This is a genomic window from Cytobacillus sp. FSL R5-0569, assembly GCF_038007265.1.
GTDB lineage: Bacteria > Bacillota > Bacilli > Bacillales > Cytobacillaceae > Cytobacillus > Cytobacillus kochii.
This window is the reverse complement of sequence record NZ_JBBOWW010000001.1, coordinates 576,714-634,384: the sequence shown is the minus strand read 5'-3', so window position 1 is coordinate 634,384 and position 57,671 is coordinate 576,714. Positions and strand designations below refer to the sequence as shown.

Genomic DNA, 57,671 nt, shown 5'->3' with positions numbered 1-57,671 from the left:
CTTAAAAATCTCATCAGTCGCTTGAATCCTCACTTCCTTGTTCCGCTTCTTTAATACACTGTAAGCACAATGGATCAAGATTCTCGTTAACCATGTGAGGAAATACTTCTCCTGTTTTAATTGTTCAATAGCAATGAAGGCCTTATAGGAAGCTTCTTGCACGACATCAAGGGCATCCTCTCTATTTTGCACATATAAGTAAGCAGTCCGGTACAGTTGGTCACTATGTATAAGCAACAACTCTTCTAAAGATTCCATATCTCCTTTTATTGCTCTTTTAATTAAGCTACGTTCATTCAACCTTTTTCCTCCTCTCTTTGCCTATTAGAGGAATACCTAGGTCAAAAAGTTTCAATAAAATGAGTACTTTTATAAAAAACAGGAAATAAAAACGGACAAAGCAAAAACATTGTCCGCATATCTCTATCAATTTAAACCATAACCGCATGAATAAACAAAGCAAAGACAACAAATAAATTAACAACCGCCAATATCCCAATGTATAAACCATTTACCGGAAAGAGTAATAAGTGAATCAAAATAAGTAAAAAACACTCCACTGCAAACAAGATAATAGTCAGCCCGACTCGATTGGCTAGCTTCTTTTCATTCCTTACTCTTCCCTCTTTATAACCAGCGATAAAACTGACACTACCCTTACGTTGAATTAATACACCAATGACCACTAAAATACTACAAAGGAATACAGCAAGAATGATCTCCACCAACCTATGTGACCTCCTACCTTCTATCTATTTTTTTAAAAAATGTATAGGAAAAAGTTTAATTCATGATAAATGAGCCTAAATAGAAACTATATATTTTTGCTAGGGAGTGTGCATATATCGTGTTTGACCTTTTTGATTGGCTTAGACTTTTATTATCTGCCATTATCATTTTGCCATTAACAACAATCGTTCGAGAGTTTGGGTATTACCTAGCAGCGACCATTTTAGGGAGTAAAGAAAAGAAACTAGTGATTGGAAGTGGGCCGGTATTATTTAAAATACCTACTATCGAAGTGAGAAGATACTTCTTTATGAATAGCTGGATGGAGTATGAAGAATTAAATCCGAGCGGGCGCTTTTGGCACGGGTTCATATATGCTTCTCCTATTTTAACGACAGGTGGTTGCGCGATTATTGCTAATTCGCTTGTATTAGAAGGGATCTTACCAAATAATATTTTCTGGCAAACATTTATCTTTTATTGCTTTTATTATGTATTTTTTGATATTGTCCCTGTTTATTTGCCAGATGGGCAACCTACTAACGGTCGGGCGATTTTTGACCTCATTTATTACGGTGAGCGCTCCGATTATTTAAGACAGAAAAATAGCCAAAGTAATGAGCAACGAGCTTACACCGATGAACAAGAAGAAACAATGGAGAATAGGGATCGAGATGAAAAAGAACATAGTGACCATACCCAGCCTAAATAATTTCTTTAAGCTAAGGCTGAATCTATCTCACTGTTTTCTTCACGTTTACTTAGTTGATGATAAAAAATATTAGTCGCCGGAAAATAAATCACAGCACCCATTACCAAAAATATAATGAGTTGGATAACCTTTTCTTCTTTCAATAAATGTTCTGTATGATAAACAAATTGTAATTGCTCGTTCAATGAAATGGGAGAGATAAATATCGATAAAATAAAACCTAAAATAACGAAAATACCATAAATATTTAAACCAAACCTTATTGTGATTTCTTTTTTACCATATACGATTACCTGCTGTTCCTGTGGTCTTGCGCCCATTTAACCTCCCCTTTCATTCATCATGATCAACACTAGAAAGAATATAAAAAAGCATATCGGTAAAAGAAAACTTAAAAGCGCTGTCTTCGTTTGATAGTTTTCCTGCTTCCTTTTTAACAAACGATCGATAACAAAAAACAACCATGCGGCAATTAAACTAATATGTAGGAGAACGAGTCCAAATATAGTATGGAAGAGAAAGGTAAGGAAGATAACTATCTTATTTTTCTTTTTAGCAAGTAAACTGGCAAGCCAATCACTAACGAGGGAAGTCGCTATTCCATAGATATAAATGACTGGAAGACTATACATCATAACAAGTCCAAGGAATTCTAATTCTATGAAATGAGGATTTAAGGTCAGTGGATAAAGCACGCTTGTAATGGAAGCCGCAATCAATTTTCGTCGAAACATATTGCCACCTCTCATTCGATTGGTCCCATTAATTATAACATAATTTTGAAAACTATATGAATTTTACCATTATGAACTTGCGATTCGATCAAGCTTTTTCAATCCTGATTGTTCAAACTCATTGGCTTCCGTCTTTAATCGGTTGATGTCATCCTGTTGATCTAATCCCGTTTCTAAAACTTCTTTCTCTAATTGATGTACCTCCGCCTTTAATGAGAAAGCTGTAGAGAGGTCGGCACTCGCCCCTTCAAATACGGATAACATACTTTCAGTTAGATTTTCAGGTGGCGGATACTGGCTGTATAAACTTGATAGCTTCGTTGCCTCTGTATATAAAATTTCTAGTTCCTTTAACATCTCTTCTGCTTGATTATCTTCCTTTGCTTCTTCATATGCCACTACATGAGTTTGATAGGAAGATTGTTTAGCTAACATTTCTTCCTTAAATTCTTCAAAAGCGTCTTCCTTTGTGCATCCGAAAAGTAAAACTATCATGAAAATGAACCGACTATATTTAAGCTTCAATTGTATCCCCCTTTGGCAAAATATAAGTACTACAGCTCCAATGCGTGTGATGAATCATTCCGTGCCACTGTCGTTTTTCTAACTCTTTAGCCATGAGGCGATTGAATATGCCATGTCCGACTAAACAAACCGATCCTTTTTCTCGCGCTTCATTAATGAGAAAATCAGCCGCGGCAATAGCTCTCTCTTTAGCTTCACGATAAGACTCGCACCTATGTTTGGCACCTAAAAACCATGCGATTCTTAAAAAGAGTGTCCAATGTTTTGGCTTTAACCTTATAAACTTACTTAAGTAAATATGAGGAAGCTCTGCCTCCCGAAAAAGAGCATGAGCTGCATAACTTTGATTAACAGCTAAATAATGAAGAGTCGCCGTCGCACGTAACAAATCACTCGTCAGCAATGTATGTGCTTTTTGAATCTTTTCGATTGTCAGTGCTGGATATTGTTCCATTGGTTCGACTCCGGATTCATCATAAGCTTCTACCCACGAACGATACTGCTGCCCATTTATTCGTTTATTCTCTTTATGAATGGAGGCACCATGTCTGATTAAGTTAATTTCCATCCTTATCACTTCTCTTCCTTTGCCTAACTTTACCTATGTCCACCTTCTCATAGGGGTCATTCGCATAGTTAAAGCCTCTCATTAAAAGTTAAATGATACATTCTCTTCTTAAAAATATTCTATTTAGTAAACACAAATTCCTTTTCTTTTTATTCGAAATATATTGAATAAATAATTCTAAAAATATAGAATATAGACAATCTACTTATCCATTATAAGGAAAGGAATCAATTCATGTTACATACGCGGTCATTTAAAATATTATGGTTAGGAAATTTAATCTCTGAATTTGGTGGGGCCATCGGGGGAATTATTAATGGCTTATTACTCTATGAGCTGACAGGTTCAAAGGAATGGATGGCAACCATGTGGCTCTGCTATTTCCTACCTTCACTCTTTATTCAAAGCTTGAGTGTCCCGTTTTTAAACAATATCAATAAAGAAAAAATGTTATTTGTCATCCAACTCTTCCGCTCAGCTGTCTATCTTTTACCTCTATTAGGAAGCATAGTAGGCATAAATAATATAACCATAGTATTGCTTGTCATTCTGCAATGTACAATCGGTATATTGCAACCAATCTATGCTAGTATCTCATTCGCGTTAATACCCATATATTGTGAAGATAACAAGCTTGTTTCAGCCAACAGTTCGCTCGATGCAACGATAAGGTTAATGAGCTTTATCGCACCAGGAATCGCTTCTTTTTTCTTACTCGTCTTCCCTCTACACTTTCTTTATCTACTCACAACATTGCTCTTTCTTCTCAGCGCTTTTGCAATACACCAATTGCCATACACAACAACAAGGTCATCAGTTAACAAAAATAAAAAAAGTTGGCTAACAGCCTTCGTAGCAGGCTATCAAACCTTCTTTTCTTATCCTCCTTTATGGAAGTTAACCCTTCTCTCTTCAGCGGTGCAGTTTGCTGTAGGAGCAACAATGGTGATAAAGATTCCATTTTTTCGTGAAGAATTAGGCGGCACTTCCTGGGAGTATGCCCTATTTGCCGCTGCTTTTCCACTTGGTTATGTACTAGGGACATTCTTGTTAGCGAAGTTACCTAAGAACAATGTAACGCTTTATCTCGGGTTGTTTGGGGGAGGGCTCTCTTTTATGCTATTGTCTCTCACACCATCCATAACCTTTGCATTGATTTCCGAGCTACTCGGCGGCTTACTATTCCCATTATTCAACGCACAGAGTGTAGCCATTTTCCAAAGAGCGGCTCCTAGGGATCAATTAGTAGAATTAAGTGCCATCCGCCTCCTCTTTTTAAGAATAACGATGCCTTTAGGGATTTTATTTGCCTCTTTGCCGATACCAACTAGGGACATCTACCTTTATATCGCTGGGCTCATCATCTTTTTAGCGATTGTTTCCTTCTTTAAGGGGGCTCGTGTTTCTAGCAAACACCTTACAGTTTAAGCTTTTTTTCTAATTTATAAATCACTTGCCTTGCTCCAAAACGATCAATATAACAATCAATAGTGAAACCAAGTTTTTCTAAAAGTTGACACGACCGCTTGTTAGCTACTTGTGTTTCAGCGACAACCTTTTGCTCCTTAAGAGTAAAAAAGGCATACATCAACACTTCATAAACGGTTTCACTTGCATACCCTTTCCCCCAGCAATGGGGGAAAAATTGATAAGAGACTTCTATATCCGCCTTACAATGGTGGGGGGTAAGAGCGATGAATCCTAAGTGATGATGTGTATACTTATCTGATACGATCCAATAAGACGATGATAAGTTCATCAACATATTCTCCATTTGCTCCTTTACTTGTTCAATTGTCCTTATCCCACCAAGATACTCCCGGACCTCGGCATTCCGATACAATTTCACCATTGTGGGAAGATGCTTCATAGAGAGCGGAGTTATTACACATCTTTCAGTCATCAACGGCATCATTTTCTAATCTCTTCAATCATTTCTACACGATTGCCGAACGGATCTCTAAATTCAAAGCGGTCAAAACCTGGAATAGGGACGCCCTCTATTAAACTAATGTTTTGCTGCGATAATACTTCCTTCCAAAAGGATAGATTATCTACTTCATAAGCGATATGTGCCTTTGTAGTCGTTCTGTCAAATCCATTCTCAGTGCCAACATGGACAGCACGGTCACCTACCTGTAACCAAAAACCACCTCTCCCTTTCAATGAAGCTGGTTTTTCAATCTCCTTTAATTGCAGAACTTCGCAATAAAACTGCTTGCCTTTTTCTTCTGCTCCTTTTGGAATCGTTAATTGTACATGATGAATCCCTATAATCATAGTTTACCTCCTTTATCATTCTTCTCCGAAAGAATAGCACCATTTAGGAAAGTCCAGTTTTTCTTCATAAAAACGATGAGCTGCTTTTCGTGACTAGGCTGATTCAAGACAAATATAGCCCGCTCCATGTTTCGCCAATTGCATTAGCTTTCCACCATTTCCTTTTGAACGAACAGTTGCATCCGTGACGTATTCTGACATATACACCTGCTTGCCTCAACCTGACCATTCACCAGTCGTATCCCTTCTTTTATTTAACTTTATATTTCTACTTTTAGAAGAATATTCCTTTCAGCTAACGACATAATAAAAAGAATCTTATTACAAAAGGAGCTGTTCAATATGCGTAAAAAAAGAAGAATGGTCATATTACTTTTCATTTTCATCTATATTGGCCTTGTATCAAATGTTAGTGCCCTTACCTTCGACACCTTACCCGTCGAGCAATCATCTCAACGTTGGTCCGTGGAAATAAGTGAGGGTGTGGACGATAATCCAAAACAGCAATCCAAGTTCGGTCATTATGATACACGGTCTTTGAAAGTTGAAAACATGGGAGAGAACAACCTCGTAACTGCTGAAATTTCAATGTACCGAAATGAACCAAAATCCACAACAAAGTATGCCCTACAAGGTTGTCCGGGAGCATTAGATTGCAAGCAAATTTCAGAAGATCAAAAGCATACGCTTGCGGCACAATTAAATAATAGCTCCCCATACAATTTCGCAAACTTTATCCTAGCTGAAAAAGCAACAGAACTTGAAGTTGAAATCACCTGGACAGAAAAAGGCAATGAAGGACGTCCACTGAAAGAAAGATTTGTTTTTTCTGAGGAATAAATGAGAAAGAAGGTTATTCTTTGCTGATAAAGAGTAACCTTCTTCAGTAGTAAATAGGTAGCTATATATATGGAAGCACCATTTGATACACCGCTATACTGAAACCTAGTATACTGGCTTTTAATTTCGAGGGATGATACTTCCTTGATGTTTTTAAATGAAGAAGAATAAAGATAAAACCGATTGGTATGAAAAGTTGAAAATATCCCTCTTCACTAGAACTTGTATAAATCGGTAGCACATAAGTACTGATTATAAAATAAAATAAAATTCTAATTTTTTCCGTTTCAAGTTTTTTTGCCCAACATACTAATAAAAAAATAATTACAATTATTGCAATGGTATATGGTATTGGAGGTAAAACAATCGACATCCCGTCTCCGAAAGGAAATTCCATTCTGCACCTTCTTGATTTTCAATTTTCTAACACCACTTGAGAAGATCCTTCAAGCGGTTTCTCCGTTGTCCAATAATAATCTTCCGCACGCCAATAACGCCGCTGATACTTAAGTAACAAATCCTTACTGCCATTATCTCTCTCCATAAGTCTGATTTGCCTGACATCTTTAGGAACATGCAAGAATATACTATAGTCAATAAATGGTCGCCACTCTTCTCTCTGAATAAACACACCTTCGATAAGAATAATGTCAAAAGAGTCAATGGAATACGATTGCATCATGGTCCGGTCTTTCCCCTCATCATAAAAAGGAAAAAAGGCTTTGCGCTCACATTCTTTCACTCTAGTAAAAAACTGATTACTTATCTCCTTTATGTCCCACTGTAAATAATAGTATTCAAACCATTCTTCATAGCCGGTACCATACCTCCTAGCTGCAGGTTCGATAGCATTGTCTAAATGAAAAAGCTTCACATTGTAATTGGGTGTTAAGTATTGCTGTAGCTTTTTCGCAAATGTGGTTTTTCCTGCTCCTCCAAAGCCGTCGATGGCTATGATGAAAGGGGCTGTCTTGTTCCTCTTCTCTAACTCTATTAAAATTTGTTTAAATATTGGTGTCATACATCTTCTCCTAACCACCCAAAAACCAAACAGCAATCGTCATAAATAACGAAAGCAGTGCCATTATCTTCATTTGTCTCGCTTCTCGTAATTCCTTCTTGATGACATACTCGAAATAAGTGAGCGTGCTATAAAAACAGAGAATTAAAAAAATAATCGCTAGTAGATGTGACAAAATGAATCACCTTACCCATATCCGCTCTACACTAAATCCACGGGGTTTTTCTCTTAATCTATAAACATCAGGATTCGATAATTCTTTCCATTCGTCAAACCCGAATGAAGCATGATACTGTTTTAGTAGTAAAGCAATAATATTTCCGTGGGCTACGATTATTGTACGCTCGGCCTCACTGCTTCGTATTTCCTCTACGACTTGAGAGATTCGGTCCATCGCTTGCCTGCTTGATTCACCACCAGCAAAATATAAATCTAGATCATCGAAAGTGGCCTTTAACTTATCTTGCCAATCATCTAAGCTTGTTGTACTCAGCACACGTTCGGATAAACGTTTATCCACTTCTACTGTAACGCCGATTTTTTCAGCTAACGGTTCGATCGTTTGTGTCGCACGTAAAAATGGACTAGAGAGGATACGATCAATTGGCATGTCTTGAAGGAATGCCTTTAACTCTTCTGCTTGTTGCTGACCCGTTGTGGTTAGTTCAGCATCAGGTGCTTGTCCTGTTGCTTGGCAATGTCTGACGATATAGATTTCTTTCACTTTATTAACCCCCGATTACTTTTGTCATCTTCACAATTTCTTGCGAATACCCAATATGTTCGTAAAATTGGACGGCACGTTGATTCTCGGAAAACACATCTAGAACGAGGACTTTGATTCCTCTTTCATGTGCCCAAGTTTCTGCAAAACGCATCAACTGCTTACCAACTCCTTTTCCCTCACCTTCAGCAGTGACCGCGATAGCAGATATATACGCTAGCTTTTCTTTTGAAAAATAATCCTCTTCTTCCTTACATTCAATATATCCTAAAAACACACCTTCTTCTTCTGCGACAAATATATTATCACTATTCTCATCAATGGAGGCCTGTGCCATTTCCAATTGTTTTTGCTGCATCTGCTCGGAATCACGGTGTTCTAGAAAGGAAATCTCACTCAAACGAGATGATAATTGCAAGATTCTTTGTTTATCTTGTTGATTGTACGACCTTATATTCATACTGTTCTCCTGTTCATATATTCCTCCTGTAATAGACCCATATGGATCATATCAAACCATTTGCCTTCTCTAAATAAACATTGCCTCACACGACCTTCTTCAATAAATCCTAATTTTTCGTAAACATGGTGTGCTCTCTTATTTAATGAAAAAACCCTCAATGAAAGGCGGTGAAGATTTAACTCCATAAAAGTATATTCTAAGAGGATTTGAACGGCGCTCGTACCAACACCTTTACCCCATTCATTTTTTTCACCAATATCGATAATGAGTTCAGCATTACGATTTTTCATGTCTATATTCACTAATGAGATGATGCCGATTGGACGTTGATGACTCTTCTCCTCAATGATATAGCATTTAGAATCCGTCGCCCCGAGAATGACTGTCTCAATGAACTCCTTTGTTTCTTCATATGTATATCTATCTAAATCTAAACTCGTAAAAGTCATCACATCTAAATCATTTCGCCATTTATGATAAATGGGTATATCATCCACAGTCATCTTTCTTAAATATAAATGTTCATTTGCAAGCATTCCTTATCACACCTTTCTTCCTTGACTTTGTTCAAGTATACCGTAACATTAAATATTTTTACTATAAATTACTTTTCTGGAAATCAAAAAAGACAAAGACGTTTGAGAACGCCCTTGCCCCACTATTTAATATACATAATCCGGATAATCAGTAATAATGCCATCCACTTTCATTTCTTTTAAGAATTGTGCTGCTTCAGGTGTACGAACAGTCCAAGACTGGATTTTCATTTTGTTTTTTCTCACCTTTTTGACGAGTTCTTCATTCACAAGACCGATACTCGGGTTAAAATAATCAGCATATTTCCGAAATGCTTTGAGCGCTTCATCACTAACATCGTTAGGAGAGGAAGTTAATACGCCAATAGGCATTCTTGGTAATAATTTATTTGCCAGTTTCATAGATTCGAAGTTAAAGGATTGGACAATCACTTCTTCTCTTTTCGGTTTATCCATCTTCCGTTTCTTTAATGCTTTCGTCATTTGCTTCTCGATACCAGGATATAACTCGGGTGCTTTCAGTTCAATGAGAATACCGATTTTTCCTTTATAACGATCGAGGACTTCATCGAAACTAGGAATTTTCTCTCCTGCAAATTCCTCACCTTTCCAGCTACCAGCATCTAGTTGTCTTAACTCCTTAAAATCGAGGTCACCTACTTTGCCAGTTCCATCAGTTGTGCGGTCGACTGTCGTATCATGTAAAATGACTAACTTGCCATCCTTACTTCTTTGCACATCAATCTCAATATAATCTGCACCCATCGCAACAGCTAAATCAAATGCTGCGATTGTATTTTCTGGTGCATAGCCCGAAGCTCCCCGATGCGCTACGTTCGCAATTTCTTTTTCTTTCCTACTTGCCTCAGCCTCACCAAAAGGCAAAGTCACAAAAATCACTGTCGCTAGTAAACAGAAAAGTAATACTTTCTTCAAATTCCCCAACTCCTTTATTTTATCTTTCGAATCAAATGATAAAGGAGGAACTTGAAGAGAATATAAAAAGGGTGTATAGAAGATATAATATTAAAGTAAAAATATTCAGTCTTATTTACTTATAATTTTTTACAAAGAGAGTAAGTAAAAATACATAGAACGGAGAAAATGAGAAGTCTTTCACCCCAAAAGGCATCTTCCCACCATTCTCCGTATCATCTAATCAATCCAATAACCTTCTTCTTAATTTCTCTATAACCTCGCTCTCAACTGAGCACTCCTTCATAAGATAGTCCTCGATTGTATCATATTTAGAAAATATGGCTTTATAGGCTTGTTCAAGATAAGCTTCTCGTACTTCAAGCACTGGTTGAATATCTGCTTCCTTCAAACGGAAAAGGCTAGCTATCTTTAGTGCTTTTGCGGTTTTCTTCATTCTGGGCGCAATCAATTCATTGGATTGGAGGTATTCTTTCATGACCATATCGTATGGAACATCCGCTGTTAATTGAATTAACGATGACATAAAACCTGTCCGGTCTTTACCTCCTGTACAATGAATAAGCAGTGGAGCGTGCTCCTTTTCAACTGTCAGATCAAAGATTTGTTTAATTTCCCTTTGACAACCGAACGCCATATGCTGATACATTTTAAGCATCAACTCTTCAAAGTTCATATGTCTCGCACCAGTTAGTAAAAATTTAAGCATCCCTTTTCGCGTCAATTCCCAACTAGGGTCTTGAATAGGAATTTTTACTACTGAGAGATTTTGTTCTTCATGAATTTTCGCTCGCTTTGATTCTCCTTCTGACACCGTTCTTAAGTCACAGATTGTTTTTATATTCAACTTTCGAAAAAGATTCATATCCGCTTCAGTCAAACGAGACAGTTCATCTGATCGGTAAAGCAGACCTGATTTCATTCTTAGTCCGTTGCTCGTAACAAGTCCTCCGATATCTCTGAAGTTATATACCCCTTCTAGTCGTTCCCATTCCATCGTCGTCATCAATTGTTCTCCTAACTACGCTTTTAATAATTCATTTTAACATCTTGAAGTTTAAGAAAACAAAAAAAACCGACTGTAAGCCGGCTTCTCCTCAAATCACTCTTTATCTTTTATTTGCAAGTAATCACTATTATTGATTGAAATAGTGTATTTACCATCGCCATACTTAAGCATGGCTTTCTCTACTCTCTGTTGTTCATCATATTCATCCTGTTTTTCTGTAAAAACGATATTATTTGGTTCTTTTTCAGAGTTAAGGTCACCAACATCTGATATAACAAGCTCGGCATTACTGTTTTTACTCATGTACACATTCACTGCAGAACTGTTATTCACGTCCCAATCTGCTGTTAGTTGACGAGGCTTCATCGTAATTTCGTTATAATTCCCGTCAATTTCTAGTGTCACATCTTGTGGAATCACGAGTGTCGGATCCAAAGTACTATAATTTTGAAACATTGCGATTGACTCACGTGGTAGTTCCTTAAAAGCAATGTATAAGGTATCTCCCTTTACAGTAGTTGTCATATAATCTTCAACATCCGTAATTAATGGTTTTTTCTCTAATTGGGTAGCAGTGTAGGTACCAAATACAGACAGTCCCTTTCCTGTCGATCCTTCCACACTTATGCCAGTTGAGCCTGAATCAACAACGACTCTTTTCACATCATTATTCATAGCAAAATCGAATGTTGGTAAATCACCTGTCCTATGTTCAAGGTCCATATTGGCACTCACTTTATCAACAATACCTGTCATACTAAGAAGTGCAATGGTAATACCAACTGTTCCTAACACACCCACAAAGAAAATGCTAAAGATATCATACTTTAAGTAAGGCTTTTCTTGTTTTGAGAAGAATAAAAATAGCAAGATTTCGCCGCCTAAAATAACAAAAATAATCGGCCACCATGAAATAAGTATACTCGAGACATCCAGCTTAAATATTTGTGAAAGAAGCAAATATACGCCTAAAAATAAAAGTGATGCCCCCATTGAAAAGGTTCCTACTCTCCATGTCCTCATTTTTTCTTCACCCCTTCTTCATTTTTTTCTTTTCTTTTGTTCCAGATAAGAGCTTTAACCCGCCACCAATTAAAACGATACATACAATAGCTGTTTGGAAATAGCGATTAAACCAGTACCAGACGTCAATATTCAACACTTCAATAATACTTGGTGCAAAAGCCGGCAATAAGACATTTGTTGTCATGTAATACAAACCAACTACAACCAACCCTATACCTAACCATTTTTGATGATTTTCAAAATAAGAAACAATCGGTACATCTTCTAACTCTTCTTCCCCATAGCGTGAGGATTTTTGTAAACCGTCGAAAAAACTATAAAACCATATAATTGGTATGAGAAACAGGAAAATCCCTAAACGCAGAACGTCCAAAATATAGATAGAGAAAAGAAAAGCAGCCATTAATTGAATCCCTCTTCGCTGTAGTCCTAAATACAAATGACCTGCTCCCGGGAAAATAGATAAGAAAGTAGCAAGTCCTTTACTTTTACGGCCCTCTTCTCTTCCTCTTTCTATATCTTCTAATAAAGTTCTGTCTACGAGCTCTTCCCCTTTTTGCTTTTTATTTAATTGTTGAATCGCATCAAAGAAACTGTATACCCAAATTACTGGGAATAGTAAAAGAAAGACCATAAACTCTCCACGATCAGTTAAAAAAGCGACAAACAAAACCATAATACAGAAACCAAGTGAAGCCGTTAGTAAGGTAATCCCTCTATTCATTAATCCTAAATGAAAATGTCCCACCCCTGGAATAAAAGATAAAAGAATAGTGCGGAACCGTTCATAGTCCAGTTCCTCTCCGACTTTAGAGGACGGGTCTTGTTTATTCTTTAGCAACTTTGAAGCCATAATAGCTGTATCGACGAGATTAATAATATAAAGAATGACACCAGCAAAGACAACAAGTATAATTTCGCCTCCTACCCCAACCGAAAGCATGAAAAATGTAAAGGCAATAAGGGCAAATTCGCCTATTAGATAGGCCAACCCGCGGAGGAATACGCCTAAATATAAAAGACCTCCTCCAGGGAAAAAACCTAATAAGAATGCCAATAAAGGGTTTTTCATTTTTTATCCTCCTCCTTCTTTGTATCCATCCAAGCAAATGTTTTATCCATAATTCCTTCTGTTATAGATGCTTTATCCTCTTTAAACTGTTTGCTCTCCACATCACCAGCATATTGTGTGAGCGTTTGGAAAAAGCCCGTTGACATAAGTATTAAAGTCATCGCTGCCGCTATCCCATAATGAAAAATTGTTTTTTTATAGAACGCTGTGGCTTTGCGAGAGAAATTTTCATTCTTTGTATCTTGTTTATTATTTTCATTTGGCAATTGGGCCATAATGTTGTCGGTAAAAGCTGTTCCATCTATAATATCTGGGAGTTCCTCTGCCTCAATTGCCGTCAGATAGACCTCCAAGCATTGATCACAGGTATAGAGGTGGTCCTCATAAAGAATTTTATCTTCACCATCTAATTCATTCTTCACATATTTCGTCCATTGTTCATAACTGTAATGTTTCATGAAAAATCGTCCTCCTTCCAATGCTTTTTCATCCATTGACGTGCTCGGTATAATTTTGTTTCGATGGTCTTCACCTGCACATTTTGCTCATCTGCCATTTGTTGATAGGTTTTTTCGTTTATATAAAAATCATAAATGACATGTCGATAGCCTTCTGGCAATTGATGGATACGTTGTCTTACTAACTCTACAGTTTCTTTCCTAAGGAACTTTGTTTCAATATTACCATGTGAAGATTCCCTTCTATCAAAATCAATCACATCCATTATGTCTTCACGCTGTCGTTCTTTTTTTCTTTTCATATCAATGGCGTGATTGACGGCGATTCGTTTCATCCATGTTTTAAAACCTTGATCCTCATATTGGGGGAGAGAGTGATAGATTTTCAAAAACACTTCTTGTGCGGCATCTTCAGCAGCATTCCGATCACGTAATACCGCAAACGTAACTTTAAAAAGTTCATTGCGATATTTTTCGACAAGTAATCGGAAAGCATGGTCGTTGCCATCTAATATTTTTTGGATAAGAACTTGGTCGCTAATGTCACTCTCCCCCTTTCCTTTTTAGCTTCCATCATAATAGACGTTACACAATCATCTTTCCCCTACACAAAAGATAAAAATATTTTCACTAGCTTTATTCAAGCAAAAATTAGCCTGCTTGACTATACTTATATTTTGCAAAATAATGGGTTCTAGACATTTTCAATCATGAATATCACTTTATCTTCATATTCTTAACTATGGGGTGAGAACAGCATGAGAGTAGCTTATACAAGTTCCGACGTAGATTTAATGGCAAGGATGATGAGAGCCGAAGCTGAGGGTGAAGGAAAGCAAGGAATGTTATACGTAGGCAATGTAATCGTTAATCGTGCAATCGCTGACTGTCTTGACTTTAAAGATGTTCGAACAATCGAGGATGTCATTTATCATGTGCAAGGTGGTAATTATTCATTCGAAGCCGTGCAGAAGGGGAACCTCTTTTACAACAGAGCAAGGAGCACAGAAAAAAGACTCGCCGAGAAAAATTTGAAATATTGGCGTGAACACCCTGCTAAATATGCACTCTGGTATTTCAATCCATATGCTCCCTGCCCGCCTACTTGGTATAATCAACCTTTTGCTGGCCAGTTTAAAAATCACTGCTATTATGAACCAATCGCTAACACATGTGACAGTGTTTATGTGTAAAAGAGAACAACAAAGAACATCCCAAAAAGGGGTGTTTTTTTGTTATTTGTTTAAGTTGGGGTGAATTATTTACAAAAGAATCGGCATTTATAACCCTTAGGAAATAATTTTTTCCCGTAGATTGAAGCAATGTCTTTATCGAGGGTTTAACTTTTGTTCAAGCTACATTTTTTTAAAATAGACGAATAGTATTAGTAATCGAAGAGCAGATATCATCCAAGGAGAGAAAAAACGTTTTACGGAACTACTAAGAAACAAAAAAACATAACGTCCCTTTCAAGAAGAAGCCGATTACTTAATTGTTATTCCTCACCATGAGGATATTGCAGAACTTATTCAATCCCTGATTTATAACAGTCTAGTTGAATGATGTAACTCTTAAGACGATTAGAATTTTTATAATTTTCTGTCATCCACTCTATCACACTGTTATTTTACACTAAATAGTTTCTTTCATTTTGAAAAAGATAGACATTATTTTAATATTTATTTATTATTTTATAGGATATTTTCGCATAGACTAATATGGTAAAATTAGTAATGTTAGAATTTTCTTGATAAGGAGTTTAGCTATGGACTTATTTATTTTATTACTATCTTATCTCATTGGCTCGATACCTACTGCCTTGCTTGTAGGTAAACTTTTCTTTGGCATTGATATTCGTGAATATGGTAGCAACAATCCCGGCGCAACGAATACACTTCGGGTTTTAGGAAAAAGAGCAGGGGTTACTGTTTTAATTATTGATATAGGTAAAGGTGCACTTGCTGCTTCACTCCCCCTGTTACTTCAAACAGGTGGTGATCCACTGATTATTGGTTTGTTTGCAGTTGTTGGGCATTGCTTCCCTATTTTCGCTGGCTTTCGTGGAGGAAAAGCCATTGCTACTACTGCTGGTGTGCTATTGGTCGCGAATATCTGGTTATTTCTAATTGCCTATATCACCTTTGTTGCCGTGGTTTCTATCACAAAATACCTTTACTATGGCTCCATTTCTGTAGGGGTTGCTCTTTTCTTATATGCCACCCTTTCACCACTACAAAAAAATGAATGGATTTTCTTCCTATTTTTATTGTTGCTCATTTATTTACACCGTTCAAATATTCGCAACCATTTACTGCAGAGGGAGCCTAAAATTAATGATAAGAAAATTAAAGATGACCGTCTGCCACCTAAACAAGCTTAAGGAGGTCTGTTATGACTAAACAGTTAGCCAAGTTCATCGCTGATTTAAATCAATTAGAAAAGCATCATATCGGCTATTGTGGAGAAAAGGAAGAGGACATTCTGCATGATATACAAGAAATAAAGCCTTATTTTATCACTTATGAATATGAGGGTGAAATTGAAGCTGCAATAGGATTAGATATTGATGAAGCTGACCGGAGTGCCGAAGTATGGGGTCCCTTTGCCAAGAATCATGAGGTAAAAAAAGATTTGTGGAACCAAGTTGTAAACTCCTATGAAAATAAGCTACAGCAATTATCGTTTTTTGTGAACGAAAAGAATAATAGTACCTTACATTTTTTACAATCAATCAATGCCACTCACCAAGGAAATCACGCCATACTCGCAGCAAAGCGAGGGATTTTCCAAAACATCTGTCACAGCTATCATGAGCAATATCGCAACGATTTTCTGCTACTACACGAAGCAACTTTTCCACAAACTTATTTGTCAGGCGAAGAGATACTAAAACTGTTGGATCAGCATCATAAACTGCTTCTATTGACAGAAAATGGCCAATTACAGGGCTATGTATATCTCGAAGCTGCACCACACTTTGGTGAAGGGCAGATTGAATTCCTTACTGTATGTCCTAAAGCAAGAAAAAAAGGAAGAGGGCGACAGCTCATTGAGGCTGCACTCGAAACACTCTTCCAGTTTGAAAACATAGATAAAATCACATTATGTGTATCGCTTGATAATCATCAGGCGATCAAGTTATATCAATCAGCTGGATTTGAGCTGAGTGCACGGTTAAAATTATTCTCTTATCAATTTTAACTGATTTAAGTCTTTCACTCTTGCAATGCCAGCTAGGGACATGGTAATTCTCGTTTCTTCTATTAAGTTTTCTAATACTTTTTCAACCCCTACTTGGCCGTCTATACCTAAACCATATACAAATGGTCGACCAATACATACAGCTGCTGCGCCTAGTGCCAATGCCTTTACTATATCCGTCCCACGGCGAATACCACTATCAAATACTACTGGCACTTTTTGATTAGCTGCTTTAACAACCGCAGGCAATGCATCTAGCGCAGCAACTGTTCCATCTAATTGCCTGCCACCATGATTAGAAACAATTAGCCCTGATGCGCCTGCCTCTATTGCACATTGTACATCTTCTGGATGAAGGATACCTTTAATATAGATAGGTAAGGACGTTCTTTTTGCTAATGCTGCAATATGCGACCAATTCATTTCAGGATAATGAATATTATCTAAAACAGATTGAATCATAGATTCATGGTCAGTCTTCTCACCAAGCGCATGCATAAAGGCTGGATCTGATTCGTAATTTGCTTTACCGTAGCCCTCTTTTAGCGGAGAAAATTGTGTAGCGATATCCGTTTCTCTCCAGCCTGTCATAATTGTATCAACAGTAACGACAATCGCTTCATAACCTGCTCTTTCAGCTCTCTCTACCATACTGAATGAAACCTCTTCATTCCTCGACCAATAAAGCTGGAACCACTTTGGACTATCTACTGTTGCCGCTTTGACCTCCTCAATCGAGTAGCTAGAGACTGTACTCTGGATAAAAGGAACTCCGATTGTTTTCGCCGCTCTAGCAGTTGCCAATTCACCTTCTTCATGTGTCAATTTTTGCATGCCGACTGGGGCAATAAAAATGGGGTATGGATAAGAATGCTCTCCTAATGTCACACTCATATCTATATCTGCTACATTTCTAAGCATTCGAGGTAGTATTGACCATTTTTCGAAGGCTGTTGTATTCTTTCGTAATGTTTCCTCATTACTTGCTGCCGAGCGGACGTATCCATATGCTCCCTTAGACATAAGTTTTTTTGCTTCTTGTTCTAATGCTTGATATGAAACAGGGAAAACGGCTGGAACCTCAATATTCATCTGTCTATCTCCTTTTGTTAAACTCATTTGCGGCTTTTTTCACATGCGAAGAGTAGGAATAGTGGGATCCTTTGGCGTCTTTTCCACTCTTTTTCTGAAGAGAATGATGATTGAATTGGTGTAGCTTCACTAAGATTCATAATATTAAATTGGCAATCTTGCAATATTTTAAAATACTGTTCGATCGTCCGATGAACCTTCACAACTTTTTCATCAATCCACGGCTCTACCCGCTCACCAATTAGAAAGTAGTCATCCACTACCCAATTTTCTCGCTTACCTCCACCGCTAATGAAAGCACTTGTAAGGACCGGATGCTGTACACTAAAGACAAATTCGCCACCCGTTCGCAAACTGTTATAAATATTCTCGCAAATTTGTTTGAAATCTTCAAGATAGTGAAGCGTTAATTGTGAAAAGATACAATCATAAGTTTCTTTTTTAAAGTCATATGTTTCTAAACTAGCATGAGTTAATTTCACATTAGGAATGCCTGCGAGGTTTTTCAGAGCCAATTCTAACATTTTTTGCGAACCATCAATCCCTGTATAGGACCCGAGTAAGGGTGCCAACTCTTTTGCTAAAGTGGCAGCACCACACCCAAGTTCAAGCACATCTTTATTGCTCATGTCACCTAGTAAATTCAAAAAAGCTGGTTTTTCTATCATTTCATTAGGGCTTTCTTTACGCATTCTTCTTTTCAAATAATTTTGTAAAAATTCATCATTTTCATAAAAGGATGATCCCCGATATTCCACTGTATCGCTCCCTTCATTATTTTGTTGGTGCTCCTCGATATCTCGCTTCACGTAGCTCGAGAGCATAGGCTGCAACATTGGGCATCCCCATTATTTCAGCTTGATGTATTTCTCTTTCAATATCATAAGGAATTCTCACTATTTCAATTGAGAAGGGACCTTCTTGTTTAGATTGATAATTCCCATGAATAATCGCAAAAGTTGCCTGTGGAATATCTAATGAATTACCGACACTGCCACAATTAAATAATGTTCTTTGCGGTTGAATTGGTTCAATGAGCGCAGCATGAATGTCTCCGAATCCAATTACATCAGGCTTCCTCTCTTGTTCAAGCGGCTTTATCCATTCACTTATTTCAAACATCTCATTTTTCTCTTTGGTCGTGGCCTTCATTGGGATGACTCTATGATAAACACTTTTTGCTGAAGCATGATAAAGTCGTATATATTTTCCACTCATATAAAAATCATAATGGAAGGGTAAGCTCTGTAAATAGTCCATAGCTTCTCCCTCAAGCTGCTTCTGATGCCACTCGATTTCTTCACTATCAATTGGCTTTATAATAAAATCATCCCAATTCCCTTGCAGTACCACATCACATGTTTCTCTTACTTTATGTACTACCTCTAAACCACTCGGACCCTTACCAATTAAATCACCTAAGCAAAAAATCTTATCTATTTTTCTTTCTTTTATGTGATGTAGGACCGCTTCTAAAGCTGTCAAATTACCATGAATATCTGAAATAATTGCAATGGCCATGGTCATTTCCTCCTTCGTGCTTGTTGATTATAGTATTTTGCCATAAATAATAGCAGTTTTATTGTTGAATTGGTTACTCTACTTTGTTCAAGAGGGACGGTTCTTCTTTCAGTAACTATCTCAATTGTACTTCTTTCCCTGAAGTCAGTGATTACTTCTTTTGCGACTTGAGATTCCTTTAAGAGATCCGCATCCTTTCATTTGCCACTTCCTCACTTACCACCGAGGAGGGCAATACCTCTCTATTGCCAACAAAGGACAATTCATTACGAAAAGTCTACTCCTCTTTCACTGAGCAGTAAAGGGTTTAGCAAATACTAAAAACTCCCCCTCTCTTCCTTCCATTTCTTTTCTCCGAATTAAACATGAATGTATTGTGTTCTTGCCATGATTACTGCTAAAATTTATGTTAAAATAGCAATGAATAATCTTTTAATCAAGGAGACGAACGATGTCAAAAGTATATATTTTCGGTCATAAAAACCCAGATACTGATACGATTTGCTCTGCAATTGCCTATGCAGACCTCAAAAAAGAATTAGGTATGGATGCAGAACCAGTTCGCCTTGGCGAAATTAACGGAGAAACACAATACGCATTAGACTATTTCAAGCAAGCGGCACCGCGCTATGTAGAAAAAGTAGCTAGCGATGTAAAGGAAGTCATTCTCGTTGACCATAACGAATTTCAACAAAGTGCAGATGATATTCGTGATGTCCAAATTCTTGAAGTCATTGACCATCATCGTATTGCCAACTTTGAAACAAGCGATCCTCTATACTACCGTGCAGAACCAGTCGGGTGTACAGCAACCATTTTAAACAAAATCTATAAAGAGAATGGTATAGAGATTAAAAAAGAAATTGCTGGTTTGATGCTTTCAGCTATCATTTCTGACTCTTTACTTTTCAAATCACCGACATGCACAGAACAAGATGTAAAAGCCGCTCAAGAGTTGGCTGAAATTGCTGGTGTCAACCCACAAGTATATGGTTTGGAAATGCTTAAAGCCGGTGCAGACTTAAGTGAAAAAACTGTGGATCAATTGATCACACTTGATGCGAAAGAATTTCAATTAGGTGAACACAAAGCTTATATCGCTCAAGTAAACGCTGTCGATTTAGACGATGTCCTTAAACGTAAAACGGAAATAGAAGCCGCAATGATGACAGCGATTGTTGATAAAGAATTAGATTTATTCCTATTTGTATTAACAGATATACTTAACAATGATTCAATGGCTATTGCTCTTGGATCTCAAGTAAAAGCTGTGGAACAAGCATTTGAAGTCATTCTAGTAGATAATCAAGCTCTACTAAAAGGTGTTGTTTCTCGTAAGAAACAAATCGTACCACCATTAACAAATGTATTAGCTTAATTTTTTTAAAAAAGTGTCCTCATTGCAAAATGAGGATACTTTTTTTATGGAAAAATATATGTATAAAAAAGGATATATATACAAATTTTAATAAAAAGGAGGTAATATGATGAAAAAAATCCTAACGTTTATGTCCATTGTTTTACTTGCAATTAGTGTCATGACTCCTATAGCGAATGCCGAGGGCCACCATAAACACCGTAGTCATAAAATGCACGGGATGCATGAGGCATTTAACCAATTTCTATTCGACCAATTTGATGAAGAAATAAATAAAGCCGTCAGCAACTATTACAAAAACGATTCCATGAAGGTGCAGTATCATACAAAAGGTCAGCACCCTCATGCACTGGTAAAAATCGTACAATCTAAAGAGGAAAATAAACTGAGTCACCCCTATATATTAACTTTCATCGTCAATACTTACGAAGGTGATCAAACGGAACCCACTGGTATTGATAAAATCAGCTTTGGTGTCACACCACTTGATAACAACAAAGTATTTAGCCAGCAAGCTGTGGCAGGTTCTAAAGTTGAATTAATCGAGTTTAAACATCATGACCCTAAAGAAAAAATAGAAACGAACAAAAACGCCGAATAAGGCGTTTTTTTGCATAATAGCCTCCACATTTGAAAGAATAAACATTAAAACATATAGAGGTGATAACCATGAAAGCTGTCACATACCAGGGACCTAAAAAAGTAGCAGTAACAAAGGTAGCCGATCCAAAGATAGAGAAGAAAGACGATCTTATTGTAAAAATAACTTCAACGGCTATTTGTGGATCAGACCTTCACTTATATCAAGGAAATATGCCACTACCGGAAGGCTATATCATTGGTCACGAACCAATGGGAATCGTAGAAGAAGTAGGTCCAGATGTGACAAGGGTTAAAAAAGGAGATCGGGTTGTTATCCCCTTTAACGTATCATGTGGACATTGTTTCTACTGCGAACACCAAATGGAAAGCCAATGCGATCATTCTAACCCTCATTATGATTCAGGTGGATACTTTGGCTATGCAGAGAAATTCGGTAACTATCCTGGAGGACAAGCAGAATATTTGAGAGTACCATTTGGAAATTTCACCCCTTTTATTGTGCCTAAAGATTGTGAATTAGAAGATGAATCTCTGCTTTTTTTATCTGACGTATTACCTACTGCCTATTGGAGTGTACTTCACTCTGGAGTAAAAAAAGGAGATACAGTAATCGTTCTTGGTTGCGGACCAGTTGGGCTAATGACTCAAAAATTTGCCTGGATGATGGGAGCCAAAAGAGTAATTGCAATCGATTATTTGGACTATCGAATGAATCATGCAAAAAAAATGAACAAAGTAGAAACATTTGAATTTACAAAGTATCCTGATATGGGGGAGCATTTGAAAGAAATCACCAATGGTGGTGCAGATGTTGTCATCGATTGCGTTGGAATGGACGGAAAAAAATCTCCAGTAGAATTTCTTGAACAGAAACTTAAATTACAAGGCGGCACTTTAGGACCCATCCAAATTGCCACAAAAGCCGTAAGGAAATTCGGAACAGTTCAATTGACTGGCGTATATGGAGGCAATTATAACGCATTCCCACTTGGTCCATTTTGGGTCAGAAATATACAGCTAAAAATGGGGCAAGCTCCTGTCATTCATCTGATGCCAGAACTTTATCAAATGATACAAGAAGAAAAGCTTAATCCTAAAGAGATTATCACACATAAAATTTCTTTAACAGATGCCAGTCATGGATACCAGATTTTTAATAACCACGAAGATCAATGTATAAAGGTAGTATTAAAACCGTAAATAATGAAATTGGACGCTCATAATGGAAAGATGGCTTTCATTTATTTGAGAGTTACCTGTTTGACCAAACTTCTTGCAAGCTTCTTCACTATGTAATGTGAGGCAATTAGATAGTGCAAATTTTTAACCTATACATTCGATAAGTTAATGATACAAATTTTACAACCCCCAGAGAAAGTATTGTTATAACAAACAAAATAGAAATGAATTCCTCTCAAATGCACTGTTAATGGACGTTCTGTCTATATTGCGAGTGGATACAAGCTCACTAAAAGTCCCTAAAGATTTTAATAAAGGACAGATAAAGACATAAAGATACTGGTTTTAAATTTATATATAAATACATCAAAATGACAGCCTTTTAGACTTTTCTATCAATATAACAAAGAAAACCCGCCTAAATTTGCAAGTTTTCTTTGTTATACTTTTGTCTCTTCTTAAATTAAAGCCTTATTAGTTATATAGCCCAAACGTGATCATTGATCAAGTTAGTATTATTCTATTTCAAAATCCTTTATATTGGCTATTGGATGAAGTGTTGCTTCGGCATTAAATGTAGAAAGTACTTCACCTTGCTGAACTTTTTTAACCCAATCATGATCAGCTAAGGCTCCTTTACCGAGAGCTACTAGATCGGCACCTCCATCGGTTAACATTTCAATTGCTCGATCTACATTTTCGAGTTGTCCATTGGCGATTATCGGTAATTCGCTGTATTTTTTTGCAAGAGATACAAGAGAAGTCTCACTACCTTCGAAGGCAGGTTGCCAAGCTTCAAATTCTGTTACGTGAATATAATTTAATCCTGACTTACCTAATGCACTAAAAATGATCTCTGCATCTACTTCTTTGCCTGACCACTTATAAAAGTAGTCATTGACTTGTGATTGTGAAATTCTCATCCCAACAATAAACTGCTCATCCGCAACGGCTTCCGTTACAGCGTTGGCAACTTCAACAAGAAACCGTACTCTATTTTCGGTGCTCCCCCCATATTCATCTGTCCGAACGTTCGTGTACTCTGTTAAAAAAGCATCTAATAAATATCCGTTTGCACCATGCAATTCTACACCATCAAAACCAGCAGATTTTGCTTTTTTTGCCGCCTCTACAAAACTGTATTTAACATCTACCATTTCCTCTTTTGTAATGGTTCTTGGCCGTTTAAATGGACCTTCTCCAAGATAGAATTTTAATTGCTCTCCTTTCGGTTGAACAGCAGATGGCGCTATGGTTTCTTCAGTAAATCGATTTCCTTGGGAAAGTGGTCCGGTATGTTGTAATTGCATAAAGATCTTTCCACCTTCTGAATGAACAGCATCAACAATTTTCTTCCATTCTTTCGCTTGTCCATCCAATGCAATACCCGGTTGAAACTGATACGTCTGACTGTTCTTTTCATCTATATAGGTGCCTTCCGTAATAATTAGCCCAAAGCCACCCTCTGCAAAAGAACGGTAGTATTTAATCATTCTGTCTGTAATGAAACCTTCTTGGTCTGCACTAATTCGCGTCATAGGTGCAACCGCTACTCTATTTTTAAGTTCTGTATTGTTGATGTTGAATGATTGAAACAAAATATTTTTATCCATCTTAAGATCCCTCCTGTTGATTTGATAATTGACAACTTCTTAGTAAATAGCTTAAATGAAGTATGTAGTTTAGTAAAATGAATATATTAAAATTAAACATTCAATAATATTGAACCAACAAGGGGTATAAATATGGAGCTACGTCAATTAATTACATTTAAAACTATAGTAGAAAAAGGTAGTTTTAATAGAACAGCCCAACACCTAGGCTATTCACAATCCTCTATTACAACACACATTAAAGAGCTTGAAAAAGAGTTAGACAATCCTTTGTTCGACCGATTAGGAAAAAAGGTAGTTTTAACGCATTTTGGAAAACAATTCTATCCATATGCTACCCAAATTATTGAACTTTACAATCAATCTTTAAATATAGATAAAGAACCACAGGGTCAACTAACCATTGGTATATCGGAATCGTTGACCATCTGTCGAATACCACTTATTCTACTTGAATTTAAACAGAGATATCCAAAGGTTAATTTACATGTTAAATCATTAGAGAACTATGATGTTACTAAGAGTCTACAAAGCGGAGATATTGATTTAGCACTCATTTTGGAAAAAGAAGATTGGATAAAAGAAGATTTATTTATTAAGGAATTGATTAGAGAGAAAATGGTATTAATTAGCCCCAATGAAAAAGACTTCTCCAGAACCGCATTGTATTCTGATTTACGATGTAGTTACAAGTCTGTTTTTGATGAGTATATAAAATTAAACCAGTTAGATATTGAAGCTAGTTTAGAGTTTCAGAGCATTGAAGCCATTAAGCATTGTGTTAAACATGGGTTGGGCATATCATTAGTGCCTTTGTTCTCAGTGAAAGAGGAATTGAAAAATGGGGTGTTTAAGGGGGAAAAGGTATCTAATAAGCAATCGTCGATTTCAACTTATATGACGCATCATAAAGATAAATGGATTTCTCCATCGATAAAGTGCATGATGGAAATCGTTCAAGAGCATGCAAGTCATTGGGAATAAAAAAAGAGCTTCTTAGCTCTTTTTTTATTTTGCCTTCCTATTAGTATTAAGAAGAAAAAGCCACCTATTGGTAGCTATTCATTTTTTTGTTCTGCTAATTTACTTCTATCTTCAGACAATGGGGGTTGTTCGATCCAACGATTCTTAATCATTAGATTAATCCATTCATTACCAATATCTAAATCATCTGCAATTGCTTTCATGTATTTTGGTGATAAATCTCGTCTTGGTGAAGTAGCCCAACCGGTCCCGTAATACACCATTGCTGTTGAAAATAAAAATCCTACTTGGAACATGATGAGTTTCTCAGAGAATGGTGAGTTCGTCGAATCTGTAATTTCAGCATCAAAAATAGACGGATTCGGGAGGTTTTCTGCTAGAAAAACTTCAAAAAACGTCCTTACATGCTTCTCTTTTGTCTTTACAGCTTTCTTTAATAATTTTTTTTACATCTTTTGATTTTGCCACTTGATGAGCAAAAACTACAAATGCCTTAGCAAATATGCTTTTCTTTAAATTAAAATAAATATCTGCTATTTCAATGCAGCTTAATGGCCTTTTTTCTCCCAACCATCCCGTTAAGTAACTTTTATCATCTATATATTCTGCTCTATCTGGAGGGGTAATCACAGGGGGACGCAAATACAATCCTTTTTCTAAAAGTAAGTTTTTCGTTTGGTTACACAATTCCACCGAAGTAGTTATACATTCACTAAAATAATTTCGAACATCTACTCTAGTACATGTAGTTATTGCACCACTATAACCATTACAACCATGTATGGACATAATGTTTAAATAATTTAAACAAAAAACATCAGAGAAAACGCGAGGTACATTTGGTATGTAATCATTGTCAGAAAATCCAATGGGAATCGGAAAACTTTCACTTTTAAAGAACTCTTTAATTTTTCGTGTATGTTCGTGGCTAAGGGCCATTGCATATTCAAATACACTTCTTATTTCAGTATCCTCTATATGTTCCAACATATGTTTGTGAATACAAATACTTGCGGTTTCGTTCATATACTGTGTCCATAATGCTGCAATCTCAGCAGAAGTTAATTTTGCATTAGATGTATTGTTCATTTTTGACTCCTCGCAGTTTTTACTCATAAGGTGTCCCATTCACCAAGTAATATTCGATGCCAAAGTTATTAAGGATCAAAAGGAAATTCAATTGCATTGTAAAAACCCTGTTTTAAAAAGGATAAAGGTAATAATTAACTTAAACTCATAATTTATTGGGAGTTTGAAAATGATAGATTTAAGGTGATAATATGAATAATAATCTTAGACTTACTTCTCTAAAGACAAGGACAAATATGGGGAGCATATATGAATCAAACAATAAAGATATAGTTAATGGATAGTCTGATGACTATAGTTGTGGATAAATCCATTAAAGAAATATTTAACTTGTTGTTACTTTTTTTGCAAAGCAGGAGAAACAAGATCATACGAAATTTAGGGTATTACAGTTCAAATTGGACTTAATGAAATCGTATTTTGCAATTATCCACATATAATTAAATTACATTAATTCCGTGTGATGAAACTGTATAAAGAGGCGAAGACATAGTGTCTTACAACTGATGCTAAAAAAGGAAAGGCGGCAAAAACCTTCATCTCTTGTCAAGTGCCACAATCGAAAGAAGTAAGGGAACTTTAACCGCTTCTGGAAAAAACGGTCGCTGGTCAAATGAAGGTATTAGCTCAATTATATAGAGAGATTACTTTCCAGCACTTAAATCCTTTGAAAAAGAAGTAATGCTTGTAAAGGTGGAACAGTATGAAATATTCTCCACTAGAGAAAATATTATGGAGTATTGCTTTACCAGGACTTGGTCAATTTTTAAATGGAAAACTATTTAAGGGCACCGTTTTTCTAATACTAGAAATATTTATAAACATTAAATCACACTTTAATGAAGCCATTATATATAGTTTTAAAGGGGATATTCCTATGGCTATAGAACAAACAAATTATCACTGGCTTATGTTTTATCCTTGTTTATATTTCTATGCGATTTGGGATGCTTATAAAGAATCTGGTGTAGGAAGTAAATATTCTTTCATCCCATTTGTGTTTTCGGATTATTTTGTTACAGCTGGTTTGCTTTTTTCGGTAGACTTCACGATTTTCGGTATACTATTGGGACCTGTTTGGTTACCAATGTTATGTGTAATTCCTGGAATAATTATAGGAAATATATTTATGAAGTTAATACCTTTTAAGTAATCATTAAATGCTAATGACTTAGAAACATTGTAACTCCCAATCCAAACTTCAGTTTCTGTTGATTTTCCTTCTCCATTGTTAGACAGTATAGCGTAACACATAAATATTTCTTCTATTGAAGGTAGCTAGCAGAGTATTACCATATTCTTGTTTCTTCACAAGAAATTACAATGATATTCCTATTCATTTTCAACTTTTCATTGATCTGCACCATTTAGATTATTTAGGTGTTCTTATACTAGTGGTTTGTCCTACATTAAATATAAAATCAAGAACAATGAAAACCTAAAATAGGAATAAAAAAAGGAAAATGACGTGCACCTGTTCACACGTCATTTTTTGCGATTTATTCATAAAGCATCCAAGAACAAAGAGATTTTGTTTATCCTCTTAGTTTTTATTTTAAGTTAATAAACATGGTTTTTAACCCACGAATAATGATACTTTGTCTCCACTCTAGTTCAGACTCGGGGACAGCTAAGCTTACTTTGGGAAAGATCTGCAATAATATACGTAAAGCGATGTCCCCTTCTAATCTTGCCAATGGTGCACCTAAGCAATAATGAATTCCTTTTCCGAAGGCAATATGCGGGCTCTTCTCTCTTGTAATATCTAACTGCTCTGGATTTGAGAAAACTTGCGGATCGTGATCAGCTGAAGCAAGAGAAACTATGACATGATCACCCTGTGCAATTTCCTGGCCCATAAAGGTAAAAGACTCACTCGCCCAACGATCCGTACTGAACTCAACCGGCCCGTTATATCGTAAAAGTTCTTCAATTGCCTGTGGCATCAAGTCAGGGTTTTCTTTTAATAATTGTAGCTGATCGGGATGTGACAATAAGGCGAGTAACCCGTTGGCGATTAAATTTACTGTAGTCTCATGCCCTGCTACGATTAATAACATGATGACACCGATTAGCTCACGCTTCGATAATTTATCCCCATCCTCCTCCGCTCGAATTAAATCAGAAAGTAAGTCCGCCTGCGGAGTAAGTTTCTTTTGTTCAATTAAATTTTCTAAGTAAACAATGAATTCGCCCATCGCTTCGTCGTGATCTTCGGGATCCATTACATCTACTAACACATGTGACCATCGTTGAAAATCCATTTGATCTGCCTCAGGCACACCAATCAATTCACAGATGACACGAATAGGAATCGGAAATGCATACACTTCTATAAAATCAACCGTCTCTTTTCCCTTCATTAGTTCCGCTTGTTCTAGAGCAATCTCTTCCACTCTTCCTTTAAGCGCATTTATTTTTTTGGGCGTAAAGCCATATTGGACAAGATTGCGTAACCTTCTATGGTCAGGCGGGTCAACAAATAACATACTACTCGCAATCGGTGGCATATTCTCATCTGTTATTTCGTCTGGATAGACTTTTCTCATATCTTTTATAAAACGTGGATCTTTTAACACCGCTTCACTCGCTTCATAACTAAATGCCATCCAAGTCTCCATACCACTGAATAACTTCACCTTTGTAAATGGCTGATGTGGTCTAATTTCTTTGTAATAATCATAAGGGTTTTGATGAAACTGATGTGAGAAAATCTCATCTGTTTTTTGTGGCAAATCGCTTCCTCCTTTATTGACTCTGTACTGTATCTATTCTTGGCGATCGCTTTAAAACCCTTTAATTTGCGTGTAAACTGATACGATAAATGAACTGATAAATAGCTAACTGACAGGAAAAGCCATCTCGGCCCTCGTCTAAGATATATTTAACACAATCAAAATGAATTCGTTAAACAAAAAAAGCCTCTATTAAAATAGAAGCTTACATTTGCAAAATCCAAACGATGAGTGGTCCGATGATTGAACCGATAATGGCACATATAGACATTGTAATGGAGCTAATTGAAAAAGCGAGCTCATCATATTCAGCCGCTTTTGCCGTACCCATTGCATGTGAAGTGCCGCCAAGTGCAATTCCACGACCAATAGATGTGTATATCCGCAAATATTTAAAAATATAAGGGGAAATAATTACCCCGAAGATTCCCGTAATCGTTACCCCGACAACTGCCATGGAAGCATTACCTTCTAACACTTTAGCTACTTCTATTGCGACAGGTGTTGTAAGTGATTTTGGTAGCATTGAAATGATCAGTGCAGAATCAATACGAAGTGCCTTTCCAAGGAGACCCACACTTAACATCGCTGTTAGAGTTGCAATAAACGCCCCACCTATAATCGTAAAAAGGTATTTTTTCAAAAAATCACGTTGTTTGTATAATGGATAGGCTAGGGCAACGACGGTCGGACCTAATAATGATGTAATGAACTGCCCACCTTCCATGTATTTATCATATGAAATACCTAAGCTTACTAGAATGATAATCATTAGAACTGTACCTGACAAAATTGGTAACAAGATGGGTAGTGGATACCTTTTATATAGCGATGAAACAACGAAGTAGATAACTAAAGTGAGAAGTATCATAGAGATTGAGAAGAAGATGTCTCGCATGCTTGATCCGCCTCTCTTTGTTGTGTCTTTTTCGCAAAATACTGGGTTGTTTTACCAGATACTGCCATTGTAATCATTGTACTCACCAATATCGCAATAATCAGTAATAATCCGTGCACAGATAGTAATTCTGGGTAATCCATAACCCCCACCGTTGCTGGAATAAAAAACAACATCAGAATACTAAGCAGAAACTGCGCACCGCTCTCTATCATTTTGACGGGCACAATGTTAAAACATAAACAAACAAATAATAGCAACATACCAATAATATTTCCTGGTATGGTTAATGAGAAAAAATGCTGAATAGAGATTCCTATAAAGGAAAAAATATATAAAATACAAACTTGTAAAATAACCAATAAAACTTTCATCATTCACGCTGCTCTATTTTCCTGAGCAACTGCCCTTCTTTCTATTAATAGGATGATAGATTGGCCATCATTTCAGAATAAAAATGATCAAGATGTCTAACCATAGCCTTTTTTGTGCGATCAATATCTCCTGACCTTAACCCTTCTATGATCAATTGATGTTCATTATAAACCGTTTCGATACTTACTCTTTTATTTAATATATATAACCCATACCAATTTACATAATCTATTAAATTACGAATAATTTGATACAATCTTTCATTGTTTGTTAACTCTGCCAAAAATAAATGAAAGGCAGAATCATGATACATAAATGCGACAGGATCCTCTTTCAATTCAAAAAGTTGCTGGTCCTTTTCCTCTAGTTTATGTAGCATCTCCTGATTTAATAATGGGATTAAAAGTTCAATGACGAGCGCTTCATTCGCTTTTCGCAATTGAAATACTTCATTGACATCTTTACGCTCTATCTCTTTCACTGAAATCCCTTTTCTCGGTAATGATTGTACCCAGCCTTCCATTTCTAACTGTTGAAGTGCTAACTTTAAAGGCGTCCGGCTAATCCCTAGGCTTTCGCTCAAGGTACGTTCATGAATTGTTGAGCCTGGTGCAATATCATGTTGAATAATCGCTCTTTTTATTTCACGATAGGCATGTTCCTTAAAAGAAGGTGGTTGTTCAACCTTTTGAAAAACCATACAATCTCCCCTTTGAAAATTTGGTATCTGCATCTGGTATACCAGATGCCAACCAAGAAAGTATACCAGTTGTTGCAATAAACAACAATAGGTGGTTGTAAAGAATATATGCTTGATATCTTTTTATCATCATTATATATTTCACACCAACTGATTATGACAAGAAAAAGACTCCCCAGATGAGAGTCTCAATAAACAAAATATCTTACTTACCGTAGATTATCATGATTGCTTCCATTCCATTGAAATATTTCTGGGTTGGAATCCCAGTGACTCGTACAATCCAATGGCTGGGTTACCGTGATAAGCTGTTAATCGAAATTCTTTGAACTGTTGTTTTCTTAGCTCCTTCATCGCTGCCATCATTAATTGCCGACCCATTCCTTTTCCTCTATTGTTTTCTTGCACATACAATTCATAAATGAAGCCAATTTCTTGCTCGGTCATTTCGTCTCTTTTTCCACCAAGCAGCACCCATCCCATTATTTCTTCATGTTCTACAGCAACAAGGTATTCTCCTCCGTTACTTCTTATAGATTGAACCATCTCTCTCAGTTTACGCTCTTCCGGTTTAGAACGGTTTAATGTACCTTCATACACTGATTGAACAGATAACTTTAAAATACTTTCTACCTCTTTTTCAGTTGGCTTTCTGATCTCCACTATATTTCTCTCCTTTTCTTGCTGGTTTCCAATGCGTCCATCGTGTTATATCTTGGTCAGCTAACCAATCGTAAAATTGCTCACTATTTATGATTCCATCTTCTAAGACTGCTCGATACACAAAAATGGAAGGGTAGGTTAATTCTCTCTTAGAGAGTTCCTCTTTTATTGATAGGATGTGTGTTCTTGATTCATGTGTTAACGAATATTGCATTTCCTTCACAAGATCCCTAAACAAAGGTCCTTTATGACTTTTTGGAAATAACCACATATCAATTTTCCAAACTTCTAGATTATCATACTTATATAAAATCTTAAAATAGAGACCATTAAATGATTCATTCAGGTAATTGTGATATTTAATATCTACTACTTGTGGGTGGTCAACAATCTCCGCTAACATACTAAACACTTGATTGGCATTAGGTTCATCACAAAAGACTTCGATATCAATATCACAATCGACCATTAAATCATAAGCATAGGCTCCCACTACATATACTTCTCCTATTCGAGACCACCTTTCAAGTAAAGAAAGCTCCTTCAATATTTGTTTAGCGCGCTCTTTTCGTTTCCCTGCTCTTTCTAATAACATCGTAACCTCCAACTATTTCATTTTTAAAAATTATTTGATTTTATTAAATGTAAGAGGTTTTGTCAAGATAAAAAACGCGTGGTCTCATCTCCCACGCGTGAGTAATTTAATCTTTATTCATCATCCAATTGCTGATCCAACCCTGCAACAAGATTATCCATGAGTACTTTTACAGATTGAAGAGTAGCCTTTTGATAACTTTCTCCTGCCCAAAGTGACATGAAGTCAGTCTGATTTTGTTTCGCTGCCACTAATCTTATCGCTTGTGTTAAGTCATTTTGAAGTGGATAAGGTAAGCTAGTTTGGTTTTTCATTTGCTCCATAAAACGGTTGTGAATCCCTCTTGCCCATTTACCCGAAAAGGCTTCTGTCAAGCTTGTTTTCTTATTAGAAGAGACAAGCATTTTCTTATAAGCGGGATGAATACCACTTTCTTCTGTTGCTAAAAAAGCAGTACCTAATTGAACACCCTCAGCTCCTAAGCGAAAGGCAACTTCTGCATCCGAAGCGTCCATTATGCCACCCGCCGCAATGACTGGAATACTGATTTCATCCGTAACTGCTGGAATAAGGTCAACTAACGGAATAAGGGAATCAAGTGCATCACCGATAAAAGTACCACGATGACCGCCTGCTTCTTTCCCTTGTACAACAAGAAGGTCGCAACCTCTCTCTTCCCAGAGAACAGCTTCTTCTACTGATGTCGCTGTACCGATTACTCTTGTTCCTTCTTTTTGTAATTCTTTTATCACTGCTTCTTCTGGAATACCAAATGTGAAACTACATATCGGAACAAAAGATTTCATCACAACTTCTAATTGCTGTTCATAAAATAAGCGGTGATCTTTTCTTGGTAATTGAAGCGGTGCATCAATTTGAAGTTCGTTACGAAATACTTCTAGTGATTCAATCGCCCTTTCTTCTTCTTCTTTTGTGAAAGCGATATCATTCCCAGGTATAAATAAGTTGATGCCAAAAGGGTGATTGGTTTTTTGACGAATATCATGAATCATCGTTTCCATATCCATTGGGCTCATATAACCCGCTCCGATATTTCCGACACCACCATACATAGAGGTTCTACTAATTAAATCAACAGTCGTCGCTCCTCCTGCCATTGGTGCTTGGAATATTGGGTATTTCGCCTTTAACATATCTGTTATTCTATTTTGGTTCCAACTCATTTCCCCTCACCTCTTATTTTAATTTTGCAATAATGCTCTCAGCCACACTATGCCATAAACTTGGATCAGATTGATAGGTTTCTCCAATGCTTTTATAAAGCTCTTTTTGAGCCTGTTCAAAGCTTCGATCTTCCTTAGCAGGTAGGGAGGTTCTTCTCTCCATCACATAATCTTGCAATCTTGGTGCACGTGGGCCCCATACAGCTTGTTCTGCACCTGCTTCATCAATAAATACAAAAATAGGAATTGCTCGTGCTGTTCCGTTTGTTAAGTATTGATCCATTAATTCTAAATTACTATCTCTTAGAACAAACCGTACTTCCATACCGATTTCCTCAGCAATTTTTAATAGAACAGGATTATTAATCATCGCATCGCCACACCAATCCTCAGTAAGGACAATGGCGTGCAGATTTTTTTGCTTGACCTCTTGTAATGCTTCCTTTTCTTCTTCACTAAGTGAAAAACCCTCATAAATGGTAAGCATACCTTCTTTGTTTACTTGCATATGATTTAGATATTGCTCTTTCGTTAAACCCTTTTCAAACCATTCTCTTAATTCCATTTCCTTTGCACATCCCTCTTACGTTTTTATCCAATCATATCATACCATTGAACGATTAAAGTATGGCACTAATTTGCTTCATATGATGTTCGTCATGTGCAGCAAGCCCGATGAGATAATCATATAGGCTTATTTTCTTATTGCCAATGATTAATGGTTTTTGCCAATACGAATCTGGAATTTTAGAGATTCTTTCTATTATTAGTTTTCTTTTTACAAGCAATTCTGCAATGATTGTCTCCTGCGATTGATTTCTTGCTGCTTCCGCGGCTGTTGGATTCATTTCTTCTGCAGAAGGAGCTTTTGGTAGAGGAAGGTGTAATAAAACAAATGGTAGACGCTTTTCTAAAATAAATTCATCCCACGGTATAAAATGACCTACCACTTCAGCGACCGACCATTTTCCTTCATTTATTTCTTTCCGCCAATGGCTTGTTGGGATTGATTCTATAAATTGAATAAACTGTTCATGATGGCGGATCATCGCTTGTTTTTGCGATTGCACTGTATCACCCCTCATCAGTCATTTATAGCCAAATCTCATCACCAAGCTTTACGTTCCCCGTTTGAATCACTTTTGCATAAACACCAAAATGATTATGATTGGTTCTAATAATCTCTTTATGTATGGTAGGTGTCCTTTTTCCATTTTTCGGATCAACAGTAATAATCATACAACGTTCGCAAGCCTTAGTTATCTCTATCACCACTTCTTCTCCTATTTTCATTTGGTTGGAGATCCAATCATGTTCCGAAAATGGCCTATCGTAATCAGTCTGGATAATAAAGTTGGGACGGAAACGCTTCGGATCGATTTCACTTTTTCCAAGTTGCTTACTTAAATATTGTAGTGATGAATGGGTTACTAACAAAAGGGGAGCTTCTTCAATAGCCCCAATGGGTACATAGGATGGCGTAAAAGAATGAAAAGATAAATCCCTTCCACTTTTCAGACGAAGATCTTGCCTCCACCTCTCATCATTCCACCCGTACCTCTCTCCATTTGCTGTATGTATTTGTAACTCCGGGTATGTATCTTCATTTTCCTCACTGACAAAAGTGGCTTGATATGCTGCCATTTCTTGATATTGAGTGATCGTAAGGTATTTTCCTTGTCTACTCCTATCTATAATGACGTGGCTTCGGTCGCCATACACACCGTATGGTAAGACCCTAGTGGACTCAACATTTTCACCACCAAATGACTTGACAGGATAACGTAGTAATGACGAAAGAACACCAATTTTTTGCATGCTCTTACACCTCCTCTATGACCTGGTGTCGAAACTTGAACCTTCTTCTATCCCTCTCCGACATAAATCCTCTTATTTCCCAGGAAAGTATCTGATTAACGACATTTCCCTCATTATTATCGCTTCAATTCAGCAAATCTCTCAATTGTGAAAGGGGAAATATCCACTGACGAAGTTTTTCCTTGGATTAGTTCGCTTAAAACATGACCAACTACACTACTAAATTTAAATCCATGACCGGAAAATCCCGCTGCAATTGCAACATTCTCATATTGAGGATGTTGATCAATAATAAAATGCTCATCTGGTGTCATTGTGTACATACAGGTTTTACCAAATTGTAAATTTGTTTTTTCAGTGAAATATCTCCCTAGAAATGTTGTAAGCTCTCTCTCATCATCCTCATTAAAAGGCTGCACTTCTTGTTTACTCTCTATTCTCTGAACATCTCCATCATGCCTTCCTAGTTTCAATCCTGAACCATCTATACTAGGAAAGCCATAATAATGACCTAATGGCGATTCAAATGTAAAGGCTGGAAACTGTTTCGCCTCATAAACATCCTCTTGTGCTTCATACCAAGCGAAAGTTTTCCGAATCGGATTTAACGGAAGCTGCAAGTCCAGATAACTAAGGATGGAATTTGTGCCAGCTCCTGCTGATACAATTAACGAGTCTCCTGAATAATGACCATCCTGTGTAGCAATATTAACAATTCCTTCTATAATAGATAAGTCAGTAATTACGCTATCATTCACGATTTTAGCACCATAGGACAAAGAAAGTCTCCGGTAAGCCTCAATACAATCTTCACACTTCAAAACCCCAGATGTCGGCTCATGATAAGCAACCATTCCATCATCTAAATGTAATGCACTCCATTTAGTATTGACCGTTTCATGTGTGTAAACATCAAGTGGTAATTGATATTTTTCCGCACTTGTTTTGACCTCCTTCATAAAAAGAGAAGTCTCGCTACCAATATTTAAAACACCTGTTTGTAAAAACAACTCCATTTCGGATTCTTCCTCTACTTCTTCCCATAGTTGTTTAGCCTTTAACAAGAGTGGCACATAAGCATGTCCTTCACCATAAGCATATCTAATGATTCTCGTCTCACCATGATGACTTCCTTTCTGATGAGGTGGCCTATTTGCATCGATAAGCAAAACCTTTTTGCCCTCTTTCGCTAAATAATAACCTGCAGCCATCCCCATCGAACCTGCGCCGATAATAATTGTATCGTAATGCAATTTTTATCCCCTCCAAGATGCTAAACTATAAGTGTTCTTTTATTTAATTTTCTAAATACTATCACCATTAGCCAATATACCACAGGAACGGGAAGACTTTTGTCGAAATTTGTTGCAATTGTTTAACAATCTCTTAAAGGAAGTAGTTTGTGTAGGAAAAATTAACAAAAAAAAGATTGATTCTATAAAATATAAACTCCTCAACAATCAAAGTGTTTTATTTTACAAACCAATCTGTTATTCGAAGAAATCATTAAATGACCATATAATAAGAAAGATACTTACGACACCCCAGGCTACTGTACCTAAAATCCAGTATATAATTGCTTGCATATCTCTATTTCTTTTGTACGCCCCATTTTCACCTTGAGCCACTAGCCTCGCGAGTTTATTCTCCATCCTTTTTTTCATAGAAGCAACTGTGATAAAACCGGAAACAATGATGAATAGAATCATCCAATGCAAAAGGTTCACACCTTCCCTCCGCTTCGTTTTAACCATAATAACATAAACTAGCGAGGTACTCTTATACGTGGATTAAGAAAGGATAAAATATCCAAACGAGATATGTATGGCATTTTAATATAGAAGATCTGCAAGTTATTTCTATAAACTACCTTTTACCATAAGTAAAGTGGTTGTAATCCAAATTATTTCGATAAAAACGATCGTTAAACTAAGTTAAAAACGGTCAATTACTTGCAATGCTGTTGGGAAAGATGTAAGAATTTCGGCCGTTCCTTCTTCGTTTATATAGACGTCTTCTTCAATTCTCACCCCACCAAATCCCGGTATATAAATCCCAGGTTCTACCGTGAAAAGTAAACCTTTTTCAACTAAACGATCGTTCTTTTCATGAATAGAAGGCTCTTCATGAACATCAATACCTAATCCATGGCCCACGCGATTATTAAAATATTGTCCATAGCCTGCCTCTTGGATCACACGGCGAGCTGCTTTATCAATCGAGCCGATTGGGATACCTGCACGAGCTGTTGAAACACCCGAAAGTGTAGCCTGCCTTACAATTTCATAGATATTCTTTTGCTTAGTCGTTGGTTCTCCTAGAACAAAAGTACGTGTGATATCGGAACAATACCCATCCGCAACAACCCCCATATCAATTAAAAGAAAGTCACCTTTTTGGAGCTTGTTCTGATCAGGATGCCCATGTGGTAAAGATGATTTTGCACCTGAGAGGACCGTTGTAGAAAATGAAGGACCATCGGCACCGAACTTTCTCATTAAATAATCAAACTCTGATACCAAATCGAGCTCTGTCATCCCTTTTTCAATTTTCTTCAATCCATTAGCCAGTACTTTTTCAATAATTGTTACTGCATGTAAAACCTTTGTCCGTTCAGCTGGCGTTTTCAGCATTCTTTGGTTTGCTATGAACCTACCTATATCTTGATAATTAAAATGCGGAAAAACGTTTTTAAGTTGTTCTTGTTGATAAAGTGTGATCTCTTTTATTTCCAATCCTACTATTTGATTATTCACTTGGATGACTGATTTTAATTTTTCATATGGATTTTCATCATCACTAATCGGAATAATGTTTTTCACATACGAATGCTCGCTAGCTGCTTCATAGTCTAATGCTGGCACAAATAAGTACTCCTCACTCTTTTGTAGATCAATAACAACCGCCATGAATCTTTCATACGGTTCACTATTAAACCCAGAATAATAGAATATGTTTTTAGGTTGAGTGACGATAGCAAAATCAAGTTTCTGCTCATTTAAATATAACTGTAATTGTTTTAACCTTTTTTGGTAAATACTCATTTTTAATTCCCCCTTTTATAGTATAGGTAAAATTATTATACTATTACTGTATAAAACATGATAAGATAAAAAAGCAAAAAAAGAAAGGATGTCACCTCAATGGATGATATATATAAGAAGATTAAACAACTTCGGTACGAGCAAGGCATGACATTGAAAGAACTAAGTGAGAAAACGGAGCTATCTGTTAGTTTTTTATCACAAATTGAAAGAGGTACCTCTTCATTAGCTATCACTTCTTTAAAAAGGATTGCTGATGCTTTTGGGGTTAAAATGATTCATTTCTTTGAAGAAGATGATGATTTTCATTATGTGATGAAAAAAGAGCACCAACGACCATTTAAAATGGAAAGCTCGGACTCTACATTTATTAAACTAAGTGGTCATTTTCCTGAACGGAAATTGGAACCATTCATCGTAAAGTTAAAACCTCGACAAAAAGATGTTGAACTGGTAAGGCACCCAGGTGAAGAGTTTTTCTATATATTACAGGGGGCACTTATTGTAAGAGTGGAGGATGAGGAATATCATCTAAACGAAGGAGAAACCATACATTTTCCATCAACCGTACCTCATATGTGGGAAAACCCACTCAATCAAGAAACAATCATTATTTCAATTACAACCCCTGCAATTTTCTAATAAACATCATTTCGAATGGAGAAACAAGATGAGCATAAATGATTTGATTATTTTTATTGTTGCCGCTTTCCTTTGTGTCGGTGCACTTGATAAAATATGCGGGAATAAATTAGGACTAGGTGAGCGATTCACTGCAGGAATGATGACGATGGGCTCCCTCGCGTTATCTATGATTGGGATTATTTCTTTAGCACCCGTCATAGCAGCCATTTTAACACCTGTGATTTCTCCCGTTTATGAATTCGTAGGCGCTGACCCAGCAGCGTTCGCCAATACTATTCTCGCCATTGATATGGGGGGCTATTCCCTAGCCACTGAGATGTCCATTAGTGCGGATTCAGAACTTTTCGCTTGGGTCTTCCTTGGCACTATGATGGGACCGACTATCGTATTTACAATCCCTGTTGCCTTAGGACTCATAGAAAAAGAAGACCAACCTTATTTTGCGAGGGGTATTCTAGTGGGACTTATTACTGTACCTTTTGGTTGTTTAGCTGGAGGCCTAGTTGCTGGATTGCCGTTTTTTATGATTATCAAAAACTTGATTCCTACCATTGTATTCTCTTTGCTAATTGCTTGGGGATTATGGAAAAAGCCTGAGAACATGATTCGAGGATTTGCCATCTTCGGTAAATTCATTGAAATCATTGCAATTATTGGTCTTACAGCGATTATATTTGAAACATTAACAGACCTAACACTGATCCCCCATTTAACGCCAATTGAGGAAGGGGTTCAAACAGTCGGTTCGATTGCTATTTTCTTAGCGGGCGCTTTTCCTTTAGTAGCTTTTATTTCGAAATATTTCAGGAAACCACTCAGTAAGGTGGGATCTTGGTTAAAACTAAGTGATAAATCAACAGCTGGGTTGATTGCTTCACTCGCTCATAATATTCCCATGTTGATCATGCTAAAAGATATGGAACCGAGAGGCAAGGTCGTTAATGTTGCTTTTGCTGTAAGCGGAGCCTTTGTTCTAGGAAGTCATTTAGCCTTTGTCGCCGGTATTCAGAAAGAAGTCGTATTTGCCATGATTATTGGCAAGTTAGTGGCAGGCATTAGTGCCGTTTTATTAGCAATGATTGTAAGTAGGGATCTGAAGAAGCAGCATACATTTCGCTAAAGCGCGTCATCCTCTCAACTGATGATAAACTTAAGTGCTAGGGGAATTTTCATATTTGTATAGAGACGGGGATTAATAGTAATTTCTGGTGTTGATAATGGTAGTAAATACAACTGAGTTGTTCGTTTTGGATAGATTATCGTTGAAGATCAGTTTATGTTAGCATGTGTTTTCTTTTTTTTGCAGTGCTTGTATGACAGGAGAGCCTTTATTAGTAGCGGTTCTCTTGGTTGTGTTACTTATATGGCGTGGGAGCCTTTTTTAGTCACGATTCTTCGGGTTGTGCTACTTATATGGCATGGGAGCCTTTTATCAGTCGCGATTCTCTTGGTTGCCCTACTTATCTAGCAAGGAATTCTTTTTTTAGTCACGATTCTTCGGGTTACGCTACTTATATGGCAAGGAATTCTTTTTTTAGTCGCGATTCTCCAGATTACGCTACTTATATAGCACGGAATCCTTTTTTAACTCGCAATTCTCCGGGTTACGCTACTTATATAGCAAGGAATCCTTTTTTTAGTCGCGATTCTCCGGGTTTCCCTACTTATATAGCACGGAATCCTTTTATCAGTCGCGATTCTCTTGGTTGCCCTACTTATTTAACAGCGACTCTTTTATCAGTCGCGATTCTCTTGATTACACTACTTATTTGGCAGCTACCCTTTCTTTAGTATAGATTCTCTATTTGCTTATATCTCAAGCGATTCCATCTATTGACTCCCAAACTCCTGCTATTGAGCTGTACAAAATTTCTATCCGTTAAAATTACTCTTTTCATTTCAGTTTCTGGCACCATTTATACAAAATGTAATGACTTTATTAAATTAATCAACTTTATTGCATTGCAATTACTAAACGAAAAAATCCGAACAATTGTCCGGATTTTTTTGATTAACGCTTTTGTATTTCCTGCATTAATAATTTATTTACGATTTGTGGATTCGCTTGTCCTTTTGTTGCTTTCATCATTTGACCAACAAGGAAGCCGACTGCTTTTTTCTTCCCACTTTTGAAATCATCAATGGATTGTGGGTTATTATCAAGGATTTCAGTAACGATAGCGAGTAGCGCTGATTCATCTGAAATTTGCACTAATCCTTTATCTTCAACGATTTTCTTTGCTTCTCCACCATTCTCAATTAATTCTTTGAAAACAGTTTTAGCAATTTTTGAAGAAATCGTTCCATCTTCAATTAACGCAATCATTCCTGCTAACCCTTCTGCTGTTAGCTTTGTTTCATGGAGTTCGAGCCCTTCTGCATTAAGATAGGCTGATACCTCACCCATGATCCAGTTTGAAGCTTGTTTCGGCTCTGCTCCCGCTGCAACAGTCGCCTCAAAGAAATCCGCTGTTTCCTTTGTTACGGTAAGGACACCTGCATCATAGGCAGGTAAGCCGAACGTATCGATATAACGTGTTTTACGTGCATCTGGTAGTTCAGGAATTTCCGCACGAATACGGGCTTTCCAATCTTCATCAATCACAATATCTAATAAATCCGGCTCTGGGAAGTAACGATAATCGTCAGAACCTTCCTTCACACGCATCAACAATGTTTTCCCAGTAGCTTCATCAAAACGACGTGTCTCTTGTTCAATGACACCACCCTCACGAAGGACTTCTGCTTGGCGCTTCTCTTCGTACTCTAATCCTTTACGAACAAAGTTAAAAGAGTTTAAGTTTTTCAGTTCTGTTTTTGTACCAAATTCCTCCTGGCCGACAGGTCGTAATGAAATATTGGCATCACAACGTAAGGAACCTTCTTCCATCTTACAATCAGAAACACCAGTATATTGTACGATTGATTTTAGCTTCTCTAAATACGCATAGGCTTCATTTGGTGTGCGTATATCCGGCTCAGAGACAATCTCAATTAAAGGTGTTCCTTGACGGTTATAATCGACTAAAGAATACCCTTTGCCATGTGTTAGTTTACCCGCATCTTCTTCTAGATGAATACGCGTAATCCCGATTTTTTTCTTATAGCCATCTACTTCAATCTCAATCCAGCCATGTTCTCCAACCGGTTTGTCGAATTGAGAAATCTGATAGGCCTTTGGATTGTCCGGATAGAAATAGTTTTTACGATCGAATTTCGTCACTGGTGCAATCTCACAGTTTAGGGCCATAGATGCCTTCATCCCGTATTCAACTGCTTTTTTGTTGACTACTGGCAGTACACCTGGGTAACCAAGGTCAACAACAGTTGTGTTTGTATTTGGCTCTGCACCGAAATGGTTCGGACTCGCAGAGAAAATTTTTGAATCTGTTTTTAATTCAACGTGGACTTCAAGTCCGATGACTGTTTCAAATTCCATTATTCCTTGTCCCCCCTTACAGCTCCGGTTTTTGTTTATGGAAATCAGTTGCTTGCTCAAATGCATGGGCAACACGATAAACCGTGCTTTCATCAAAGTGCTTACCGATAATTTGCAACCCTAATGGTAACCCTTCTGAGAATCCACAAGGTACAGAAATACCTGGTACACCAGCAAGGTTCACAGGAATGGTTAAAATATCGTTCGCATACATTGTTAATGGGTCTTTCGTTTTCTCACCGATTTTGAATGCCGGTGTTGGCGTTGTTGGTCCGATAATTACATCATACTTTTCAAAGACGTTTTCAAAATCTTGTTTAATTAGTGTACGAACCTTTTGCGCCTTTTTATAATACGCATCATAATAACCTGAGCTCAGGGCAAATGTACCAAGCATAATACGGCGTTTTACCTCATCACCAAATCCTTCAGAACGAGACTTTTTATAAAGGTCAATTAAGTTCTCTGGATTTTCAGTACGGTAACCGTAACGTACACCGTCAAATCGTGCTAAGTTAGCTGAAGCTTCAGAAGAAGAAAGTAAATAATAGGCTGCAAGTGCATATTTAGAATGCGGAAGGGAAACCTCTTCCCATGTTGCTCCTAATTTTTCTAATACTTTAAGGGAAGCAAGCACCGATTGTTTGACATCTTCTTGCACACCTTCGCCTAAGTATTCTTTCGGAACAGCGATTTTCAATCCTTTCACATCACCGGTTAAGCCTTCAGCAAAATTCGGTACACTCACATTAGCTGAAGTAGAATCCATTGGATCAACGCCAGATATCGCCTGTAAAAGATACGCATTATCTTCAACTGTACGTGTAATTGGTCCCACTTGGTCAAGAGATGAAGCAAACGCCACTAAACCAAAGCGAGATACACGACCATATGTAGGTTTAAGCCCAACAACCCCACAGAAAGATGCTGGCTGACGAATCGAACCACCCGTATCTGATCCTAGTGAAAATAATACTTCTCCTGCCGCAACTGCTGCAGCTGATCCACCAGACGAACCACCAGGAACCGTTTCGATATTCCATGGATTGCGTGTCGCTCTGTAACTTGAGTTTTCATTTGAAGATCCCATAGCGAACTCATCCATGTTTAATTTACCGATCGTAATGGCTTCTGCTTCTTTTAATTTCGAAACAACCGTTGCATCATAGATTGGATCAAAATTATCTAATATTTGACTCGCACAAGTTGTTCTTAAACCTTTTGTGACTAAGTTATCTTTGACACCGATTGGCATCCCGAATAACTGACCTTTTTGTTCGTCCGTTCCCAATTTACTATCGATTTCTTTTGCTACTTGACGTGCATGCTCTTCATCTAATGTTAAGAAGGCTTTTACTTTGTCATCTACTTCAGCAATTCTTTTATAAGATGCGTCGACTAAATCAGTCGCTGAAATCTCTTTTTTATGTAAAAGCTCATGAAGCTCAGACACTTTATGATCAAATAAACTCAAAATGTTTCCCCTCCAACTAATCCATGATTGACGGCACTTTAATATAGCCGCCTTGTGAATCAGGTGCATTCTTCAGAACTTCCTCTTGCGGCAGTCCTTTTGTTGCCTCATCTTCACGTAATACATTGTTCATATCCAACACATGGGAAGTCGGTTCCACATGATCGGTATCTAACTCGTTTAACTCTTCGGCAAACGAGATAATTGCATCTAGCTGATGTTGGAATTGCTCTGCTTCTTCTTCCGTAATCGCTAATCTCGCTAGGTTCGCCACATGCTTAACCTCATCAATTGTAATTCTAGACATATAGACACCTCCAAATTCAAATAAAAATACACAATTATATTGATCATATCAAACTTTCACGCGTTAAAGCAACATGAAGATCTGATCGTTTTCACCACCCTTTATTTTACCACGAGTTCAATAGATCGCCTAATGGACAAATAATAGAAATTGATTTTTGATAAAGGGGTCAAAAAACTTCCAGATAGAGGGGAAGGATTACGTAGTTTGTAGTTTAGTTAGCTATAGAGTAAGATCAATGGCAAAGTAGGGATGAGTGGTTCATAGGGTTGAAGAACCATCAGAGAACCAAGATTTTCTTCAATAATTCTGATTCATTACATGTGACCAACAATTCCCCCTTGGACGCACTCACCTCTGCGTCTTCATTTGCAACCAGTAATTCTTATCAGGCCCCAAGCATTTATCTCTACCACAACTCGACAATAAAAGTGAACCACATCCATATAAAAAAGATGAAGCCATTTTATGCTGCTTCATCTTTCTCGTCTGCTTTAAAGCGTGTTGTTTTATCCCATCCTATCGTTAAGCCTCTCACACGATGATAAAGATAAATCGCAAACGCGCGAATAAGTAAGATGACGAATAGTTGGGCATACGTAAAATACATAATTGCCCCAACAAATAGGCTTGTTAGCGAGAGCTGTTGATTTACTGCTAAACTGCTTATAATTTGGATGGAGTATACCACATAGCTCATTAACCAAATCATCAATAAAGGGGCTGCCATTTCGGGAAAATTAATACCGAATAAGCTACCGACAAAAATAACATTTGAAGTAATTAAGAAAAATATAAATACAAAATAGGTTAAAAGATGTTGCAAACTATGGAAGAAAGTTTTACCTTTCCAAAAATGAATATCCTTGAAGCTCTTCTCTAGTAAATAAAGATTACCAATGAGCCATCTTGTTCTTTGTTTTAAAAAGGTTTGAAGATTCTCTGGTTCCTGTTCCCACGTTTGTGCATATGGAACAATCGGTAATACGTATCCCTTCTGGGTAATTCGTATCGTCAACTCTGCATCTTCCGCAAGTGCATACGGGTCATACCCCTCTAGCTCTTCAATGACAGAACGTCTTAAAAGCATATTAGTTCCCGGTAAAGAGCCAAGGTTAAACAATTTCCACCTACCGCTTTGCATTGTCAATTGAAATACTTGAAACTCTATTGAAATCATCCGCGTGAGCAAATTTTTATTTTGATTAAGGGTACGAACTACTCCGACAGCTCCGGCTGCATTCTCTGTTTGTTCTGCTATTTCTACTAGCTTTGTCACAGCATCCGAGTCTGGCTGATTATCCGCATCGTACACAAGAAAATAATCAGATTGGCTAATACTCAATCCATAATTAAGCACTCTCGACTTTCCCTTGGGTTCGCCAGGCGGGACCTTAATATAGTGAATACGCGAAAAGTTTTCTGCAAAACTTCTAGCCACTGCCGCTGTTTGATCTATCGACTGGTCGTCTAATAAGAATACATCAAGATGACCAGGATACCTTAATTTCATCATAGCATTCAGCGTATCCTCAAGAATTAACCCTTCATTATGAGCAGGGATTAAAATAGCAACAGAAGGATATTTCAAAAGAGGTCTACGCTTTCTTTCTCTTTCCCTTTTATAATGCAAAACACCAGAGACTAATAAAATCGAATAATAAAAAAGCAAAAACCAAAAGAAAGCCATAATCAAGAGTAACACGACCTTAAACATTCGACTTCTCCTCCAGCAACATCTGATAGACCTCGTCAAAATCGACTATAGCATAATCGCGAAAGTGGATAGGTGGCTGAATCATGTTCATTTGCAGACGTAAATTACTTAATAGTCTGTTTTGAAATTTAATGACGCCTTCTTCATTCGTATTTTGCAAGAAAATAATGAAAGACGCACCTTCACTCATAAAGAAATCGAAATCACTCCGAATGGTTTCTTCTATTACATTTTGTACTAAGCCTTGCCAAGCTTTTTGCGTCACTCCATTACTTAAAACAGATACCTTTAATAGGAAACCTGTTTCATTCCTTCTATTCATTCCCCGCAATGTTATTTTGCTACGTTCATAAAACTCCTGTTTTGTAAGCATTAGCCCGTCTGAGTCCATATATTTTCTTAAAGCAACCGTTTCCGCTAATAATTCTTTCATGCGGATGTCCATACTTAAAAAGCTATGCCTGATAAAAAGGAGAGGGACAACAGATAATACATAAGATATAAATAAAGAAATCAATTGCATCTGATTAAAAACCGTTTGTAAATAACTGAAATAACATAATAGAAAACCATATAACACAGTGAGTGCACTTATAACTATATAAGACCATTTTGGTGAAAGGAAAAGTATAACCATAACACTAGCTAGTAGAACTGCCCAATGGAAAAAAAAGACCTCAAGAGATGAGGAGTGAATGGCGATCGCAAATAATAAGAAATTTCCTATCATAAAGAGAAACAATAATAAAGAGAAGTTAGCTTTCCGAATAATCATCCCATAGCCTCCGTGATCAAACTCAAACTTCTCTCATCATACTCGATTGTCTTACGATTTTCATTGCATAATCTTTGGTAAACCTTTATTTCACAACAGTTAATCAATCTTCCCAATAAAAATGCGCGTCAAAGACTTTGTATGGCGGTTCACTGAGTATTGTTGGGATGTCTATCTGAAAATCTAAATACTGATCTACATCTGCTTTTGTCAAAATAACATAATGATATGCTTCTACGATTTTTTTTATTGCCCAAATTTGTTTACTCCATGTCTCAGATGGCCATTCACATACAGTATGACTTGCTAAAAAGTCGCTACTTCCACTACTACCATGTCTCGTCATTTCACCTTTACCCATAATAACTACGGGCGCTAACCTTGAAATATATAACCATAAACCCTTCATAGATACTTCACCATTTGCTAATACTTCTTCCTCTTCCTTTTTCCAGAGAAACACACTAACATACGAGGCAAATCCACTGCCATAATGGTCAAAATCTGCTTCATACAACAACCCTTTTAATCCACCTATCTCTCCTACCAAATGGGAGATGTATTGTTCCATCTCGGTATCACCACCTTGTATAAAAGGGTAGAAATCACCCACTCGCTTTCCTTGAATAACCTTTTTTAAAAAATTTTCCGTAAGTAACGTCCTTTTATCCATTACTCTCATTCCTCCGCCCCATTAAGATCGTAGAATAATAGATATCGCCTATTTTTTTATCATCCTTTAATTCTCCTTCTACGATAAAACCAAGTCGTTCATACAGTGCAATCGCCTTTTTATTTGTTTCTAATACTTGCAGCGTTACTTTTCTAATCCCTTTTTGATCTGCCCATTGCAACATTACTTGAATAAGACTTTTTCCTATAGATTGTCCCCAATATTGTTTTTTCACAGCAACACCAAACTCCAATCGATGTGAAGTCCTCTTTAATTTGCCCCCTTTAGCTCTTAGGAAACCCACAAGGTGACCTTTGACTTCTGCTACTAAAAATATACTATTCTTTTCAACTGACTCAGATCGTATCATCTCTTCAAAATCTGCCGTACTTAAAAAATCTTCTCCTCGTTCCCTGTCAAAGTTATCCGTCTCACCGTCCACAATCAACCTTAACTGAGATAATTGTTCCGCATCCATCACTGTCGCTTTACGAATATGAAAAATTCTCGTTTCCATTCATTTTCTTCCTTTCTACCACTTTTGCAAACCTATACCAAAGTTGTAACGCTTCCTCTAAACCACTTGTACGGTCACAACAAAATTATCTTCTAACAATTCAGTACTATCTTCATGTACAACTAAGTGTAAAGTTTTCTCATCGGTTTTAAAAACATTTAACTTATCTAGATATTAAAAACGAATGAATTACATTAGAAAAATAATTGGAAGCATCCATTTCATCCTCATTCGCTTGAAAAGGATCTCTTATTTGTATGTAATCAGCAGGCATTTACTCGTTTTAGCCTAATTGACAGCATCCCTTCAGCCATATCCGCAATCTGGCTCCTCACTTTTTGCTGACGGAGACATTTTCTTATCACCATTAAAAAGAGACCGTATGCATACGGTCCCCTCTCCCGACTTTCTATCCATTTCTTCATTTTCATAAAAAAATCCTTTCTTAAAAACCAAATAAAACACTAATTAACCAGGCTGATGCATAAAATACCATAAACTGAACGCCTGAACCAATTCCGAGGATTTTATTCAAAAGCCCCCCAATTGCAGCCATTGTAAAGGTGAGTACGATACCGACTAATCCTGCTTCGTGAAAAGCCAATAAACAGGCTAAACCAATAAACATAGCAACGATTGCCTCTTGACTAATAAAGCGCATGACCAAAACGGTTGCCTTTCTCGCGTAATTCATTGAAAACGGATAAGCAATTAGAGTGGCAATGATAAGACCAATCGCTCCATATAAAAGAAAATCTAAAGGATCTAGGTAATTATGGAGATTATTAACCGGATCACTTGTAAACACTGGTGGTGCATTAAATAACGGCGATGCTGGTCCTAATGCAACAGGACTCAACGGAATACCAAATGCTATTAAAGGAATGATTGCTTCGGCAATATAGGTTGACTCTGTGACTCCATTCATTGTGGTTAAACTGGACGTTGATTTTTTATAAATCCCTTTCGATCTCGAACCCACAATTTCCCCCATTAAGGAAGTCATTCCTACAGGGCTAAATACAAATGTCAAAGAAGAAATAAAGCTTGTACCAGTCGTTTGCATCGTTTGCCTTTTTGTCAGTATTTTAAATGGATTAGGAAAAAATCCTGCCCATGATTTATTATCTGGTGCCAAATGATACTCTTTAGGACGATCTCTTTGAATGGTCTGTCGTGCATTTCCTGACAGTGCAAACAAAATATCAGTAAACATTGGACCAATGGCAATTCCTAAAAAGAAACTAATGGTTAAATGCTTATCTAATATGCTAAAACTTAATACATCTAAACTTTTAATAAAAAAAGCTAACGGGATAATCATCAAAACACTTACCCATTTTCCTTTTGAGAAAAAAGCAATTAAAATGGCCGCTAACGTAAAAATCAATCCTGAAGCTGATTTGAAAAAGTCAGCAAATTGTCCAAGGAATTGTCCTAATAAGACGGCTGTCGGTAAGGCGATAAAAGCACCAATCACACCACCCGATACCATTTTCCTTAATGCAATATGAGGCATCCCTAGCCTTCTTAAAGCAGAGGCATGATCAATTAATGGGACAGCAGTTGTATCTCCCGGAATACCCATTAACGCGGTAGGAACGGCATGAGTTAAGTGTTTGGCAAGTACAGCTGCCATAAAAAAGGCAAACACAGCTGCCGGGGGAGCTCCTAACAAGATAACTAATAAGGTAAATGGCACCATTATAGCCGTTTCATCTGTTCCAGAGATTAACCCAATTAAAGAAAATAGAATAGCACCAATTAAAGCTAAGCAAATAGATATGAGGAGAATACTCATTTCTTATCGTCCTCCCCAATTGTCCTAAACTTATCGAGAACGCCAAGTGCTTCCATTTCTTTTCTCGTAACAGGATCTTCTTCAATTAATAAATATTCTTCCTTTGGATCTAACTGCATATCTTTAAAAATCTCTTCCATACTTTCAAGAGAAGTTTCTTCTTCTGTCAGCACTCTACTAGGTTTAAATATAAAGGCACATAAAGCAAGTGATAATACACTACCGCCAATACCAAGCAATAAAGAATACGACGATACCATCTTTTCGCTGGCAAACAGAGGAAATAATCTTTCCCCTAAAAGGTATCCACTTAAACTAAGAATGATACTTATAATAATTGCTAGAATAATATTACGAGGTAAAACTGTATCACCTAATATTTCAAGATATTTAGGTGCTTCATTTATTTTATCTAGTTCTATGTTTTGCTTCCCCTTATCCACATGTAAATTAGGAGCCATATTAAATCCTCCCTTGTATCTCTTTTGTTAATTGTAGGATTCGATCAAACCTTACATCTTTTTCCTTTACTGCTTCAGCAACGACTCGACCAATCTCATCCCCTGTTGCACCAGCCATAACAGCTAAGTTTTTTGCATGAAGGGCCATATGACCTTTTTGAATGCCATCAGTTGCTAAAGCTCTCATCGCAGCTAGATTCTGCGCTAAACCAACGGATGCAATACAACAAGCTAACTCTTCTGCTGATTGAATATCTAATATTTTTAAATTTACTTTGGCAACCGGATGAGTCTTTGTAGCTCCACCAATAATGCCAACAGGCATCGGAAGTTCAATAGATCCAACTAAGTCACCTGCTCGATTTTCTTCCCATTTCGTAAGAGAACGATATTGCCCTGTTACTGCAGCGAAAGCATGGGCGCCGGCCTCAACTGCCCTTGTATCATTCCCAGTCGCGAGTACAACGGCAGATATACCATTCATAATTCCTTTATTATGTGTAGCCGCTCGATAAGGATCAGCATCTGCAAACTCGTAAGCGTTTACAATCTTTCGCACAACTTCTTCTCCACCAAGTAGATCCTTTGAAAATACCGCATGAGCTCTAGCTAATCGTCTGTCAGCCAAGTTAGAAATAATTCTAAGAAGCGCTTTTCCTGAAGTAATATTCTCTATCAATGGAGCAATTGATTCCGCCATTGTATTGACAGCATTCGCCCCCATTGCATCCTTTGTATCTACTAATAAATGAACCACAAGTAAAACCTCATTCACCGTTTGGATAATCTTTACCTCTATGTCTATTGCGCCTCCACCAATAGCTACTAGAGTTGGATCCTTTTCGTTGCATATTTTCAAAATTTCTGATTTCTTATCATACACCCTTAATCTTGCAGCATATGGATCTTCAACACCTATAACTTGTATCTGACCAATCATTACCGATCCACTTAATGATGCAAAAAAACCACCTTTATCATAGGATGCCTTCGCTGCATTACTTGCGGCAGCGACTACGGAAGGCTCTTCAGTTGCCATCGGTATAAAAGTGTCCTTACCATTAATTTTAAAATTCGTTGCTACCCCAACAGGAATTGAAATTGAACCTAACACATTTTCAATCATGGCATCTGCCGTACTAATAGAAAGGGGTTGTTTGCCAATAAGTATTTCCTTATCTTCCTCTGTCAAATGACACGCTTCTGATATTATTTGAAGTCTCTCCTCAACCGAAAATCGATGAAAACCAGATAGACGACTATTCATTCCATTCACTCCTTAGTACTTTTATTTAATATCATTCAACTAAGTTGAATGATATTAAATAAAATATTACACCCCCTTTCTGTAAAAGTAAATAAAAAATCTGAAAATTATAAAGGGTTTTGGAATCTCTTGAGAAGATCATCCAAAACCCTACTATTATCTTTCATCTGCTTGTATAAAAATGGTTAATACTTTTGCTTCCTTTTTTTCTACTGGTAAAAACACATGTGGAATGGTACCAGCAAAATACGCACTATCACCTTCATGTAATAAGTATTTTTCTCCATCATAAGAGAGATAAATTGAACCTTTTAATATGTATATAAATTCGTCTTCTAAATGTGTGTATGGACCTTCTTTAGCTGAGTCCTCCAAAACCGTCACAACAACTGGATCAATCTTACTGAACGGAGATCGATTAGCTAATGTTTCATATAGATAGCCCATTTCCTTATTGCCAACCTTTGTCGTGCGGCTTTGACTCGGGGATAGCACTAAATTTTTGCTTTCATTTTCTTCAAGCACCCAAGATAAGGGAATATCTAGTTGATTAGATATTTTTAACAAAGTTGCCACAGCAGATGCTGTTTGACCATTCTCTATTTTAGAAATTAGACTTTTCGTTAGCCCACATTTTTCTGCTAAATCTTGTTGTGTCATTTGCTTGTTTAATCTAGCTTGCTTAACTCTCTTACCTATTTGCCTTAACTCGATTAGAAACCTCTCCCTCATATCTTTTAATAAAATTATATAATGAGGTTTGGATGGTTTCAAATAAAGTTTCATTCTTTTCAACAAAGTTGAATTAGAAAAAGGCCGTTATCCCACGACCTTTCCCTTTATTTTCTAAATATTTTTTTCATCCACTGTTTAAATCCAGCCTCAGTTTGATTCGCTTCTTTATAAACCTTACTTTGTTCTTGCACATAAATGTCATCTTGATCAATGGCATAATCATATGCGAGAACAAGACCAAGGTCCGAGTTGTAGTCCTTGTTCGTGACAATGGTAAATGACATATGCTGTTCAGACGCTAGTTTGGCATACTTCGATATGTCACGATAAGCAATATGACCATTTAAATATACGCGTGCTTGTTTATTTTTTGTCATCGCTTCTTTTACTTCTTTCATGATACCCGGTTTCCTTACTTGCGCCTGTGTCAAAGCGATAACGGTTCTTTCTCTCAATGTGCCCAGAAATTTTCTACGTTCATCTGGCTTCGTTTCTTTTTTTCCATAAATTCCTTGTGTAATATAATCATCAACCTTCTCAGCCATACCGTTATTACCTCCACCTCATCAATCAAACGTTTGATTAATGGATATGTTCGTTTTAGTATACGTGCCCATTGACTTGAACTCAACTCTTTCACTTAAGCGTATGAAAATTTGGGCAAAAGGTGATTAGTGGACCTGTAATTATTTACTTTTCTTTGGAGGACTTTGAATCGTAGTACAATCAGTCGTGAGAGGAACAAAAATGTACATTATCGATTATTATAGACTGGACAAAAACATCCTAGAAAATATGCTTAATTGGATTTCGTTGTCCACTCAGGTTTGGTTTTTCTTTTGAGTGACTTGCTAATCTCGTTTGCTGCGCACTCAGCTTCCGGTTTTTTTCTGAGCGACTCGCTAACCTCGTTTGCTACGCACTCAGCTCCGGTTTCCCTTCTGAGTGACTTGCTAATCACCTTTGCTACGCGCTCAGCTTCCGGTTTCTTTCTGAGTGACTCGCTAATTACTTTTGCTTCTCTCTCATATCTACTTTTCCTCTTGAGCGACTTACTAACCACTTTTGCTACGCGCTCATTTCCTCTTTTCCTTCTGAGTGACTTGCTAACCACTTTTGCTACGCGCTCAACTTCCGGTTTCCTTCTGAGTGACTTGCTAACCACTTTTGCTACGCGCTCAACTTCCGGTTTCCTTTTGAGTGACTCGCTAATTACTTTTGCTAAGCGCTCAGCTCCGGCTTTTCTTTTGAGTGACTCGCTAACCACTTTTGCTACGCACTCATATCCTCTTTTCCTTCTGAGTGACTCGCTAATCACTTTTGCTACGCGCTCATATCTACTTTTCCTCTTGAGCGACTTACTAACCACTTTTGCTACGCACTCAACTTCCGGTTTCCTTCTGAGTGACTCGCTAACCTCTTTTGCTACTCTCTCAGCTCCACTTTTCCTTCTGTGTGACTCGCAATCCCTATTTCTTTCCGCCCTAACGGCATTAGATTACTTTTGTAGCCACCTTCTCCTTTACACAAAAAAGACCTCCCCATCTAAAATAGGGAGGCAAAAAATTGGAGTTATTATTAGGGCAATACAAAAAATTACACTTGAACTTCTTCATCCTTCGTAAACTGTTCTTCTTCGGTTGAGCCTTTTAGTGCGGTTGTGGATGATGTACCACCTGTAATAGTCATGGAAACTTGGTCGAAATAACCTGTTCCTACTTCACGTTGATGTCTTGTTGCCGTGTAACCATCTGCTTCACTAGTAAATTCACGTTGTTGAAGTTCAGAGTAAGCTGCCATTCCACGATCCTTATAACCTAGTGCAAGTTCAAACATGCTGTGATTTAATGAGTGGAAACCAGCTAATGTCACGAATTGGAATTTGTAACCCATTTTTCCTAACTCAACTTGGAATTTAGCAATCGTTTCTTGATCCAATTTCTTCTTCCAGTTAAATGAAGGTGAGCAGTTGTACGCTAGTAGTTTACCAGGGAACTTCTCGTGAATAGCATCTGCAAATGCTTTTGCTTCTTCTAAGCTTGGCTCTGATGTTTCGCACCAGATAAGATCAGCATATGGTGCATAAGCAAGTCCTCTTGCAATTGCTTGATCTAAGCCTGCTTTGGTCCGGTAAAACCCTTCCGGTGTTCTATCCCCAGTAATAAAAGCGGCATCATATGGATCAACATCACTAGTAATTAAATCAGCGGCATTCGCATCGGTTCTTGCAATGACTAGTGTGGGTACACCCATCACGTCTGCTGCTAATCTAGCAGATATTAAGTTTTTCACTGCCGTTTGTGTAGGAAGTAATACTTTCCCTCCAAGGTGTCCACATTTTTTCTCCGAGGATAATTGATCTTCAAAATGGACCCCAGCTGCACCTGACTCAATCATGCCTTTCATGAGTTCATACACATTCAGCTGTCCACCAAAACCAGCCTCTGCATCCGCTACAATTGGCGCAAACCAATCAATTGATTCATCTTGTTCCATATGGTGAATTTGATCCGCTCTTTGTAGTGCTTGATTAATACGTTTCACTACATTTGGTACACTATTCGCTGGATATAAACTTTGGTCTGGGTACATTTGTCCAGAAAGGTTCGCATCAGCAGCAACTTGCCACCCGCTTAAATAAATCGCCTTCAACCCCGCTTTTACCTGCTGTACCGCTTGATTGCCTGTTAATGCACCTAAAGCATTTATGAAATCTTCCTCATTAATGAGCTTCCATAACTTCTCAGCCCCTCTCCGAGCAAGCGTATATTCGATATCAATTGATCCTCTTAGTTTAATAACCTCTTCTGCAGAATAAGGTCTTTCAATCCCCATCCAACGTGAATCATTTGCCCAAGCCTCTTGTAATTGTTTAACTCTTTCATTCGCCATCTGTTAAATCCTCCCTTTAATCATTTGAATAAAAAACCCGTCTTTATTGTTGTATTACAATAACCTCTTAACAATTTGTATTATATAACAGACAATCCGTTATTGGAACTGTTTTATTCAAAATAATCTGATATTATTTTCGACAAATATCGACAACAACGATCAAAACATTGATATACCAATGTTTTCAAAGGGATTATAATTTGAGATTGTTATAATACAGATTAAAAAACATTCAAAATTACAAACTAGAAAACTTTCATTTGTTTGGAATTAGTTCTATTTTTAATGAAGAGTTGAAGTTGCTAATGAGGAGTCTTGAGGGTTTTGCTCTTTTGACTGTAGGAGATTCTTTAAGGATAGCGAAGCAAACCTCTTTTGCTTTGCTATTTTTCTTTCAATTTGTATGAGTAAACTCGCTCTGCTCGGGTATCTTTCCGGTTTCTGCAGATTTGCACGCGCTATCTCACTTTGTTCCGCTATCTTTCCATTTTCTCACACAGTTGCACGTGCAATCGCACTTTCCACAGCTATCTTTTCCATTTTCCCACACAGTTGCACGTGCAATCGCACTTTCCTACGCTATCTTTCCAGTTTCCCACACAGTTGTACGCGCAATCGTCTTTTCCCCAGCTACCTTTTCCATTTTCCCACACAGTTGCACGTGCAATCGGACTTTCCTACGCTATCTTTCCGGTTTCCCATACAGTTGCACGCGCAATCGCACTTTCCCCAGCTATCTTCCCGGCTTCTTACGGTCGGAATCGCTATCTCGCTTTCCTCCGCTATCTTGCCATTTTCCTACAATGTTATCCGAGCAAACTCTTTAATACTAGCTATCCAACCAGATTTCAGTAAAACTCTACTCATAATCCTGGTTAAGGATTGCCGAGTAATGTTTGTCATCCACTCACTACTACGTCAACTTTTGCCAGTAGATTTGGTAAAGGTACGTACATAAAAAAAGGCACTCACCGTATTTTTGGTGAGCACCTTTTGATTAGACAGATTAATACATTTCAGATGTTGTTTTTGCTTGCATGTGTAGCATGATGTAGTCAGGGCCACCCGCTTTTGAGTCTGTTCCTGACATATTGAACCCTCCGAATGGTTGGTAACCGACAATCGCCCCTGTACAACCACGGTTGAAGTAAAGGTTTCCGACATGGAAATCTTCACGTGCTTTTTGGATATGTTCACGGTTGGTTGTAATAACAGCACCCGTTAAACCATACTCCGTGTTGTTTGCCACTTCAATTGCATGGTCGAAGTCTTTTGCTTTTGTGAAACCGACAACTGGGCCGAAGATTTCTTCTTTCATGAGACGAGCTTCTGGGTCAAGATCAGCGAACACTGTTGGTTGAATGAAATAACCTTTAGAGTCATCGCCTTCTCCACCGGCTACTAATCTTCCTTCTTGTTTACCGATTTCAATATAACTCATGATTTTATCATACGCAGCTTGGTCAATAACCGGTCCTGTAAAGTTGCTTGTGTCTTCCGGATTACCAGCTTGTTTCTCTTTTGTAATTTCGATTACGCGATTTAACACTTGGTCGTAAACATCTTCAACGATGACTGCACGTGAACATGCAGAACATTTTTGACCAGAGAAACCGAAGGCTGAAGCTACGATTGATTGAGCAGCAAGCTCTAAATCTGCTTCTTTATCTACAACAATGGTATCTTTACCGCCCATTTCAGCAATGACACGTTTAATCCAGATTTGACCATCATTTAATTTTGAAGCTCGTTCGTTAATACGAAGGCCAACATCACGAGATCCTGTAAATGATACGAAACGAGTATCTTTGTGATCTACTAAATAGTCACCTACTTCTGCGCCACTTCCTGGTACAAAATTCAGTACACCTTTTGGTAGACCGGCTTCTTCCATAACTTCTACGAATTTCGCAGCCACAATTGGCGTTGTAGAAGCGGGTTTTAATAGAACGGTATTCCCTGCAACAATAGCAGCAACGGTTGTACCTGCCATAATCGCTAATGGGAAGTTCCAAGGAGAAATGATGATACCAACGCCAAGAGGAATATAATCATAACGATTAAATTCATTTGGACGACTGTTAACAGGCACACCATCTTTAATTGCAAGCATTTGACGCGCGTAATACTCTAAGAAATCAATCGCTTCAGCTGTATCAGCATCTGCTTCATTCCATGGCTTCCCTGCTTCCTTTGTCAATAAGGCAGAGAATTCATGTTTACGTCTACGAATGATGGCTGCTGCTTTAAATAACACATCTGCACGTGTTTCTGGCTTCACTTTCTTCCATGATTGGAAGGCTTTAACTGCAGCTTGCATCGCTTTTTCAGCTAGCTCTTGGTTCGCTTTTGAAACGCGACCAATGATTTCTTCTTTATTCGCTGGGTTTACAGAAACGATTTTATCTTCAGTAGAGATACGTTCTCCATCGATTAATAAATCATAATCTTGACCTAAATAACCTTTAACCGTTTCTAAACCTTTTAAATACCCTTCACGGTTTTGCTCAACGCTAAAATCAGTAAATGGCTCATGCTTATAAGATTGTACCATTTTTTCATCCTCCTATAAGTTCACATCAGTCATTTTGAAATGTTGCTACAATTGGCACATTTCAGACTGTGAAAAGATTAACCCTAACAATTATTATACTACCATA

The 57,671-nt window shown here is 37.3% G+C and carries 66 protein-coding genes and 1 pseudogene (1 of these 67 only partly in view); 13 read left to right on the top strand and 54 right to left on the bottom strand.

The features are described from left to right. Together MKX78_RS03350 and MKX78_RS03345 are read right to left on the bottom strand one after the other, a co-directional pair. Positions 1–300, bottom strand: partial view of a sigma-70 family RNA polymerase sigma factor gene (locus MKX78_RS03350; protein WP_341049757.1) — the 5' portion only. 249 nt of this gene lie to the left of the window's left edge; the window shows 300 of its 549 coding nt (coding positions 1–300); it begins with the start codon at positions 298–300; its stop codon lies beyond the left edge, outside the window. A gap of 131 nt (positions 301–431) precedes the next feature. After that, positions 432–728 (bottom strand): hypothetical protein, encoded by a 297-nt coding sequence (locus tag MKX78_RS03345; protein ID WP_341049755.1) that lies wholly within the window; start codon positions 726–728, stop codon positions 432–434. 119 nt (positions 729–847) lie between these two features. Here MKX78_RS03345 and MKX78_RS03340 point away from each other — a divergent pair, with 119 nt between their 5' ends. Beyond that, a complete protein-coding gene (locus MKX78_RS03340) occupies positions 848–1,441 on the top strand; it encodes a hypothetical protein (protein WP_180317013.1) in 594 nt (197 codons plus the stop codon). 5 nt (positions 1,442–1,446) lie between these two features. On the opposite strand, the gene MKX78_RS03335 is transcribed toward MKX78_RS03340, so the two are convergent. The 4 genes from MKX78_RS03335 to MKX78_RS03320 all read right to left on the bottom strand — a co-directional run bounded on the left by MKX78_RS03335 (position 1,447) and on the right by MKX78_RS03320 (position 3,268). After that, positions 1,447–1,761, bottom strand: coding sequence for a hypothetical protein (locus tag MKX78_RS03335; RefSeq protein ID WP_341049753.1), 315 nt, complete (start codon positions 1,759–1,761; stop codon positions 1,447–1,449). Continuing rightward, positions 1,762–2,175, bottom strand: coding sequence for a hypothetical protein (locus tag MKX78_RS03330; RefSeq protein ID WP_307315196.1), 414 nt, complete (start codon positions 2,173–2,175; stop codon positions 1,762–1,764). A 69-nt stretch (positions 2,176–2,244) separates the two neighbouring features. Continuing rightward, positions 2,245–2,700 carry a hypothetical protein gene (locus MKX78_RS03325; protein WP_307315198.1) on the bottom strand — a complete coding sequence of 152 codons (456 nt, stop codon included), beginning with the start codon at positions 2,698–2,700 and terminating at the stop codon, positions 2,245–2,247. Continuing rightward, positions 2,690–3,268 (bottom strand): histidine phosphatase family protein, encoded by a 579-nt coding sequence (locus tag MKX78_RS03320; protein ID WP_095370641.1) that lies wholly within the window; start codon positions 3,266–3,268, stop codon positions 2,690–2,692. Before MKX78_RS03320 ends, MKX78_RS03325 begins: the two co-directional genes overlap by 11 nt. 234 nt (positions 3,269–3,502) lie before the next feature. Here MKX78_RS03320 and MKX78_RS03315 point away from each other — a divergent pair, with 234 nt between their 5' ends. After that, entirely contained in the window at positions 3,503–4,696 is a 1,194-nt protein-coding gene (locus tag MKX78_RS03315; RefSeq protein ID WP_307315205.1) for an MFS transporter, read from the top strand. Here MKX78_RS03315 and MKX78_RS03310 read toward each other — a convergent pair. Together MKX78_RS03310 and MKX78_RS03305 are read right to left on the bottom strand one after the other, a co-directional pair. Continuing rightward, on the bottom strand, positions 4,686–5,183 hold the full coding sequence (locus MKX78_RS03310; protein WP_307315207.1) for a GNAT family N-acetyltransferase: 498 nt from the start codon (positions 5,181–5,183) through the stop codon (positions 4,686–4,688). The genes MKX78_RS03315 and MKX78_RS03310 overlap by 11 nt on opposite strands. Beyond that, entirely contained in the window at positions 5,180–5,548 is a 369-nt protein-coding gene (locus MKX78_RS03305; RefSeq protein ID WP_095370644.1) for a VOC family protein, read from the bottom strand. Before MKX78_RS03305 ends, MKX78_RS03310 begins: the two co-directional genes overlap by 4 nt. A 342-nt stretch (positions 5,549–5,890) precedes the next feature. On the opposite strand from MKX78_RS03305, the gene MKX78_RS03300 reads away from it, so the two are divergent. After that, on the top strand, positions 5,891–6,388 hold the full coding sequence (locus MKX78_RS03300) for a hypothetical protein (protein ID WP_307315209.1): 498 nt from the start codon (positions 5,891–5,893) through the stop codon (positions 6,386–6,388). Positions 6,389–6,803: 415 nt separating this feature from the next. On the opposite strand, the gene MKX78_RS03295 is transcribed toward MKX78_RS03300, so the two are convergent. The 11 genes from MKX78_RS03295 to MKX78_RS03245 form a co-directional block, all read right to left on the bottom strand. Next, positions 6,804–7,409, bottom strand: coding sequence for a uridine kinase (locus MKX78_RS03295; protein WP_341049749.1), 606 nt, complete (start codon positions 7,407–7,409; stop codon positions 6,804–6,806). A gap of 10 nt (positions 7,410–7,419) precedes the next feature. After that, positions 7,420–7,584, bottom strand: coding sequence for a hypothetical protein (locus MKX78_RS03290; protein WP_157733803.1), 165 nt, complete (start codon positions 7,582–7,584; stop codon positions 7,420–7,422). 6 nt (positions 7,585–7,590) lie between these two features. After that, positions 7,591–8,133 (bottom strand): histidine phosphatase family protein, encoded by a 543-nt coding sequence (locus tag MKX78_RS03285; protein ID WP_328198874.1) that lies wholly within the window; start codon positions 8,131–8,133, stop codon positions 7,591–7,593. Positions 8,134–8,137: 4 nt separating this feature from the next. After that, positions 8,138–8,593, bottom strand: coding sequence for a GNAT family N-acetyltransferase (locus MKX78_RS03280; RefSeq protein ID WP_322910187.1), 456 nt, complete (start codon positions 8,591–8,593; stop codon positions 8,138–8,140). Next, a complete protein-coding gene (locus MKX78_RS03275; RefSeq protein WP_095370650.1) occupies positions 8,590–9,132 on the bottom strand; it encodes a GNAT family N-acetyltransferase in 543 nt (180 codons plus the stop codon). The genes MKX78_RS03280 and MKX78_RS03275 overlap by 4 nt, the downstream gene beginning before the upstream one ends. Positions 9,133–9,258: 126 nt before the next feature. Continuing rightward, a complete protein-coding gene (locus MKX78_RS03270) occupies positions 9,259–10,068 on the bottom strand; it encodes a glycerophosphodiester phosphodiesterase (protein WP_095370651.1) in 810 nt (269 codons plus the stop codon). 223 nt (positions 10,069–10,291) lie between these two features. Further along, positions 10,292–11,074: a tyrosine-protein phosphatase gene (locus tag MKX78_RS03265; RefSeq protein WP_095370652.1), complete on the bottom strand. Its 783-nt coding sequence runs from the start codon at positions 11,072–11,074 to the stop codon at positions 10,292–10,294. 96 nt (positions 11,075–11,170) lie between these two features. After that, positions 11,171–12,100 (bottom strand): hypothetical protein, encoded by a 930-nt coding sequence (locus tag MKX78_RS03260; RefSeq protein ID WP_341049744.1) that lies wholly within the window; start codon positions 12,098–12,100, stop codon positions 11,171–11,173. A gap of 7 nt (positions 12,101–12,107) precedes the next feature. Next, complete coding sequence (locus MKX78_RS03255; protein ID WP_095370654.1) at positions 12,108–13,175, bottom strand: hypothetical protein; 1,068 nt, start codon at positions 13,173–13,175, stop codon at positions 12,108–12,110. After that, positions 13,172–13,633 (bottom strand): hypothetical protein, encoded by a 462-nt coding sequence (locus tag MKX78_RS03250; protein WP_095370655.1) that lies wholly within the window; start codon positions 13,631–13,633, stop codon positions 13,172–13,174. The genes MKX78_RS03255 and MKX78_RS03250 overlap by 4 nt, the downstream gene beginning before the upstream one ends. Further along, positions 13,630–14,175 (bottom strand): RNA polymerase sigma factor, encoded by a 546-nt coding sequence (locus MKX78_RS03245; protein WP_095370656.1) that lies wholly within the window; start codon positions 14,173–14,175, stop codon positions 13,630–13,632. Before MKX78_RS03245 ends, MKX78_RS03250 begins: the two co-directional genes overlap by 4 nt. A 216-nt stretch (positions 14,176–14,391) precedes the next feature. Here MKX78_RS03245 and MKX78_RS03240 point away from each other — a divergent pair, with 216 nt between their 5' ends. From MKX78_RS03240 to MKX78_RS03230, 3 genes are all read left to right on the top strand, one after another. After that, complete coding sequence (locus MKX78_RS03240; RefSeq protein ID WP_095370657.1) at positions 14,392–14,826, top strand: cell wall hydrolase; 435 nt, start codon at positions 14,392–14,394, stop codon at positions 14,824–14,826. A gap of 572 nt (positions 14,827–15,398) precedes the next feature. Next, positions 15,399–16,013, top strand: a complete 615-nt coding sequence (gene plsY, locus MKX78_RS03235) for a glycerol-3-phosphate 1-O-acyltransferase PlsY (RefSeq protein WP_095370658.1) — start codon at positions 15,399–15,401, stop codon at positions 16,011–16,013. An 11-nt stretch (positions 16,014–16,024) separates the two neighbouring features. Beyond that, entirely contained in the window at positions 16,025–16,834 is an 810-nt protein-coding gene (locus tag MKX78_RS03230; RefSeq protein ID WP_341049742.1) for a GNAT family N-acetyltransferase, read from the top strand. Here the strand turns inward: MKX78_RS03230 and MKX78_RS03225 are convergent. Genes MKX78_RS03225 through MKX78_RS03215 form a run of 3 tightly spaced genes read right to left on the bottom strand, consistent with a single transcriptional unit; the run spans position 16,814 to position 19,447 of the window. Continuing rightward, on the bottom strand, positions 16,814–17,926 hold the full coding sequence (locus MKX78_RS03225) for an alpha-hydroxy-acid oxidizing protein (protein WP_341049740.1): 1,113 nt from the start codon (positions 17,924–17,926) through the stop codon (positions 16,814–16,816). The two genes, MKX78_RS03230 and MKX78_RS03225, sit on opposite strands and share 21 nt — an antisense overlap. A gap of 23 nt (positions 17,927–17,949) precedes the next feature. Continuing rightward, complete coding sequence (locus MKX78_RS03220; protein ID WP_341049738.1) at positions 17,950–18,762, bottom strand: class I SAM-dependent DNA methyltransferase; 813 nt, start codon at positions 18,760–18,762, stop codon at positions 17,950–17,952. Next, positions 18,701–19,447 (bottom strand): metallophosphoesterase family protein, encoded by a 747-nt coding sequence (locus tag MKX78_RS03215; protein WP_307315235.1) that lies wholly within the window; start codon positions 19,445–19,447, stop codon positions 18,701–18,703. The genes MKX78_RS03220 and MKX78_RS03215 overlap by 62 nt, the downstream gene beginning before the upstream one ends. A 451-nt stretch (positions 19,448–19,898) precedes the next feature. On the opposite strand from MKX78_RS03215, the gene MKX78_RS03210 reads away from it, so the two are divergent. From MKX78_RS03210 to MKX78_RS03200, 3 genes are all read left to right on the top strand, one after another. Beyond that, positions 19,899–20,825, top strand: coding sequence for a manganese-dependent inorganic pyrophosphatase (locus MKX78_RS03210; RefSeq protein WP_095370662.1), 927 nt, complete (start codon positions 19,899–19,901; stop codon positions 20,823–20,825). A gap of 109 nt (positions 20,826–20,934) precedes the next feature. Next, positions 20,935–21,426, top strand: coding sequence for a DUF3888 domain-containing protein (locus MKX78_RS03205; RefSeq protein WP_157733804.1), 492 nt, complete (start codon positions 20,935–20,937; stop codon positions 21,424–21,426). A gap of 68 nt (positions 21,427–21,494) precedes the next feature. Continuing rightward, entirely contained in the window at positions 21,495–22,628 is a 1,134-nt protein-coding gene (locus tag MKX78_RS03200; RefSeq protein ID WP_322910191.1) for a zinc-dependent alcohol dehydrogenase, read from the top strand. Between the two features lie 494 nt (positions 22,629–23,122). Here MKX78_RS03200 and MKX78_RS03195 read toward each other — a convergent pair whose 3' ends face one another. After that, complete coding sequence (locus MKX78_RS03195) at positions 23,123–24,220, bottom strand: NADH:flavin oxidoreductase (RefSeq protein WP_307315238.1); 1,098 nt, start codon at positions 24,218–24,220, stop codon at positions 23,123–23,125. Positions 24,221–24,352: 132 nt separating this feature from the next. Between MKX78_RS03195 and MKX78_RS03190 the strand changes: the two genes are divergently transcribed. Next, entirely contained in the window at positions 24,353–25,204 is an 852-nt protein-coding gene (locus MKX78_RS03190) for a LysR family transcriptional regulator (RefSeq protein WP_095370668.1), read from the top strand. Positions 25,205–25,278: 74 nt separating this feature from the next. Here MKX78_RS03190 and MKX78_RS03185 read toward each other — a convergent pair. Both MKX78_RS03185 and MKX78_RS03180 read right to left on the bottom strand, forming a co-directional pair. Beyond that, positions 25,279–25,590: pseudogene (locus tag MKX78_RS03185) on the bottom strand (DUF3231 family protein); the annotation flags it as partial. A gap of 1 nt (position 25,591) precedes the next feature. After that, positions 25,592–26,293 carry a DUF3231 family protein gene (locus MKX78_RS03180; RefSeq protein WP_307315240.1) on the bottom strand — a complete coding sequence of 234 codons (702 nt, stop codon included), beginning with the start codon at positions 26,291–26,293 and terminating at the stop codon, positions 25,592–25,594. A gap of 703 nt (positions 26,294–26,996) precedes the next feature. Here MKX78_RS03180 and MKX78_RS03175 point away from each other — a divergent pair. Continuing rightward, on the top strand, positions 26,997–27,446 hold the full coding sequence (locus MKX78_RS03175; protein WP_307315241.1) for a hypothetical protein: 450 nt from the start codon (positions 26,997–26,999) through the stop codon (positions 27,444–27,446). A 397-nt stretch (positions 27,447–27,843) separates the two neighbouring features. Here MKX78_RS03175 and MKX78_RS03170 read toward each other — a convergent pair whose 3' ends face one another. The 14 genes from MKX78_RS03170 to MKX78_RS03105 all read right to left on the bottom strand — a co-directional run bounded on the left by MKX78_RS03170 (position 27,844) and on the right by MKX78_RS03105 (position 38,305). Beyond that, on the bottom strand, positions 27,844–29,028 hold the full coding sequence (locus tag MKX78_RS03170; RefSeq protein WP_307315244.1) for a cytochrome P450 family protein: 1,185 nt from the start codon (positions 29,026–29,028) through the stop codon (positions 27,844–27,846). 205 nt (positions 29,029–29,233) lie between these two features. Further along, entirely contained in the window at positions 29,234–29,926 is a 693-nt protein-coding gene (locus MKX78_RS03165) for an LrgB family protein (RefSeq protein ID WP_224938987.1), read from the bottom strand. After that, positions 29,896–30,300, bottom strand: coding sequence for a CidA/LrgA family protein (locus MKX78_RS03160; RefSeq protein WP_251163266.1), 405 nt, complete (start codon positions 30,298–30,300; stop codon positions 29,896–29,898). The genes MKX78_RS03165 and MKX78_RS03160 overlap by 31 nt, the downstream gene beginning before the upstream one ends. Positions 30,301–30,344: 44 nt before the next feature. Continuing rightward, positions 30,345–31,001: a GntR family transcriptional regulator gene (locus tag MKX78_RS03155; protein WP_307315248.1), complete on the bottom strand. Its 657-nt coding sequence runs from the start codon at positions 30,999–31,001 to the stop codon at positions 30,345–30,347. Continuing rightward, complete coding sequence (locus MKX78_RS03150) at positions 30,982–31,134, bottom strand: hypothetical protein (RefSeq protein WP_180317016.1); 153 nt, start codon at positions 31,132–31,134, stop codon at positions 30,982–30,984. The genes MKX78_RS03155 and MKX78_RS03150 overlap by 20 nt, the downstream gene beginning before the upstream one ends. Positions 31,135–31,223: 89 nt before the next feature. Continuing rightward, complete coding sequence (locus tag MKX78_RS03145; RefSeq protein WP_307315254.1) at positions 31,224–31,664, bottom strand: GNAT family N-acetyltransferase; 441 nt, start codon at positions 31,662–31,664, stop codon at positions 31,224–31,226. After that, the gene (locus MKX78_RS03140; protein ID WP_307315257.1) at positions 31,642–32,259 is read right to left on the bottom strand and encodes a nucleotidyltransferase domain-containing protein; all 618 of its coding nucleotides are present in this window, start codon (positions 32,257–32,259) and stop codon (positions 31,642–31,644) included. The genes MKX78_RS03145 and MKX78_RS03140 overlap by 23 nt, the downstream gene beginning before the upstream one ends. Positions 32,260–32,372: 113 nt before the next feature. Next, positions 32,373–33,443 (bottom strand): NAD(P)H-dependent flavin oxidoreductase, encoded by a 1,071-nt coding sequence (locus MKX78_RS03135; RefSeq protein ID WP_095370676.1) that lies wholly within the window; start codon positions 33,441–33,443, stop codon positions 32,373–32,375. Positions 33,444–33,456: 13 nt separating this feature from the next. Beyond that, positions 33,457–34,008, bottom strand: a complete 552-nt coding sequence (locus MKX78_RS03130; RefSeq protein ID WP_341049729.1) for a thioredoxin family protein — start codon at positions 34,006–34,008, stop codon at positions 33,457–33,459. Between the two features lie 55 nt (positions 34,009–34,063). Beyond that, positions 34,064–34,513: a DinB family protein gene (locus MKX78_RS03125; protein WP_307315260.1), complete on the bottom strand. Its 450-nt coding sequence runs from the start codon at positions 34,511–34,513 to the stop codon at positions 34,064–34,066. 22 nt (positions 34,514–34,535) lie between these two features. Further along, the gene (locus MKX78_RS03120; RefSeq protein WP_307315263.1) at positions 34,536–35,261 is read right to left on the bottom strand and encodes an MOSC domain-containing protein; all 726 of its coding nucleotides are present in this window, start codon (positions 35,259–35,261) and stop codon (positions 34,536–34,538) included. Between the two features lie 116 nt (positions 35,262–35,377). Further along, positions 35,378–36,514, bottom strand: a complete 1,137-nt coding sequence (solA, locus tag MKX78_RS03115) for an N-methyl-L-tryptophan oxidase (RefSeq protein WP_307315266.1) — start codon at positions 36,512–36,514, stop codon at positions 35,378–35,380. Between the two features lie 237 nt (positions 36,515–36,751). Continuing rightward, positions 36,752–36,988 carry a hypothetical protein gene (locus tag MKX78_RS03110; protein ID WP_095370681.1) on the bottom strand — a complete coding sequence of 79 codons (237 nt, stop codon included), beginning with the start codon at positions 36,986–36,988 and terminating at the stop codon, positions 36,752–36,754. Positions 36,989–37,195: 207 nt separating this feature from the next. Further along, positions 37,196–38,305 (bottom strand): M24 family metallopeptidase, encoded by a 1,110-nt coding sequence (locus MKX78_RS03105; RefSeq protein WP_307315272.1) that lies wholly within the window; start codon positions 38,303–38,305, stop codon positions 37,196–37,198. A gap of 99 nt (positions 38,306–38,404) precedes the next feature. Between MKX78_RS03105 and MKX78_RS03100 the strand changes: the two genes are divergently transcribed. Both MKX78_RS03100 and eutH read left to right on the top strand, forming a co-directional pair. Beyond that, on the top strand, positions 38,405–38,947 hold the full coding sequence (locus tag MKX78_RS03100) for a cupin domain-containing protein (protein WP_095370683.1): 543 nt from the start codon (positions 38,405–38,407) through the stop codon (positions 38,945–38,947). 28 nt (positions 38,948–38,975) lie between these two features. After that, entirely contained in the window at positions 38,976–40,070 is a 1,095-nt protein-coding gene (eutH, locus tag MKX78_RS03095) for an ethanolamine utilization protein EutH (RefSeq protein WP_307315278.1), read from the top strand. 891 nt (positions 40,071–40,961) lie between these two features. Here eutH and gatB read toward each other — a convergent pair. The 15 genes from gatB to pruA form a co-directional block, all read right to left on the bottom strand. Next, a complete protein-coding gene (gene gatB / locus MKX78_RS03090) occupies positions 40,962–42,389 on the bottom strand; it encodes an Asp-tRNA(Asn)/Glu-tRNA(Gln) amidotransferase subunit GatB (protein WP_307315281.1) in 1,428 nt (475 codons plus the stop codon). Between the two features lie 16 nt (positions 42,390–42,405). Beyond that, on the bottom strand, positions 42,406–43,863 hold the full coding sequence (gatA, locus tag MKX78_RS03085) for an Asp-tRNA(Asn)/Glu-tRNA(Gln) amidotransferase subunit GatA (protein ID WP_307315283.1): 1,458 nt from the start codon (positions 43,861–43,863) through the stop codon (positions 42,406–42,408). 16 nt (positions 43,864–43,879) lie between these two features. Next, entirely contained in the window at positions 43,880–44,170 is a 291-nt protein-coding gene (gene gatC, locus MKX78_RS03080) for an Asp-tRNA(Asn)/Glu-tRNA(Gln) amidotransferase subunit GatC (RefSeq protein WP_095370688.1), read from the bottom strand. Positions 44,171–44,636: 466 nt separating this feature from the next. After that, positions 44,637–45,887 carry a glycosyltransferase family 2 protein gene (locus MKX78_RS03075; RefSeq protein WP_341049718.1) on the bottom strand — a complete coding sequence of 417 codons (1,251 nt, stop codon included), beginning with the start codon at positions 45,885–45,887 and terminating at the stop codon, positions 44,637–44,639. Then, positions 45,880–46,662: a hypothetical protein gene (locus MKX78_RS03070; protein ID WP_341049716.1), complete on the bottom strand. Its 783-nt coding sequence runs from the start codon at positions 46,660–46,662 to the stop codon at positions 45,880–45,882. Before MKX78_RS03070 ends, MKX78_RS03075 begins: the two co-directional genes overlap by 8 nt. A gap of 103 nt (positions 46,663–46,765) precedes the next feature. Next, positions 46,766–47,335, bottom strand: coding sequence for a hypothetical protein (locus MKX78_RS03065; RefSeq protein WP_095370691.1), 570 nt, complete (start codon positions 47,333–47,335; stop codon positions 46,766–46,768). After that, on the bottom strand, positions 47,328–47,852 hold the full coding sequence (locus MKX78_RS03060) for a GNAT family N-acetyltransferase (protein ID WP_341049714.1): 525 nt from the start codon (positions 47,850–47,852) through the stop codon (positions 47,328–47,330). Before MKX78_RS03060 ends, MKX78_RS03065 begins: the two co-directional genes overlap by 8 nt. Before the next feature lie 445 nt (positions 47,853–48,297). After that, positions 48,298–49,653: a tripartite tricarboxylate transporter permease gene (locus tag MKX78_RS03055; protein WP_095370693.1), complete on the bottom strand. Its 1,356-nt coding sequence runs from the start codon at positions 49,651–49,653 to the stop codon at positions 48,298–48,300. Beyond that, on the bottom strand, positions 49,650–50,114 hold the full coding sequence (locus MKX78_RS03050; protein WP_340977725.1) for a hypothetical protein: 465 nt from the start codon (positions 50,112–50,114) through the stop codon (positions 49,650–49,652). The genes MKX78_RS03055 and MKX78_RS03050 overlap by 4 nt, the downstream gene beginning before the upstream one ends. Position 50,115: 1 nt before the next feature. After that, positions 50,116–51,381, bottom strand: coding sequence for a hydroxymethylglutaryl-CoA reductase, degradative (locus MKX78_RS03045; RefSeq protein WP_095370694.1), 1,266 nt, complete (start codon positions 51,379–51,381; stop codon positions 50,116–50,118). 156 nt (positions 51,382–51,537) lie between these two features. Continuing rightward, the gene (locus tag MKX78_RS03040) at positions 51,538–52,155 is read right to left on the bottom strand and encodes a helix-turn-helix domain-containing protein (RefSeq protein ID WP_233435316.1); all 618 of its coding nucleotides are present in this window, start codon (positions 52,153–52,155) and stop codon (positions 51,538–51,540) included. A 65-nt stretch (positions 52,156–52,220) separates the two neighbouring features. After that, positions 52,221–52,661, bottom strand: a complete 441-nt coding sequence (locus MKX78_RS03035; RefSeq protein ID WP_095370695.1) for a YueI family protein — start codon at positions 52,659–52,661, stop codon at positions 52,221–52,223. A 254-nt stretch (positions 52,662–52,915) separates the two neighbouring features. Then, positions 52,916–53,485, bottom strand: a complete 570-nt coding sequence (locus MKX78_RS03030) for a hypothetical protein (RefSeq protein ID WP_341049712.1) — start codon at positions 53,483–53,485, stop codon at positions 52,916–52,918. A 227-nt stretch (positions 53,486–53,712) separates the two neighbouring features. Next, complete coding sequence (aceA, locus tag MKX78_RS03025) at positions 53,713–55,008, bottom strand: isocitrate lyase (protein WP_095370697.1); 1,296 nt, start codon at positions 55,006–55,008, stop codon at positions 53,713–53,715. A 1,009-nt stretch (positions 55,009–56,017) separates the two neighbouring features. Continuing rightward, positions 56,018–57,565, bottom strand: coding sequence for an L-glutamate gamma-semialdehyde dehydrogenase (gene pruA, locus MKX78_RS03020; protein WP_095370698.1), 1,548 nt, complete (start codon positions 57,563–57,565; stop codon positions 56,018–56,020). Positions 57,566–57,671: the final 106 nt, after the last annotated feature.

Coding starts and splice junctions, on each gene's coding strand:
- MKX78_RS03335 (WP_341049753.1), bottom strand. CDS start 1,761: ATGGGCGCAAGACCACAGGAACAGCAGGTAATCGTATATGGTAAAAAA.
- MKX78_RS03330 (WP_307315196.1), bottom strand. CDS start 2,175: ATGTTTCGACGAAAATTGATTGCGGCTTCCATTACAAGCGTGCTTTAT.
- MKX78_RS03320 (WP_095370641.1), bottom strand. CDS start 3,268: ATGGAAATTAACTTAATCAGACATGGTGCCTCCATTCATAAAGAGAAT.
- MKX78_RS03315 (WP_307315205.1), top strand. CDS start 3,503: ATGTTACATACGCGGTCATTTAAAATATTATGGTTAGGAAATTTAATC.
- MKX78_RS03310 (WP_307315207.1), bottom strand. CDS start 5,183: ATGATGCCGTTGATGACTGAAAGATGTGTAATAACTCCGCTCTCTATG.
- MKX78_RS03305 (WP_095370644.1), bottom strand. CDS start 5,548: ATGATTATAGGGATTCATCATGTACAATTAACGATTCCAAAAGGAGCA.
- MKX78_RS03300 (WP_307315209.1), top strand. CDS start 5,891: ATGCGTAAAAAAAGAAGAATGGTCATATTACTTTTCATTTTCATCTAT.
- MKX78_RS03295 (WP_341049749.1), bottom strand. CDS start 7,409: ATGACACCAATATTTAAACAAATTTTAATAGAGTTAGAGAAGAGGAAC.
- MKX78_RS03280 (WP_322910187.1), bottom strand. CDS start 8,593: ATGAATATAAGGTCGTACAATCAACAAGATAAACAAAGAATCTTGCAA.
- MKX78_RS03275 (WP_095370650.1), bottom strand. CDS start 9,132: ATGCTTGCAAATGAACATTTATATTTAAGAAAGATGACTGTGGATGAT.
- MKX78_RS03265 (WP_095370652.1), bottom strand. CDS start 11,074: ATGACGACGATGGAATGGGAACGACTAGAAGGGGTATATAACTTCAGA.
- MKX78_RS03260 (WP_341049744.1), bottom strand. CDS start 12,100: ATGAGGACATGGAGAGTAGGAACCTTTTCAATGGGGGCATCACTTTTA.
- MKX78_RS03255 (WP_095370654.1), bottom strand. CDS start 13,175: ATGAAAAACCCTTTATTGGCATTCTTATTAGGTTTTTTCCCTGGAGGA.
- MKX78_RS03250 (WP_095370655.1), bottom strand. CDS start 13,633: ATGAAACATTACAGTTATGAACAATGGACGAAATATGTGAAGAATGAA.
- MKX78_RS03240 (WP_095370657.1), top strand. CDS start 14,392: ATGAGAGTAGCTTATACAAGTTCCGACGTAGATTTAATGGCAAGGATG.
- plsY (WP_095370658.1), top strand. CDS start 15,399: ATGGACTTATTTATTTTATTACTATCTTATCTCATTGGCTCGATACCT.
- MKX78_RS03230 (WP_341049742.1), top strand. CDS start 16,025: ATGACTAAACAGTTAGCCAAGTTCATCGCTGATTTAAATCAATTAGAA.
- MKX78_RS03225 (WP_341049740.1), bottom strand. CDS start 17,926: ATGAATATTGAGGTTCCAGCCGTTTTCCCTGTTTCATATCAAGCATTA.
- MKX78_RS03220 (WP_341049738.1), bottom strand. CDS start 18,762: ATGTTGCAGCCTATGCTCTCGAGCTACGTGAAGCGAGATATCGAGGAG.
- MKX78_RS03215 (WP_307315235.1), bottom strand. CDS start 19,447: ATGGCCATTGCAATTATTTCAGATATTCATGGTAATTTGACAGCTTTA.
- MKX78_RS03210 (WP_095370662.1), top strand. CDS start 19,899: ATGTCAAAAGTATATATTTTCGGTCATAAAAACCCAGATACTGATACG.
- MKX78_RS03205 (WP_157733804.1), top strand. CDS start 20,935: ATGAAAAAAATCCTAACGTTTATGTCCATTGTTTTACTTGCAATTAGT.
- MKX78_RS03200 (WP_322910191.1), top strand. CDS start 21,495: ATGAAAGCTGTCACATACCAGGGACCTAAAAAAGTAGCAGTAACAAAG.
- MKX78_RS03195 (WP_307315238.1), bottom strand. CDS start 24,220: ATGGATAAAAATATTTTGTTTCAATCATTCAACATCAACAATACAGAA.
- MKX78_RS03190 (WP_095370668.1), top strand. CDS start 24,353: ATGGAGCTACGTCAATTAATTACATTTAAAACTATAGTAGAAAAAGGT.
- MKX78_RS03180 (WP_307315240.1), bottom strand. CDS start 26,293: ATGAACAATACATCTAATGCAAAATTAACTTCTGCTGAGATTGCAGCA.
- MKX78_RS03175 (WP_307315241.1), top strand. CDS start 26,997: ATGAAATATTCTCCACTAGAGAAAATATTATGGAGTATTGCTTTACCA.
- MKX78_RS03165 (WP_224938987.1), bottom strand. CDS start 29,926: ATGCGAGACATCTTCTTCTCAATCTCTATGATACTTCTCACTTTAGTT.
- MKX78_RS03160 (WP_251163266.1), bottom strand. CDS start 30,300: ATGAAAGTTTTATTGGTTATTTTACAAGTTTGTATTTTATATATTTTT.
- MKX78_RS03155 (WP_307315248.1), bottom strand. CDS start 31,001: ATGGTTTTTCAAAAGGTTGAACAACCACCTTCTTTTAAGGAACATGCC.
- MKX78_RS03150 (WP_180317016.1), bottom strand. CDS start 31,134: ATGATGATAAAAAGATATCAAGCATATATTCTTTACAACCACCTATTG.
- MKX78_RS03140 (WP_307315257.1), bottom strand. CDS start 32,259: ATGTTATTAGAAAGAGCAGGGAAACGAAAAGAGCGCGCTAAACAAATA.
- MKX78_RS03135 (WP_095370676.1), bottom strand. CDS start 33,443: ATGAGTTGGAACCAAAATAGAATAACAGATATGTTAAAGGCGAAATAC.
- MKX78_RS03130 (WP_341049729.1), bottom strand. CDS start 34,008: ATGGAATTAAGAGAATGGTTTGAAAAGGGTTTAACGAAAGAGCAATAT.
- MKX78_RS03120 (WP_307315263.1), bottom strand. CDS start 35,261: ATGCAAAAAATTGGTGTTCTTTCGTCATTACTACGTTATCCTGTCAAG.
- MKX78_RS03105 (WP_307315272.1), bottom strand. CDS start 38,305: ATGAGTATTTACCAAAAAAGGTTAAAACAATTACAGTTATATTTAAAT.
- MKX78_RS03100 (WP_095370683.1), top strand. CDS start 38,405: ATGGATGATATATATAAGAAGATTAAACAACTTCGGTACGAGCAAGGC.
- eutH (WP_307315278.1), top strand. CDS start 38,976: ATGAGCATAAATGATTTGATTATTTTTATTGTTGCCGCTTTCCTTTGT.
- gatB (WP_307315281.1), bottom strand. CDS start 42,389: ATGGAATTTGAAACAGTCATCGGACTTGAAGTCCACGTTGAATTAAAA.
- gatC (WP_095370688.1), bottom strand. CDS start 44,170: ATGTCTAGAATTACAATTGATGAGGTTAAGCATGTGGCGAACCTAGCG.
- MKX78_RS03075 (WP_341049718.1), bottom strand. CDS start 45,887: ATGTTTAAGGTCGTGTTACTCTTGATTATGGCTTTCTTTTGGTTTTTG.
- MKX78_RS03070 (WP_341049716.1), bottom strand. CDS start 46,662: ATGATTATTCGGAAAGCTAACTTCTCTTTATTATTGTTTCTCTTTATG.
- MKX78_RS03065 (WP_095370691.1), bottom strand. CDS start 47,335: ATGGATAAAAGGACGTTACTTACGGAAAATTTTTTAAAAAAGGTTATT.
- MKX78_RS03060 (WP_341049714.1), bottom strand. CDS start 47,852: ATGGAAACGAGAATTTTTCATATTCGTAAAGCGACAGTGATGGATGCG.
- MKX78_RS03055 (WP_095370693.1), bottom strand. CDS start 49,653: ATGAGTATTCTCCTCATATCTATTTGCTTAGCTTTAATTGGTGCTATT.
- MKX78_RS03050 (WP_340977725.1), bottom strand. CDS start 50,114: ATGGCTCCTAATTTACATGTGGATAAGGGGAAGCAAAACATAGAACTA.
- MKX78_RS03045 (WP_095370694.1), bottom strand. CDS start 51,381: ATGAATAGTCGTCTATCTGGTTTTCATCGATTTTCGGTTGAGGAGAGA.
- MKX78_RS03035 (WP_095370695.1), bottom strand. CDS start 52,661: ATGGCTGAGAAGGTTGATGATTATATTACACAAGGAATTTATGGAAAA.
- aceA (WP_095370697.1), bottom strand. CDS start 55,008: ATGGCGAATGAAAGAGTTAAACAATTACAAGAGGCTTGGGCAAATGAT.
- pruA (WP_095370698.1), bottom strand. CDS start 57,565: ATGGTACAATCTTATAAGCATGAGCCATTTACTGATTTTAGCGTTGAG.